The following is a 56,095-nucleotide window of genomic DNA, read 5'->3' as shown; positions in this document are numbered from 1 at the left end:
TCGTGGTCTCCGACATGGTCTGGCGGACCGACACGCCCGACGACGAGATCCGCGCCTTCTGGGCCTCGAAATATCCCGCGATGGCGACGCGCCTGCGATCCGCGTCGCACAGGCCATGCGCGCGGGCTACCGCGTCCTCGGTCATTTCGACATTGCGTCGGAGGGGATGGAGACCTACTATCGCCCGCTCGCCGCGGGGCTCGAGGCCTTGGAGTCGGATCTCGCGGGAAGTCATGTCCTCAAAGACCTGCGCCGCGAGATCGCCATGTTCGTGGCTGGATACGGGCAGTTCGGCTGCGAGATGTTCGTGCTGGAGCGAGTCTGACCCCGCCTGGCACCAGAGAGGATTGAGACATGGATTATATCGAGGAGTTCACCCCGCACGCCGAGGCTATCGCAGAGCTTTTCGCGGCGACCTTCACCGCCTCCGAGGGCGCGGAGGAAGGCGCGCTGATCGGCGCCCTCGCGCGCCGCCTGATTGCGGAGACGCCCACCGAGAACATGCGCGTCGTCACCGCTTGGGAGGACGGCGCGCTTCTCGGCGGCATATTCTTCACGCGGCTGACCTACGCAGGCGATCCACGCAAGGTTTTCATTACGGCCCCCGTGGCGGTGGCGACGGCGCATCAGGGCAAGGGCATCGGGCAGCGGATGATCGCCCACGGTCTCGACGCGCTCCGGCAGGAGGGCGTGGACATCGCCGTGACCTATGGCGATCCGGCCTTCTACAGCCGCGTCGGGTTCAAACCCGTCGCGGAAGTCGACCTGCCTGCGCCACAACCGCTCCAACAGCCACAAGGCTGGATCGCCCAATCCCTGACCGATGCGCCGCTGACGCCTCTGCGCGGCCCCGCCCGCTGCGTCGCCGTCCTCGACGATCCGGCGCTGTGGTAGGCCCATGGTCCGCGATTACTCCGCATTCCTGCCGGGTGGCGCACCCGCACGCCGCGAGCCCACGGCGCTGGAACGCCTAGGCTGGGGCCCCGTCTTCGCGAGGCAGATCGACGCCGATGCGCTGAACGCCACGCCGCCGGTGCGCGTCGTTGCCGTGCATCGCAGCGGATTGCAGGTGGCGGGCGACGGCATCGACGAGACGATCCCGCCGGGACCGGACGCCACGGTGGGCGACTGGCTGCGGCTCGATCGCGCGCGCCCCCGGGCAAGCCGGGTGCTGGACCGCAAGAGCCTGATCAAACGCCGCGCGCCGGGCACCGGCCGCGAGGTGCAACTGATCGCGGCGAACATCGACACCGTCTTCGTCGTCACCTCCTGCAACGCGGATTTCAACGTGGCGCGGCTGGAGCGCTACGTCGCCTTGACCTTCGAAGCCGGGATCGACCCGGTGATCGTTCTGACCAAGACGGATCTGACCGACGACACCACGCCCTTTGTCGAAGCGGCGAGAGCCGTGTCGGAGCGGGTGCCGGTCGTGGCGCTGGACGCCCGCGGGATCGAAGCGGCGCAGGCGCTGGCGGACTGGTGCAAGCCCGGCCGCACTATTGCTTTCCTCGGCTCTTCCGGCGTGGGCAAATCCACCCTGACGAACGCGCTCCTCGGCGCGCAGGCCATCGCCACGCAAGGCATCCGCGAGGACGACGCGAGGGGCCGGCACACCACGACCCGCCGCGAGTTGCATGGCACACCGAACGGCTGCCTCGTCCTCGACACACCGGGCATGCGCGAATTGCAGCTGACCAATGCCGCCACGGGCATCGCCGGCGTGTTCGATGATATCGAGGCGCTGGCCGCCCGCTGCCGCTTCACCGACTGCCGACACGAGACCGAGCCCGGCTGCACCATCCTGACCGCAATCGAAGACGGCAGCCTCAACCCGGCGCGGCTCGCGCGCTGGCGCAAGCTCCAGGCCGAGGACGCCTTCAACTCCGCCAGCTTCGCGGAACGCCGCGAAAAGGACCGCGCCTTCGGCAAACTCGTGCGCAGTGCAGTGAAGGCGAAATTGAATCGAAAGCGATAGTTCCCAGTGCTACCAACCCGGTCCACTTCGGGCTTGGAGCGGACAGCGCGCTGCGCGTTTCTGAAACGCCTATCTGCACCATAAATGTATAGATCTGGCATCAAGGCCAGCATAGCCCGTATTCCTCCGAGCGCCGCAGCTGCTTGCCGACAGTCCCGTGAAGCAAGACGCGCATCTGGTCAACTACTGGGATCGGCTTCCAGTTCGTCGTCGATTTTTCCCGCTCTATACCGGCCTTCTTGGTCCATTGCTTAACCACTTCCCGGACGGGGTCGCGATGGTTCCACCGCCAGACGATCTCGTCGAGGTATCGCTGGAGGTGTTGTCGACCGAGGTTGCCCGCAGCGCCGCCATAGAGAGGACTCGAAGACATACCGACGATTGCGCTTTGCACTTGATGACGGCAGCTTGTCAATCGGCTCGTATTCTGACCCCCTATCAGCGTCCAACAGTGCCCCCCTGGGCGCGCGGGTAGGCACGAGATCACTGAGGTCATGAAGGCTCCTTGCTGCTGGTATTCCCAAGGTAAGTAAGCCGAGCGATCTGGCCTTCATGTTTCTCGAACACGGCAACCCACACGTTTGAGAGAGACAATTCGTCAGCTAACCGTGAGATCTCCGCGGTAGAGGGGCCCCAACTTTCTGGCACAACCAGGATGGACTTCCGACCATCCGCCGCTCGAAGTGCTGCCATCGCAAGGGTCTCCATGAGGTATCGGCGATGCCGCGTGCCGCGATGTGCCTTGCATTCCACAGCGGCGACCGGTCGCCCGTCTCGTAGGACGGTGAAGTCCGATGGGACGAGATTGTCCTTCGAGGTGCGAACGATTTCGACATCGTGACCGAACTCGAGCTTCGAGGGATGTTTTTTGAGGAACGTGAAAACCTCCTCTTCGAAAGCCATCGCCCGTTTCATCCGCACATGCCCCGCGACACGCCGACCGTGCTCTCGCTCGGCGCGCCGCAGAGCGATGTCGAGTTGCCTTCTCGAGATCTGGCCACAAAAAAACCTTGGCGCGAGTTCGTCAGCTAACTTCTTGGAAACAATTGAAATCTGAGAGAGCGTAAGAACTCCAGTCATGGGGATCTTCGCGTTTTCTTCTTCCAGCGCTTTGGGAGCGTTCTCCTTCATCCAATTTACTGCCGCGAGAGGGTTCCTGAGGCTCGCCGGTTCGACGCCGCGTAGCTGCGCTACGTGCGCAAGCAGCTGGCTGGCGTCCTGGAAACCGTATTGAGCAGGGTCGTCGCAGGCAGTCGAAAGAGCCTGTCCGAAAGCGATCCAGTTGCGATTATCAGCGAGCTCTCTCAGCGAAGGATTTGGTGCCATATAGGAATGATAGCGAGAATTAACTCATAAAAACAGCGCTTTGCATGTTATTGTCAATAACGACTCGAGGACCACGAAATGAAAATTGACCGGAAAAACGCCCAGTTGCGCGGCGCGTTCAGAAGCGTGGGCTGAAGAAGAAGGCCCACTACTCCTCGGCTGGCGGCGCGCATCTGCTGTAATTGGAAAGCCGCTTGGAGGTGAGTGGGGCAATCGCGATGGGTCTCAACCCACGCGTGCTCTCGATCCGCTCTCAACCGATGACCCTCGACCTTGTCACCGGTCGAGCATATCCAAGTGTCGAAGCGCTAAATCATGCCCAAAAACTCTACGGGCTGCGGTGCCTGAAATACACACCTGACTTTGAGGCCGACCTCGGTGGCACGAAAATGATCGTCGAGGTCAAGCATAGCGAATTGATCAACCGACACCCCATGGTTCTCGAATATCCGGGCATCCTGGCTCGGTATCGTTACTGTCTGATCATTCTTCTTGCAGGATCCCAAAACACTCGGTCAAGATCAATGATCTTCATTAGCGGTTTCTGTGATAGTTCGATGCCAAGATCGACCGCGCCTCTACCGATGGCCCATGTGGCGTCGATGACACGTCCGGCTGAGGGGCAGAGGTTCCAGGCGTGAGAGAACGGGAGCGCCCCCAGTTCGACGACCCATCCATTGCCCTCACAGTAAGGAAATAACGGTATGTAACGAGGCAATACCGCACACATACCAGCACTCGCAGTCGCCCAGCAGGTTCTTCGACCGGCCAAAGATACAGGGGCTGTTCCTGCCCCTGCGAAACATCCCCGCTCCTCGACCTTCTGGAAGGAACGCGTCGCGCGAACGGTTCATCTCCTGCCCGCGGCACGGACAACTATGTCATGTTCGATCAAATGGCCGGTCCAGATGCTCACGTTCAACCAGCAGCGGTCTAAACAGGCAACTGGTGGATCATTGCACGGGGGCGGCCATTCTCCGCCCAAAGGAACGCCACCGTGATCGGCAGCCGGAAGCGGCGGGGGCCGGCCGCCCCGGGGTTCAACCAGAGAATGGAGCCGGTCTCTTCAATGCTGGGCTTGTGCGAATGGCCTGAGATTACAACATTCCGGCATTGGGCCTCCGGATCGACCTGTAGATCCTTGCGGTCATGGATCATGTAAATGTTCAGCCCGTGGATCGTGAGGCTCACCGTTCGGGGCAGGTCTTCGGCCCAGGGACTGCGGTCGATGTTGCCGCGTATTGCCGTCAAAGGCGCTATGCGGGCGAGAGCGTGGAGATGTTCGGGATCGCCGATGTCTCTTGCATGCAGGATGTGGCCGACGCCTTGCAGAGCTTCCAGCGCTTCGGGTCGGAGCAGGCCGTGAGTTTCGGAGATGACACCGACAAGCTCGTCAAGAGGTGGTGGGCGTAAAGACTGAGCAGGGGAAGCCTCGGTGGTCATCGAAGACAGTTCTGAATGTGGTTGGCTCCTCGGGGATTGGTTTTGCACGACGGTAGAATGCGGACGGCTACATCAGGCAGACTGGGCGTTCCTCCTACATTCTCACCCTTTTCTCGGGGAGTTGCTTGGCGGCTCGTGCTAATCAAGGTCGAGGTCGATATCCGAACTGACGCGGCCGCGGGCCTTCACGAAAGCATCGCTGAAGGCATCTTCGCTATCGATCTGCCTGTCCGAGATGCGCAGCGCGAAGTTGCCACCGCACGCAATCACGTAGCGCTCGATGGACGCAAGGCTTGGCACAGGCCCGGCCAGAGATTCCAGCCGTGCGACCATCGATTGGGTCATACCCGCGGCCGCCGCAACTTCCTCCTGGGTTAGTCCTCGTGCATCGCGTAAAGCGCGCAGTTTCACGGCGATCTCACGCTTGCGGGCGTTCTTGGCTTGGAGCTCCGCCAGCTTTGGATGCGCGCGATGGAGCGTGCTTCGGAGTGATGTGTAACTCTTACCCATAATCAGGATCTCCATCGTGGAGCCGTAGTATAGCACATTTGCTATGAATTGATTTGTTACTTGAGAGGGTTTTGACTCGCATCTGGTCAGTCTGGCCAACCTCGTCACTTGAGGCCTGCCTGTCCTGTCCCCCCACTTACAAGCAGACCGGCACTTGGACTCGTTTCGGGTAGTGCAATCAGGCGCATTGGCGCGCCCCGTCAAGAAACCTCGTCAGCTACCCGAACGGCTTGCTCCCTGACGGTGTCGAAGGCCTGTGGGGAGAGGGGCTCGTCTTGCGCACTCTTACGACCTTCATCGAGAAGTGCGCGAAGTGCCTGCCGATCCAGGTCGCGCCGGATCAGATCGCGCACATATTCGCTGGCAGTGCCGTAGCCGCGTGCCATTGCCTGAGCGTCCACTGCTGAGCGCATGCATTCGGCAAGGAGATGTTCATCGTAACCATGCGAGCAAATTGAGGCCTTCAGAGGATTTTAGCAAGACGACGGGTTGATGCCGGCCGAGGGCGGGCTGCCCGGATCAAGCGCAGGAAGTGTCTGCATTCTAATCGAAGGGAAGCTGTCGCCAGCGCGCTCAGCCTCGTGGACGGCCTTTTTCGTCTAACAGAAAGCGCCTTCTATAGACGACGTGACGACCCGAAAAAATATTCGTGCAGGTCGCGAAAAAAATTGCGCGCGGAACGCAGCTAAGACCTTGATCCCCCGCGGGCCATTCGAAAAAATATCCGGACCCCTACAGTGTTTCTCGGCCGGCGCGATTTCTTCTGAAGACGTGATGACGTTCACTGGCGTTTCGGCAGTCCGCTGCGCGTTGCGTTCAGGATGGCCAGCGACCGGCCGAGGAAGAGGCCGGAGGCCAGCCCGGCGATCAGGGTGAACCCGGCTTGAAACCCGGGGCTGGAGGCGAGGTGTGGCGCCATGGCGGTCACCGCGCCGGCCGCGAAGTTCGCGAGGAAGATGGACAGGAGCATCACCAGTGTCAGGGGTTCGCCCTTGAGCGCGACGCGGGAGTCGTCGCGTCCGGTGATCCAGCGCGGCTGGAAGCGCCAGCCGATGAATGCGCCCGCGCCATAGCTGGCCGCGAAGAGGGCCCAGAGTTCGGGCGATGGGCGCAGCCCGGCCACCGCGTTCACCGCGAGGATCGCGAGGAGCGGCATCAGTGTGAACGGCCAGACCCGGCTCACTCGGTTGCGCATTGCGCGCAGACCGATGATCAGCAGAACGCCCAGAAGGGGCCAGACCCAGACCGGCGCGCCGGTCAACACACCGCTCAGCATTTGTCCGCGTCCTGTTGCATGCTGCGGTGGCCCGCGCGCGCCACCCAATCCCGTCTGTCCCGGACAGTATCCATCTCGTGTTTTCCTTTCGGACTGGCTCCAACTGGGCTAAGGGATGGCGCGACAACGCTCTCAAAACAACGCGCTTTTCGTGAAATGCAGGCCGCGCTTCGTGAATGACATCGACCCCAAGGGCAAACCGCGCGAGCGCCCCGCGCTCCATATGCCAGAGCAAGCGACGGGCTATGCGCTGACGGTCGCGTTCCTGACCGTGTTGGCGCCGTTCTCGACCTCCGACTTGCCCGCGCCGAGCCGCGCCGCCTATTGGGCGCTGAGTATCGGGGCCGGATGGGCGCAGGTTCTCGGGCTGATCCTGCTGATGCGCCGTGTGAAATTCTTCGACCAGCGCCCGGCGATTCTGCGCCCCATCGCGGCGTTCGCGCTCGCCTTCTTGCCGATCGTCTTCATCGCCGGTCAGGTCGACGGGGTGTTCCGCCCCGAGGCTGGCGGCGCGCCGATCTGGATCATGCTGGTGAACGTGGGCGCGGTTTTCGTCCTGGTGTCGGGCATCCTCCTGGCCCGGATTCGCCCGAGACTGGATCCGCCTGCGCCCCCGCCCGCGCGCAACGCGTTTCTGGATCGCCTGTCGCCGCAAATGGGCACCGCTCTGATCTCGCTCACGGCGCAGGATCACTACGTCGAGGTGACGACGGGCAAGGGTCAGGAGCTGATCCACATGCGCCTGTCGGACGCCATCGAGGAGCTGGCCGAGTATCCCGGTTTGCGGATTCACCGCTCGCACTGGATATCCAGCCATGCGTTTCTCGGGACCAGCCGCGCAAACGGGTCGTTGCTGGCGCATCTCTGTGACGGCCGCGCCCTACCTGTCTCGCGGTCCTACGCGCCGGAGGTGCGGCGCATGCGGCCGATCCGGCCGAGTCCGGTCCCGGCGCCCTAGCTCTGGCCTGATCCCACTTGGCGCGACGGAATATTTCGCGCTTGGGTAGAATCAAGCAACCTTTGGTCGATCTGATCGCTCAAAAATTCAGCACTTGGTCGGAGGGAAGGCAAGATCGCCGCGAAATCTCTTTGACATGCCTGAGGACGCCCGACATCCTTAGGTGAACATAGTTGGCAAAAGCGCCTCGCACTCCTCAATTTGTCCTTCGGGCGGATGACGGGTGCGGGGCGCTTTTTCGTTTCTGGAGTGATCACTTGACCCGCACCATCGATCTCGGGCTGCTTTTCTCGACCACCGGCCCCTACCATCTCATGGGCCAGGCCAGCCTTGCGGGCGCGTTGAAAGCCATCGCCCAGGTGAACGCCGATCCGTCTCTGGGCATCGCCTTTCGCGCTGTCGTGCGTGATCCGGGCGGGGATATCGATGCCTATGCGCCGCTTTGCGAGGAGATCCTGAAAACCAGCGGCGCGCGCCATGTGATCGGCTGCACCACGTCCTGGAGCCGCAAGGAGGTCATCCCCAGCCTTGAGCGGATGGGCGGGGTGCTGTGGTACCCGACGCCCTACGAAGGGTTCGAGGCGTCGGACCGGGTGGTCTATGCCCATGCCTGCCCGAATCAGCATCTCCTACCTCTGCTGGACCATTGCTTCTCGGCCCATGGCAAGCGGGTCTATCTCACCGGCTCGAACTATATCTGGGGCTGGGAAATGAACCGGATCGCGCGCGAGGCGAGCGGCGGTGTGGGCGGCGATGTGCTGGGCGAGCGCTATGTGCCGATCGGATCGACCGACATCTCGCGGCTGGTCGATGAGATCGCCGCGCTGAAGCCCGATTTCGTGTTGAACCAGCTGATCGGCCCCTCGCAATACGCCTTTCTCGAGGCCATGGCCGAGCTGCGCGCGCGGGATGCCGAGTTTGCCGAGGGGCGCTGCCCGATCCTGTCGTGCAACATGACCGAGGCCGAACTGCCGGTCATTGGCGCTGCTGCGGAGGGGGTGATTTCCGCCGGGCCGTGGTTCCGGGGGCTGACCCCGGCGCTGCCCGGCAATGAAGGGCGCGAGGATTTCGGATCCTCCTTCGAGGCGGCGGCCCATGCGTCGGTCATGATGCTGGCGCGGCTGCTCGCCAATGCGCCGGAGGCCGAGACGCTGCCCCTGCCGGATTTGCTCGCCCTGCCCGGCGCCGATGCCGTGGGGATCAGCGCGCGGACCCACCACGTGACACTACCGGTGGCGATCGCGCAGGTGCGCGACGGGGCCTTCGTACCGCTCCGGACCTATGCTCCGATCGAGGGCGATCCGTACCTCACGCGGAGCCAGATGCCCGAGGTCCGGCCCCTGATCAAGGTGGCCACATGAGACGCCGCCTGAGCATTCCGGAGCTTGGCGGCGCGCGTGCGGCGATCCTGCACCGGCCCCACGCCACGGTCACGGCCCTGACCCGGCAGCTCGAGGCGGTGGGCCTTCAGGTCGACTGTCACTGGCCGGAGCTACCGGCGTCGGCGCGGGCTGCCGACTATCTCTTCATCGACGTGGATACCGCCCATGACGATCAGTTTCCGTGGGATCCGGGCGAGGCGCCGTTGCCGACCATCGCCCTCATCGGCTCCGAAGCGCCGGGCCGGATCGAATGGCTCATGACCTTTGGCGCCGACGCGCAGATCCTCAAGCCGGTGGGGGACAACGGTGTCTATTCCGCGCTCCTGATCGCCCGGGCGACCTTCGATGCGCGCATCGGGCTGGCGGGCGAGATCGACGCGCTGCGCCAACGGCTTGGCCAGCGGCAGACGGTGGTGCAGGCGGTGGCGCTTCTGGCGGCGCGCGGCAAGAGCGAAAACGAGGCCTATGAGCAGCTCCGCGGGATGGCGATGGCCTGGCGGATCAGCTTCGAGGACGCGGCCGCGCGCATCGTCTCGTCCGTGGGTGGCCCGCAGGACACCCAACCGCCGCAGGGACGCAAGAATGTCTGAGCCGGTCCAGACCGCGCCCGCGCCCGCCGCCCTCCCGGCCGGCACATTGCGCCGCCTGATGCGCCGGAAACTGGCGCTGTTCGGCCTGGCGATCATCTTCCTGGTCGTGGGCGGCGCGGTCTTCGCGCCCTGGATCGCCCCCTACGCGCCGGATGACCAGCTCTTCGAGGGGCTCACGCTCTTCGGCGAGCCGATGCCCCCGAGCGCAGCGTTCTTGATGGGAACGGACCTGCTGGGCCGCGATCTCTTCTCGCGTATGCTCTATGGCGCCCAGACCTCACTGATCATCGGCGTGGTGGCCAATGGCGTCGCCCTCGTGATCGGTACGCTGGTGGGCGTTCTGGCCGGTTTCCTGCGCGGGTGGATCGGCGCGGTTCTGATGCGGTTCACCGATCTGATGATGGCGTTTCCGGCGCTTTTGCTGGCGATTTGCCTCGCGGCGATCTTCCAGCCCTCGCTCTGGATCGTTGCCATGGTGATCGCGCTCGTCAACTGGGTCCAGACCGCGCGGGTGGTCTATACCGAGACGACCTCGCTCGCGGAGCGCGAATTCATCGCCGCGGAAAAGACGCTCGGCGCGTCCCGCGCACGTATCCTCTTCAAGCATATCCTGCCCCACCTCATCCCGACGCTCATCGTCTGGGGCACTCTGGGGATCTCCGTCACCGTGCTGCTGGAGGCGACGCTCTCCTTCCTCGGGGTCGGTGTCCAGCCGCCGACGCCGAGCTGGGGCAACATCATCTTCGAAAACCAGACCTATTTTCAGGCCGCCCCCTGGCTCGTCTTCATCCCCGGCGCTGCGATCCTGCTGCTCGCGCTGGCCTTCAACCTCGTCGGCGACGCGCTGCGCGATGTGCTCGACCCGACCCAGAGGGGGAACGACTGATGGCCGGCTATCTCTTCCGCCGCCTTGTGCAATCGGCGCTGATCCTGCTCGGGGTGAGCTTCATCACCTTCGTGCTGCTCTACGTGCTTCCCGCCGATCCGGTGCGCCAGATCGCCGGCCGCTCGGCCACCGCGCAGACCGTAGAGAACATCCGCCAGCAGCTCGGCCTCGATCAGCCGATGCTGGTTCAATACTGGCGCTATCTCACCGGTCTGGTGCAGGGCGACATGGGCCGCAGCTACCTGCAGAAGACCGAGGTTTCGACCCTGATCGCCGCCCGTCTGCCCGCGTCGCTCCTGCTGATGGCGGGGGGCATCGCCTGCGAATTGCTGATCGGCCTCACCCTCGGCGTCGTCGCGGCCGTTTTCCGCGGCCGCCCGCTGGATCAGGGGCTTATGGTGGTATCCTTCGTCGCGGTTTCGGCGCCGCAATTCGTGGTCGGCCTGCTACTGCTCTACGTCTTCGCAGTCCAGCTCGGCTGGTTCCCCATCGGCGGCTATGGGACCGCCGCGCATCTGGTGCTGCCCGCCGTGACGCTCGGGATCATGGGCTCGGGCTGGTATTCGCGGATGATGCGCTCGTCGATGGTCGAGGTGCTGCGACAGGACTACATCCGCACCGCCCGCGCCAAGGGCCTGACCCGCGCGCGCATCCTGATCCGCCATGCCCTGCCCAATGCGATTCTCCCGATCATCGCGATGATCGGGATCGATATCGGCATCTTCATGGGCGGGATCGTCGTGGTCGAAAGCGTCTTCGGCTGGCCCGGCATCGGCCAGCTCGCCTGGCAGGCGATCCAACGCGTCGACATCCCCGTGATCATGGGCGTCACCATGGTCTCGGCCGCGGCGATCGTCCTTGGCAACCTTCTGGCCGACCTCATTACCCCGCTCATCGATCCGCGCATCAAGCTGCGATGAGCCAACACCAAGCCACCACTCACCACCAACCAACAGGGAAAAACACGATGAAAAACCTCCTCCTCACCACTGCGCTGCTGGCCGCCACCGCGCTGCCCGCCGTCGCCCAGCAGTACACGCCGGACCCGAACGCCACGCCGGGCGGCATGATCACCATCACCTACAAGGACGACGTCGCCACGCTCGATCCCGCCATCGGCTACGACTGGCAGAACTGGTCGATGATCAAGTCGCTCTTCGATGGGCTGATGGACTATGTCCCCGGCACCACAGAGCTGCGCCCCGGTCTGGCCGAGAGCTACGAGATCTCCGAAGACGGCACCGTCTTCACCTTCACCCTCCGCGATGGCGTGACCTTCCACAACGGGCGCGAGATGACGGCCGAGGATGTGAAATACTCGCTCGATCGTGTGACCACGCCGGAAACCCAATCCCCCGGGGCCGGGTTCTTTGCCTCCATCGCCGGGTTCGACGCGATCTCCTCGGGTGAGGCGGATACGCTCTCGGGCGTCGAGGTTGTCGATCCCAGGACGATCAAGATCTCCCTCTCGCGCCCCGACGCGACCTTCCTTCACGTGATGGCGCTCAACTTCGCCTCCATCGTGCCGCAAGAGGCCGTGGCCGAGCATGGCACCGATTTCGGCAAGCACCCCGTCGGCACCGGCGCGTTCAAGCTCGACGAGTGGACCATCGGCCAGCGGCTGGTCTTTGCCAAGAACGAGGACTACTGGCGCGATGGCGTACCGTATCTTGACGGGCTGACCTTCGAGGTGGGCCAGGAGCCGATCGTCGCTCTGCTGCGTCTGCAACAGGGCGAAGTGGATGTGCCCGGCGATGGCATTCCGCCCGCCAAGTTCCAGGAAGTCATGGGCGATCCGGCTCAGGCCGAGCGCGTCGTCGAGGGCGGCCAGCTCCACACCGGCTACATCACGCTCAACGTCGGGATCGAGCCGCTCGACAAGCTGCCGGTGCGCGAAGCGATCAACATGGCGATCAACAAGGAGCGCATTACCCAGATCATCAACGGCCGCGCCGTCCCCGCGACCCAGCCGCTGCCGCCGACCATGCCGGGCTACACCGAGGGCTTTGAGGGGTTTGCCTTTGACATCGAGGGCGCCAAGGCCAAGCTCGCCGAGGCCGGGCTCGAAGAGGGCTTCTCCACCGAGCTCTACGTCATGAACACCGACCCTAACCCGCGCATCGCGCAGGCGATCCAGCAGGATCTCAAGGCGATCGGCGTCGATGTCGAGATCCGCAGCCTCGCGCAGGCCAACGTGATCGAAGCGGGCGGTGCGGGCGAAGCGCCGATGATCTGGTCCGGCGGGATGGCATGGATCGCGGACTTCCCCGATCCCTCCAACTTCTACGGGCCCATTCTCGGCTGCGCAGGCGCCGGCGAAGGCGGCTGGAACTGGTCCAAGTTCTGCGACGAGAGCATCGACGCGATGGCCACGGCTGCCGACAGCATGACCGACCCCTCCGCCCCGGAGCGGCTCGAGATGTGGTCCGACACCTATATGAAGGTGATGGAGCAGGCGCCCTGGGTCCCGGTGTTCAACGAACAGCGCTACACGATGAAGTCGGAGCGCATGGGCGGGGATGACGCGCTCTACGTCGATCCGGTGTCGATCCCGGTCAACTACGACTACGTCTACGTGACCGAGTAACGCCATGTGCAAAGCCTGTGATTACACGATCCATGGCGCACAGCACCATTTCGGCTGGGACAACTCCGTTGCCCCGGTCGAGACGGTCGCGCCGGGGACGACAATCTGCTTCAACTGCATGGATTCTTCGGCGGGCCAGCTTGGCCCGTCGAGCACCGTCGAGGACGTCAAGGCGCTCGATTTCGGCAAGATCAACCCGGTGTCCGGCCCGATCTATATCGACGGGGCCGAGCCCGGGGACGCGCTGAAGATCACGCTGGACGGGTTCGCCCCCCGCGAGGAGGAGGGCAGCGCCTGGGGCTGGACCGCCAACATTCCGGGCTTCGGCCTGCTGGCGGATCAGTTCGAGGACCCGGCGCTGACGATCTGGAAATACGATGCCAAGACCCTTGAGCCCGCGCTTTGGGGCGATATGGGCCGCGTGCCACTCAAGCCCTTCACCGGGACGATCGGCGTGGCCATGGCCGAGCCGGGGTTGCATTCCATCGTGCCGCCGCGGCGGACGGGGGGCAATCTCGACATCCGTGATCTCGCCGCCGGATCGGAGCTCTATCTCCCGGTCGAAGTGGCCGGCGCGCTGTTTTCGGTGGGCGACACCCACGCCGCGCAGGGCGATGGCGAGGTCTGCGGCACGGCGATCGAGAGCCCGATGGATGTCACCCTGACGCTCGATCTGGTGAAGGGCGCAAACCTCAAGATGCCGCGCTTCACCACCCCCGGCCCGGTCACGCGGCACCTTGACGCCAAGGGCTACGAGGTCACCACCGGGGTCGGGCCCGACCTGATGAGCGGCGCCCGCGATGCGGTCTCGGGCATGATCGACCTGCTGACGGCGCGCTACGGGATGTCGGCGGTCGAGGCCTACATGCTGGTGTCCACCTGCGGGGATCTGCGGATTTCCGAGATCGTGGACATGCCCAACTGGGTCGTGTCGTTCTACTTCCCGAGGCTCGTTCTCGAATGAGCCAGTCGCAAACCGCAACCGCCCCTTCGGGGGCGACTGCACCCCTTCTGTCGGTGCGCGATCTGACCGTGTCGGTCCGGGATCGCGGCGTGGTGCGCCCGCTGGTGGCGGGGCTCAGCTTCGATCTGAATGCGGGCGAGACGCTGGCCATCGCGGGCGAGAGCGGGTCGGGCAAGTCGATCACCTCGCTCGCGCTGATGGGGCTCTTGCCCAACAACGTCTCGGTCACCGCGGGCCAGGCGCTTCTGGAGGGGACGGACCTGCCGCAACTGCCGGAGGCGCAGATGAGACGCTGGCGCGGCGCGCGGCTGGCGATGATCTTTCAGGAGCCGATGACCTCGCTCAACCCGGTCCACACCATCGGTAGCCAGATGACCGAGGCGATCCGCGCGCACGAGCCCGTCACCGCCGCCGCCGCCCGCGCCGCCGCCATCGAGGCGCTGCGCAAGGTGCGCATCCCCGAGCCCGACCGGCGGATGAAACAATACCCGCATGAGCTTTCGGGCGGCATGCGCCAGCGTGTCATGATCGCCATGGCGCTGGCCCTGCGCCCCGCCTTGCTGATCGCGGATGAGCCGACCACGGCGCTCGATGTGACCGTCCAGCGCGAGGTTCTGGACCTGCTGCGCGCGCTTCAGGCCGAAACCGGCACCGCCATCATCCTGATCACCCACGATATGGGCGTTGTCGCCGAGAGCGCCGATCGCGTCGTGGTGATGCGGCAAGGGCGGATGATCGAGAGCGCGCCGGTCCGGGATCTCTTTGCCGCCCCGCAGCAGGACTACACGCGCAAACTCCTCGCCGCCGTCCCCCGCCTCGGCGCGGGCGCCGAGCGCGCCAAGCCGCTGCCCCCCGCGGCGCCCGCCCCCGTGGCCCGGCTTGTCGATGCGCGGGTGCATTTCGACATCGGTGCGAATTTCCTCGGCCGGCCGACCCACCGCGTTCATGCGGTTGAGGGGGTGAGCTTCGACATCCGGCCGGGCGAGACGTTTGGCCTCGTCGGGGAATCGGGGTGCGGCAAATCCACCATCGCCAAGGCGCTGGCTGGCCTCGTGCCCCATCGCGGCCATGTGGAGGTCGATGGCAAGGCGCTCGCCGGGCTGACGGCGCAGGGCAAGCGCGACATTTGCCGCGATATCCAGATGGTGTTTCAGGATCCGATGGCCGCGCTCGATCCGCGCATGACCGTCGGCGAGGCGGTGGCGGAGCCGCTCCTGATCCACGGGATCGGCACGGCCGCCGAGCGCCGCGCGCGCGCCGCCGAGCTGTTCGAGCGCGTTGGCCTGACGCCGCAGCAGATGACGCGATACCCGCATGAATTCTCGGGCGGGCAACGCCAGCGGATCTGCGTTGCGCGCGCCCTGTCGCTCAAACCCAAGCTCATCATCTGCGATGAGAGCGTCTCGGCGCTGGATGTGTCGGTGCAGGCGCAGGTGCTCGACTTGCTGGAGGAGCTCCAGCAGGAGACCGGTGTGTCCTTCCTCTTCATCAGCCATGACATGGCGGTGGTGGAAAACGTGGTGGACCGGCTCGCGGTCATGTACCTTGGCCAGATCGTCGAGATGGGAACGCGCGACCAGATTTTCACCAACCCGCAGCACGGCTATACCCGGCGCCTGCTGGACGCGGTCCCGATCCCGGACCCCGCGCGGCAACGGCCCCCGCAGCCGCAGCGCTCGACCGAGATTCCCTCGCCGATCTGGCCCATCGGGTCTTCACCGGAGAGCGTCCGGCTGCGCGACGTCGGGGGGGGTCATCTGGTGGCCGAGGAGGGCTGATCCGCGAAGGGCGCGATGCGTCAGGCGCTGCGGATTGTCACGTCTGCCGGCAAGCTCCGGCCGGCCACAAGCGCCGCGTTGGCGAGGTCGTTGGCTTCCGCGCGAGCGGCGGCATCCTCGGGGCTGTGTCCGAAGTGGAGCCAGCGCGCGACAAGCCGCTCGCGCAGCACACACTCTGGCACATCGAGGGCGATGGACAGATCCCAAAGCGGGCGCAGATCGCGCCAGACCGGGGCGTCGAGCAGAAGGTAGTTGCCTTCGATCACCACGGTGTCGCAGTTCGGCCCGATGCGCCCGCCCGCGGCGAGCGAGATATCCCGGGCGCGATCGAAGACCGGGAAGAAGACCTCGTCCTCATCCGCAAGCCGCCGCACGAGATGCACAACACCGGCGGCGTCGAAGGTCTCGGGGGCGCCTTTGCGGTCAAGCTGGCCGCGATCCATCAGGATCTGGTTGTGCAGGTGAAACCCGTCCATCGGGACGACGATGGTCGCCGCGCCCGCTTCCGTCATGTGCCGCGCAAGGCTTTCGGCCAGGGTGGATTTGCCGCTGGCGGGCGGACCCGCCAGGGCAATGAGGCGCCGTCGCCCGCGCCGGGGCGTGCGCAGGGCCGCCGCGAGGGCGCGGGACATCTCCGGCGCCAGCCCGGTCATGCCGCCTTGGGGGCCTCGATCGCGCCGGTCATGAAGGCCACCGCGTCGGACATGGTGTAGTCCTTGGGGTCGATCACGCAGAGGCGTTTGCCAAGCCGGTGGACGTGAATCCGGTCTGCGATTTCAAAGACATGCGGCATGTTGTGGCTGATGAGGATGATCGGGATGCCGCGGGCGCGGACGTCCTGGATCAGCTCCAGCACCTTGCGGCTTTCCTTGACGCCGAGCGCGGCGGTGGGCTCGTCGAGGATCACCACCTTGGAGCCGAAGGCCGCGGCGCGCGCCACCGCGACGCCCTGACGTTGCCCGCCCGAGAGACTCTCGACCGCCTGGTTGATGTTCTGGATCGTGGACAGGCCCAGATCGTTGAGCTTCTGCCGGGCGAAGGCCTGCATCGCCGGTTTGTCGAGCTGGCGCAGGAGCGAGCCGCGCACTCCCGGCTTGCGAAGCTCGCGGCCCATGAACATGTTGTCGGCGATCGACAGCGCTGGCGACATGGCGAGCTGCTGATACACGGTCTCGATCCCCGCCTCTCGCGCATCGATCGGCGAGCGGAAGTTGATCTCGCGCCCTTCGAGCCAGATCTTGCCCGCATCCGGCACGACCGCGCCCGACACGGCCTTGATCATGGAGGATTTCCCGGCCCCGTTGTCGCCGATCACGGCGAGGATCTCGCCCGGCATGAGGTCAAAATCGGCCTGATCGATGGCGGTCACCTTGCCATAGCGTTTGACGAGCCCGCGGGCTTTCAGAATCGGTTCCATCACGCACTTACCTTTCTGATCCACTGGTCCACCGCGACGGCGCCGATGATCAGCACGCCGATGAGCAGGAACGTCCATTGGGGGTTGGCGCCGGCCATGCGCAGGCCGAGTTCGAACACGCCGACGATCAGCGCTCCGAAGAAGGCGCCGACGATCGAGCCGCGCCCGCCGAAGAGAGACACGCCGCCGATGACGACCGCGGTGATCGCCTGGATGTTGCCGATGACGCCGGTGGTCGCTGAGGGCGAAACCGAGCCGAACCGCCCGATCATGACCCATCCGGCAAGCGCGCAGATGAATCCGGTCAGCATGTAGACCGACATGAAGGTGCGGTGGACATTGACGCCCGAGAGCGCGGCGGCTTCGGGATCATCCCCGACGGCGTAGACATGCCGGCCCCAGGCCGTGCTGCGCAGGGCATAGGCGAGGATGAAGACCAGCGCGATCATCAGCACGACGCCGAGGTTGAAGGTCGCGCCGGCGACGGAGAACTTGACGCCGAGAAACTGCAGGAAGCGCGCTTCGGCTTCGATGTCCTGGGCGCGGATGGTCTCGTTGGCCGAGAGCAGGTAGTTCACCGCGAGGACGATCTGCCACATGCCGAGCGTGACGATGAAGGGCGGCAGCTTGAGACGGCTCACGAGCCAGCCGCTGATTCCGCCGATCCCGGTCCCGGCGATGAGGCCGAGCAACACGGACAGCGCCGGGGGCACCCCGTAGTCGAACGTCAGCTTGCCCATCACAACCGAACAGAGCACCGCGATCGCGCCGACGCTGAGGTCGATCCCCGCGGTCAGGATGATCAGCGTCTGGGCCGCGGCGAGCACGCCGACGATCTGGACCTGCTGGAGAATGAGGGTGAGGGCGAATGGTGAGAAGAACCGCGAGCCGAGCGCAAGGCCGAAGATGAGGATCGAGGCCAGCAGGACGATCAGTGGCACCATCGATGGCGTCTTGTGCAGTACATCGTGAAATCGGCCGACGAAGCCTTTGCCGGACTCGTCGAAAGTCGCGATCTTGCTGTCCGCCGAAGATACAACGGATTCGTAATTGTCAGTTTGAGACATGGCCCCCTCCCGTAGCCGGATGCGCCCCGGACATGGCGGGGGCGCGGGTGGAGGGGCGGTCAACGCCGCCCCCCGGGTTCGATGTTCGGCCGCTTATGGGCCGCTGTCTGGTCGCTGTGATCAGCCCCAGCAGAGATCGTTGCCTTCGGCGACGGTAATGCTGTCCACGCCGCTGGCCGGTTGATCGGTCACCAGGCTGACGCCGGTGTCGAAGAAATCCTTGCCGTCGGTGGCGGAGGGTTTGATGCCGTCCTTGGCCCATGCCGCGATCGCCTCGATGCCGAGCGATGCCATGCGCATCGGGTATTGCTGCGAGGTCGCGCCGATGACGCCTTCGGCCACATTCTGAACCCCCGGGCAGCCGCCGTCCACAGAGACGATCAGCACGTCGTTTTCCCGGCCAATCGCCTTGAGCGCCTCATAGGCCCCGGCGGCGGCGGGCTCGTTGATGGTGTAGACCACGTTGATGAACGGATCTTGCGCCAGCAGGTTTTCCATCGCCTTGCGGCCGCCTTCTTCGTTCCCGGCGGTCACGTCATGGCCGACGACGCGACTGTCATCTTCATCGCCCCATTTGTTGGGGTCGCCAAGCTCGATGCCGAAGCCCTTGAGGAAACCCTGATCGCGGAGAACGCCCACGGTCGGTTGCGAAACCGCAAGGTCGAGCATCGCGATCTTGGCATCCGCCGCCGCATCGCCCAGCGAGGCCGCGGCCCATTTGCCGATCAGCTCACCGGCGAGGAAGTTGTCGGTCGCGAAGGTCATGTCGGCGGCGTCGCTCGGATCGAGCGGCGTGTCGAGCGCGATCACCAGCAGGCCCGCATCGCGCGCTTGCTGGAGGGAGGGCACGATGCCGGAGGGATCGGACGCGGTGATCAGGATGCCTTTGGCGCCATTGGCGATGCAGGTTTCGATCGCGGCAACTTGCGTCTCGTTATCGCCGTCGATCTTGCCCGCGTAGGAGTTGAGGGCGATCCCGAGCTCTTCGGCCTTGGCCGTGGCGCCTTCGCGCATCTTGACGAAGAACGGGTTGGTATCGGTCTTGGTGATGAGACAGGCGCCGATATCGCTGGCCTGTGCGCCGGTTGTCATGGCTGCGATGGCCAGAGCGGATGCGGTCAAAACTGTTTTCATTGGGTCTCTCCTCCCGGATTTATCAAGGCTTTCACGTGCGGGCTCCTCTCCCGCGCCTGCTCCATGTTCACGAGCAAGTCCGGCTAAATGGGCCAGATTCGCAGCGCGCTGTCAATTAATAAATAAATTTTATTTACTAATAGATCCGTGCTATACATTCCTTCCGCAGGGCGGAGGGGGTATAGAGAGGAATGGACGGAGGCAGCATCGACGACCGGGCCCGCGGGGTCTCACAGCGCAGGGTTCGCGATCACAACGAACGCCTGCTCCTCACGATGCTCCAACGCCATGGCGGATTGCCCGGCGCGGATCTCGCGCGCAAGTCGGGGCTCTCGCCGCAGACGGTCTCCAACATTTTGAGAAAGCTGGAAAAAGACGGCATCCTCGCGCGGGGAACGCCGCGCCGGGGTAAGGTCGGGAAGCCGTCTATTCCGATGGAGCTCAACCCGGATGGCGTGCTGGCCTTCGGGCTCAAGCTCGGGCGGCGCAGCGCCGATCTGGTGCTGCTCGATTTCGTCGGGACGGTGCGCGGCCAGCTGCATCTGGACTATGCCTATCCCATGCCGGCGGAGATATTCGCCTTCCTCGAACGCGGGATCGCCGAGCTTCGCGGCAGGGTTGACGAGGCCCTGCATCCACGGATTTGCGGCATTGGCATCGGCACGCCCTTCGAGCTCTGGCGGTGGCACGATCTGGAAGGCGACATGGCGCAGACCTTCGTTTCCTGGAAGGACGTGAATTTCGCCGAGACGGTCGCGCGGTTCAGCGCCTTGCCCTGTGTCGTGGTCAATGATTCCACCGCCGCCTGCCATGCCGAGCATCTCTATGGCGCGGGCACGAAGTATCGCGATCATGCCTACTTCTTCATTGGCTCCTTCATCGGTGGCGGTGTGGTGCTCAACGATACCGTCTTCGAGGGCAATCAGGGCAACGCCGGCGCGCTGGGATCGATGCGCAGCACCGGGCCGCTGGGCGAAAGCCGCCAGCTCATCGACGTGGCCTCGATCCACCAGTTGGAGACCCGTCTCGTGGAAGCCGGGCTCGACCGGAGCTTGCTGTGGCGTCAGCCGCAGGATTGGAGCGCGCTGTCGCGCTATGTCGATCCATGGATCGGGCAGACGGCGCAGGAGCTGGCCAAGGCCTCGCTCTCGATCTGTTCGGTCATCGATTTCGAGGCGATCCTGATCGACGGGGCCTTCCCGTCGGAGGTGCGCGACGCGCTGGTCGAACGGGTCCGCCGGTACCTCGTCAATCAGGACACGCGCGGCCTCATCTCGCCCAGGATCGAACCCGGCAGCATCGGCGAAAACGCCCGGGCCATCGGGGCGGCGAGCAGCCCGATCTTCGCGCAATTCTTCCTCAACGCCAACGCGGGGCTCTCCGTCCTCTGAACGATTTTGTGGGGGACGGGTGCCGGGCGGTCGGGCCGCCCGGCAGGTCTTTTGCCGCTTCTTAGAAGAAGCCCAGCTTGTTGGGATTGTAGCTCACCAGCATGTTCTTGGTCTGCTGGTAGTGATCGAGCATCATCTTGTGATTTTCGCGCCCAACACCCGACTGCTTGTAGCCGCCGAAGGCCGCGTGGGCCGGATAGGCGTGGTAGTTGTTGATCCACACCCGTCCGGCTTCGATGTCGCGGCCAAAGCGATAGGCGCGCGTGCCGTCCCGCGTCCAGACCCCGGCGCCGAGGCCGTACATCGTGTCATTGGCGATGGCGAGCGCTTCGGCCTCGTCCTTGAAGGTCGTGACCGAGACGACCGGGCCGAAGATTTCCTCCTGGAAGACGCGCATCTTGTTGTGGCCCTTCAGGATCGTCGGCTCGATGTAGAACCCGTCGGCCAGATCGCCGTTGAACCGCGTGGCGTTGCCGCCGACCAGAACCTCCGCGCCCTCTTCGACGCCGATGGTGAGATAGGAGAGGATCTTGTCCTGCTGCTCCTGGCTTGCCTGCGCGCCGACCATGGTTTCGGAATCGCGCGGATCGCCCTGCTTGATCGCCTTCACCCGCGCGATGCAGCGCGCGATGAATTCCTCGTAGATGTCCTCCTGAATGAGTGCGCGGCTCGGGCAGGTGCAGACCTCGCCCTGATTGAACGCGAAGAGGACGAAGCCTTCGACGGCCTTGTCGAGGTAGGCATCATCGGCGGCCATCACATCCGAGAAGAAGATGTTGGGCGATTTGCCCCCAAGCTCCAGCGTCACCGGGATGAGGTTGTCGGTCGCGGCCTTCATGATGATCCGCCCGGTCTCGGTCGAACCGGTGAAGGCGATCTTGGCGATCCGGCTGCTGCGCGCCAGCGGCCCGCCCACATCGGGGCCCATGCCGTTGACGATGTTGAGCACGCCATCGGGCAGCAGATCGGCGATCAGCTCGGCCACCACCATGATCGCGGCGGGCGTCTGTTCGGCGGGTTTGAGCACGACGCAGTTGCCGGCTGCAAGCGCGGGAGCCAGCTTCCACGCCGCCATCAGGATCGAGAAGTTCCACGGGATGATCTGGCCCACCACGCCGAGCGGCTCATGGAAGTGATAGGCGACGGTGTCATTGTCGAGCTCGGACATGCTCCCTTCCTGCCCGCGCAGCACGCCGGCGAAGTAGCGGAAGTGATCCACGGCGAGCGGGATGTCGGCGGCCTCGGTCTCGCGGATCGGTTTGCCGTTGTCCCATGTCTCGGCGCGGGCGATGAGCGCGAGGTTTTCCTCGATCCGGTCCGCAACCCGCAGCAGGATGTTGGAGCGTTCGGTCGCCGAAGTCTTGCCCCAGGCGTCCTTGGCCGCGTGGGCCGCGTCGAGGGCAAGCTCCACATCTTCCGCCGTCGACCGTGCCACCTCGCAGACCTTCTGGCCGGTGATCGGGGTGATGTTGTCAAAGTACTGGCCCTTGACCGGGGCCACGAATTTTCCGCCGATGAAATTGTCATAGCGGGTGGCGAACGGCGAGGTGTAGGTGCCGTCGATCTGCGTCATTTCATTCATGAGAAGTCCTCCACGTTTCAGCCCGGTCCTCCAACCGGGTCCCGGGACTATGGCGGCGCGGGCGCGCGGCGTCAGCGGGGGGGAGGCAGACAGGGGCGGGAGGGTGTCTCAGGAGCGAGACAGCTCAGGCGCGGTTCTTGTCGAGCCCGAGCCGTTTCATCCGTCGGTAGAGGGTCGCGCGGCCGATGCCGAGCGCGCGCGCCGCTTCCGCGACATTGCCGCCCGCCCGCGCCAGCGCCCGGTTCATCGCGGCGCGCTCGGCCTTTTCAAACCCCGTGACCTCGTCATCGCGGCCAAAGAGATCGGCGGCGGGAATCGGCGGGATCGGGCCGCAGGGCGCAAGCTGGAACGCCTTGCGGGCGCCGCGCGTGGCGCCGAGCACCAGATCGTCGCGGTCCACCGCGAGCAGGCAGACCGCCTCGTTGCCCTCCGGCGCGGCGGCGATGATGCGCGCTTTGGGAAAGGCGGCGCGGAAGGTGTCGGCTTCGATCTGGCGCGCGGTCTGGGCGACCATCGCGGCTATGAGGTTGTTGAAGCCTTCGGTCTGGTTGGACCGGGCCGACGAGACATCCAGAGCCCCGATCAACGCCCCCTCGGCGCCGAAAATCGGCGCGTCCATGCAGCTCATGGCAGTGTTGCGGGCGCGGAAATGTTCGTCGCGGTGGATGATCACGCGGCGCGCCTCGGCGATGCAGGTGCCGATTCCATTGGTGCCTTCGGAGGATTCCGACCAGTCCGCCCCGGTGCTGAGCCCCCAGTCCTCAAAGATGCGCCGGTCGCCCGTGGCGATGCGTTGGTCGAGCACGATGCCTTCGGCGTCTGTCAGCAGGACGCCGCAGCCCGAGCCGCCGACGAGCTCGTAGAGCGCGTTAAGCTTCGGGGCGGCCACGCGCAGCATCACGTCGGATTGCTCCTTGCGCGAGCGCAGGCTCTCCTCGGTGATCCGGTGGACCTCGCTGCTCGTCCCGGGGTCGAGCCCGTGGTGCTCAAGCGACCGGCGCCAGGACGCCGCGAGCCGGGATCGCGCTGCCGCACCCGGGTCGGTCGCAACCTCCCAGACATGCTCCTCATGACGCGGCGGTAAAGCCATCGCGATCCTCCTCCTGGCAGGCACAGTAGCGCGGGCGATGCCCTTGGGGAAGCGCCGTGGCGCGCGCGGGCAGCGGCCCGGCAATTCGCCGCCCGCGCGCGATTGTGGACATTGAGGGGGCGACAAGCGCGAAATTCATCTTATATCGGGAGTGTCATGTCCCGTCTCACAGCCCTCTCCCTGCGCGTCTCCGATCTGGTCGACAGCTTCGCGCCCGTCTCCGATCCGCCGCCCGATCGCCTGCTCTCCTTCTTTCGCTGGGCGGTACGCGGCAGCGGCTGGATCCTCGCGATCACCGCCGTGGCCTCGGCCGCCGCCGGGGCGATCGATGTCATGGCGGCGCTGGTGCTTGGCTATGTGGTCGATCTTGCGCTGACCTCGGGTCCCGAGCGGCTCTTCACCGATCAGTGGCATCTCCTGCTCGCGGCGGCGGCGTTTTTCGTGCTGCTGCGCCCGCTGATCTTCGCGCTCTACAATTACATGAGCGCCATGGTGGTGACGCCCAACGTCTTCAACATGGTCGTCTCGCGGATTCATCGCTGGACCATGGGCCACGCGGTCGGCTTTTTTGAAAACGATTTCGCCGGGCGCATCGCGCAGAAGGAAATGCAGACCGCCCGCGCCGTGACGGATGTGACCGTCGAGATGCTGCACAGCGTGCTCTTCGCGCTCGCCTCGGTGGTGGCCGCGCTGATCATGCTGACCACGGTGGATTGGCGCGTGGCGCTGATCTTCGGCGTCTGGATGATCGGCTATGTCTTCATGATCCGCTACTACGTGCCGCGCGTGCGGAAACGCTCCAGCGCGCGGGCCTCCGCGCGGGCGATGGTGACGGGGCAGGTGGTCGACACGGTGACCAACATCAAGACCGTCAAGCTCTTTGCCCACGCCGATTACGAGGATCGCGCGGCGCTCAACGCGATGGGCAATTTCCGCACCAAACAGCTCGAATTCGGCCAGGTCTCCGTCCGGTTCCGCTTCTGGCTGGTGACGCTGGCGGGGCTCTTGCCGGTGATCCTCGTGGGCGGCGCGCTCTATGCCTGGACGCTCGGCTCGGTCAGCACCGGTGAGATCACCGCGATCGTGGCGATTTCCCTGCGGCTGGCGCAGATGACGGGCTGGGTTTCCTACACGCTCATGGGCATTTACGGCAATATCGGCGAGGCCGAGGACGGGATGCGCACGCTCACCCCCGCCCATGACCTGACCGACCGGCACGACGCGCAGGACCTGCCCGCGTTGCGGGGCGAGATCGTCTTTGACGACGTGGGCTTCGCCTATGGCCGCGAGACCGGCGGGATCGAACGGATCGACCTGCGCATCGCCGCCGGAGAGAAGCTCGGGATCGTCGGGGCCTCGGGGGCGGGGAAATCGACGCTCGTGTCGATCCTGCTGCGGCTTTACGATGTCGAGCAGGGGCGCATCCTCGTGGATGGCCATGATCTGCGTGACGTCTCGCAAGAGAGCCTGCGCCGCCAGATCGGCATGGTCACGCAGGAAACTGCCATGTTCAACCGCTCGGCCCGCGACAACATCGCCTATGGCCGGCCCGACGCCACCGAAGAAGAGATCATCGAAGCTGCGCGGCGCGCCGAGGCGCATGAGTTCATCCTCGGGCTGGAGGATCACAAGGGCCGCAAGGGCTATGACGCCCATCTCGGCGAGCGCGGTGTGCGCCTGTCGGGCGGGCAAAGGCAGCGGATCGCTCTGGCCCGCGCCATGCTGAAGGATGCGCCCATCCTCGTGCTCGACGAGGCGACCAGCGCGCTCGACAGCGAGGTCGAGGCAGAGATTCAGGCCGCGCTTTCGACAGTGATGCAAGGCAAGACCGTGCTCGCCATCGCGCACCGGCTTTCCACGCTGGTGGAGATGGACCGGATCATCGTGATGGACGCGGGCCACATCGTCGAGCAAGGCACCCATGATGAGTTGATCGCGTTCGGCGGGCTTTATGCGCGCTACTGGGCGCGCCAGTCGGGCGGCTTCCTCGGGACGGTCGAAGCGGCCGAATAACTCGGGCGTGACCTTCGCCGCGCGGGCCGCTAAACCCCGCGCCATGGACACCTACCTCATAGACCGCCTTGGATTGCAGGGCGACGGCATCGCCGCCGGGCCCGTCTTCGCGCCCCGAACCCTGCCCGGCGAGCGGGTGCGCGGGCGGCTGGACGGGGACCGGCTGACCGACATCGCCATCGAAGAGCCCGTCGCCGCGCGGGTCTCGCCGCCCTGTCCGCAGTATCGCGCCTGTGGCGGCTGCCAGCTTCAGCACGCTAGTGACGATTTCGTTGCCGGGTGGAAACAGGATATCGTGCGCGCCGCGCTGGAGGCGCAGGGGCTCGCGGCCCCGATCAGGCAAATCCACAGCTCGCCCCCCGCCAGCCGCCGCCGCGCGGTCTTCTCGGCGCGACGGACGAAAAAGGGTGTGCTCGCCGGGTTTCACGGGCGCGCCTCGGATGTGATCGTCGATGTGCCGGACTGCCGCGTGATCGCGCCGGAATTGCATCAGGGCCGGGCGCTCGCCGCCGCGCTCGCCAGCGTCGGGACGAGCCGCAAGGGCGAGCTCAAGGTCTTGGTCACCCGCGCGCTTCAGGGGCTCGACGTGGCGGTGGAGGGCGGCAAGCCGCTCGACGTGGCGCTGCGCATGGCGCTGGCCGAACTGGCGCAGAGCCACGGGGTTGCCCGGCTGACCTGGGCCGGAGAGACCGTCGCGATGGAAGCGCCGCCCGAGCAGCGGTTCGGCGCGGCGGTGGTCAGCCCGCCGCCCGGCGCCTTTTTGCAGGCCACCGGGGAGGGCGAAGCCGCGCTCGTGGCGGCGGTCCGCGAAGCGGTGGCCGACGCGGCGCATCTGGTCGATCTCTTCGCCGGCTGCGGCACCTTCGCCTTGCCCCTGGCCGCGCGGGCCAGCGTTCATGCCGTCGAGGGCAGCGGCCCGATGTTGGCCGCGCTGGATCGCGGCTGGCGGCAGGCCTCTGGGCTGCGCAACGTGACGACGGAAACCCGCGATCTCTTCCGCGACCCGCTCCTCGGCCCGGAGCTCCGCGCCTTCGACGCCGCCGTGATCGACCCACCCCGCGCGGGCGCCGTGGCCCAGACCGCGGCCCTCGCCGAGGACGGCCCGCCGCGCATCGCCTTTGTCTCCTGCAACCCGGTGACCTTCGCCCGCGACGCGCGCGTGCTCACGCAGGCCGGCTACCGCATGGCGTGGCTCGACGTGGTCGATCAGTTCCGCTGGTCGCCGCATGTCGAGCTGGTCGCATCATTCCTGCGTGATGGCGCCGATTGACACTGTGCCGCCGCGCGCGAGTGCGCTAAACACGGTCCAAAAAATCGAGCAGAAACCTTCGATAAGGGCAGTGTTATGTGGATAGTTCGAGCGGCCGTGCTGGTCGCGTTTCTGGTGGGTCTTTCCGCCTGTAGCAGCAAGATCAAAACCTATGATGGGCCGGAGGTCACCCGGATCGTCGTCTTCAAGGACGAGCGGCGGATGTACCTGTTTCACAATGATCAGGTGCTCAAGAGCTATGAAGTCGGCCTCGGCTTCGCGCCGGAGGGCCACAAGGCCGTCGAGGGCGACGGGCGCACGCCCGAGGGCCGCTACCGTATCGACCGGCGCAACCCCAACAGCAGCTTTCACCTCTCGGTCGGGATCTCCTATCCCAACACCGCCGATGTGGCGCGGGCGGCAAGCTTCGGCCAGAGCCCGGGCGGGGATATCTTCATCCACGGCACGCCAAATCTCGCCGCCGCGCGCGGCCCGGACTGGACGGCCGGCTGCATCGCCGTCTCCAACGAAGAGATTGAGGAAATCTACGCGATGGTGCCGCTCGGAATCCCGATCGACATCTATAAGTAAACGCGCGCCGGGCGAGTGCCGCCCGGCGGTTCGTCTCAGAAGATGGTCTCGGCCGCGTCCAAACCGGCCGCGCCCACTTCCAGCACCCACCAGAGCTTGCCGCTGCTTTCCTGATGCCAGTCGAAGCCGAGATCGGTCGCGCGGCGGTCAAGGATGATGCGCCGCGTGTCGGGTTGCTCCATCCATGCGGCGAGGGTTTCCAGCTCGGTCTCGAAGGTCTCCGAGATCGTCTCGCCCACCAGCAGCCCCGGATAACCGACGCGGCGGACCCGATCCACCGGCGAGGAGCCGTCCGAGCCGAAATGCCATGGCCGGTTCTGGCGCGCCATGTCGCGCGCGTGGGTCGCGGCGGCGGCGTTGAGCGCGGCGTTGAAGGCCAGCGGCGGGGCCCCCACGGCGGCGCGCAGGGCATTGACCGAGTCGAGCATGCGGAACTGGACCGCGTCGCGCTCGCTTTGCGCAATCCGGTAGACACGCGGCAGCGGCTTGCCATCGGGGCCGAGGGTGGTCGTGGGTGCGGCGGTGCAGGCGCCGAGCGCAAGAAGGCTCGATCCGACAAGAAACGCACGTCTGTTAAGCATCTGGGGCAACTCCGGAACTTTTCACCTCCGACCATGTAGCAGCCCGCGGGCGGGGAGCAAATCGGCATCGGCAAAGGATGGCCGCTAACAGCGGTTTGATTTGCGACTGCGGCATTCGCGCACTATGTCTCACCTCAACAAACGCGCTCAAAATGCAGGAGAGCCAGATGACCAAACCCATCAAGGACGGGGCCACCCCCGCGGCCCGCTTCGGCCGCCGCGCCTTCGTTGCGGGGGGCGTGGCCGCGCTCGGCACGCCGCTCATCGCACAGAACATCGACGGTGCCGCCACTGTCGAGATCGAGGATGACATCAGCCAGACGGTCCGCCGGAACATTTCCAGCTTCCGGACGCTCGACTGGCGGCCCTATTTCGACACGCTCGCCGGCGGCGCGATCCTTGTCGATATCGATTCGCGCGCGCTGCACTACTGGTCGGAGGACGAGAGCGTCTATCGCCTCTATCCCACCTCGGTGCCGCTGTCGGAGGACCTGACCCGCCGCGGCCGGACCAAGGTCATCCGCAAGGTGGAGGGGCCGAGCTGGGCGCCGACGCCTTCGATGAAACAGCGCAATCCCGAGTGGCCGGATTTCGTCGGGCCCGGCCCGGACAACCCGCTGGGGACCCACGCGCTCTATCTGAGCTGGCAGTACTACCGCATCCACGGCACGCACGACACGCGCAAAATCGGGCGGCGCTCTTCCAATGGGTGCATCGGCCTCTACAATGAACATATTGCACAACTTTTCGAGCTCACGAACGTCGATACGCAAGTGTTGCTAATTTGACGACACCCAAGGGCAGATGGAAAATCCAGCATTTGCTTTTCGGATATTTTGCTGTTTAACGAACGGTAACGAAGTAAGCCTGTCTGGCCTTGCATCGTTGTAAGTGTATGAAGGCGGAATTCCGGAGGATTATCATGAAGAAGATCGCTATCGCCGCTGCGTTTTCGGTTGCTGCAACTGGTGCCTTTGCTGGCTCCATGGAAGAGCCGATGATGGAAGCACCTGTCATCGTCGAAGAAGTTGAAGAATCCAGCACCAGCAACGGCATCATCGTGCCGCTCATCCTGGTTGCTCTGGTCGCTGCTGCAGTCGCAGCCGACTGATCCTCAACAGGACAGCGAAAAATAAAAAAGGCGGTGTCTCGTACACCGCCTTTTTTCTTGTCTGAAGGTCTGGGGAGCCCGGCTCAGAGCCAGCCCCCGAGATTGGCCCGGATGATGCCCGCGAGCGCCGCGATATGCGCCGGATCATCGTTGAGGCAGGGGATATAGGTGAAGTCTTCGCCGCCCGCGTGCTCGAAGCTCTCGCGGATTTCCTCGTTGATCTCTTCCAGCGTCTCGATGCAATCGGCCGAGAAGGCCGGGGCGCAAACGGCGATTTTCTTCTTGCTTTCTTCACGTGCGAGGCGTGCGACCTCCTCGACCGTGTAGGGCTGCAACCATTCCTCGGGGCCGAATTTCGACTGGAAGGTCGTGGTGATCTCGGTATCCGCCCAGCCCAGACGCTCCTTGAGCAGCCGCGTCGTCTTCTGGCACTGGCAATGATAGGGATCGCCCTCCATCAGGTAACGGATCGGCACGCCGTGGTAGGAGCAGACGAGGATATCGGGCCTGTTCTCCATCGCGCCGTAGGCCCGTTCGATCGATTGCGCGAGCGCGTCGATATAGGCGGGCGTGTCGAAATAGGGATCGACGATTCGCGCTGTCGGCTGCCACGTCTCTTCCATCAGCGCGCGGAAGAACTGGTCGTTGGCCGTCGCCGAGGTCGCGCCCGCGTATTGCGGATAGAGCGGGAAGAACAGGATCTTGGTGCAGCCGGCCTCCACCATCTCGCGGACCTTCGACTGCGTCGAGGGGTTGCCATAGCGCATGCAGAAATCGACCATCACCGCGTCGCCATAGGTCTCGGTAAGCGAATCACGGAGCGCGCGGGTCTGGTCCTTGGTGATCGTCATGAGCGGACTTTCGCCAGCCTCCTCGTTCCAGATCGAGCGATAAGCGGCGCCCGAGGTGAAGGGGCGCTTGGTCAGGATGACGAGTTGCAACAGCGGCTGCCAGAGCCAGGCCGAATAGTCGATCACGCGCTTGTCCGAGAGGAACTCGTTGAGATAGCGCCGCATGGACCAGTAATCATGGTTGTCCGGCGTGCCGAGATTGGCCAGCAGGATGCCGACCTTGCCGGCACGGATCCTGGGGTGATCGGCGGGGGCCTCTGCCGGGCGAGTGCCGGTGGAATTGTTGGTGGGATTGGCGGTGGGATTGGCGTCCAGCATGTGATGTCCCGTTCCTTGGTGTTTCGTGCCGATGTAGCCGGTCAGTCCGCGGGGTCAATCGGCATTGGTGTCTCGGAGGTGCCGAGCGCGTCGGCGAGTCGGGTGGTGGCGGAGCCCGGGCGCAGCGGCCGGGGCTGGGAGGCTTCGGGTGCCCAGCCGGACAGGACGATCATCTCGATGCTCGCGGGGACGCGGCCGTCCACGCCGGCGTGTTGCGCCCGATAAAGGCGCTCGGCCTCGGTGAAGATGGCGCGGCGGGTGGTGTGGCGCGGGCGCAGGTGCAGCGCGTTGCCCTCGCCCATGGCGCGCAGATCGTGCATCAGCGCGCGGGGGCTTGGGTAGCTCAGCGTCTGTAGCACGCTGTCCGCCACCGGCAGAGCGAAGCCCGCCCGTTGCAGCAGCCCGCCAAGATCGCGGATCCCCGCCATCGGCGCGACCCGGGGCGAGAGCCCGCCGGTGAGCCGGGTTTCAGCCTCGGCCAGCGCGGCCCGCAATTCCTGAAGCGTCCGGCCCCCGAGGGTGGCACAGAGCAGCAGCCCGTCGGGCTTGAGCGCGCGGCGGCACTGGATGAGCTGGCCCAGCGGATCATTGGCCCAGTGGAGGCCAAGCGCGTGGATCACCAGATCATGCGCCCCCGGCGCGAGCTCCAGCACCTCCGCCTCCGGGCACAGCACCGCGTCCCCGGCCAATCCGCGCCAGATTTCGGGAAAACCGGTCACCACGGCCGCCGCCGTAAAGCGCCTGTTAACCATCGCCAGCCGATCTTCCACCTCGTCGCGGGCCAGCTCTTGCAGCAGGCCCTCCCGCGCGCGGGTACGGTTGCGCGCCAGCGCAGCGCCGTCGGTCAATGTCGGGATACCGGTCATGAAACTTGAGAATACTGTCTTTGCCGGGGTGCTTCAAACGGCTTTGCGCGTGGTCTATCCCGCGCGGTGCCTCGGCTGCGGCGAGATGGTTGAGGGCGAATTCGGCCTCTGCGGGTCCTGCTGGCGCCAGACGCCGTTCATCGAAGGGCCGCTCTGTCACCTTTGCGGCGCCCATGTGCCCGGCGGGGCTGGGCCGATGGAATTCGCCGAAGAGATCGTCTGCGAGGCCTGCACCGAAACGCCGCGCCCGTGGGATGCGGGGCGCGCTGCGCTGCATTACGAAGGGCGCGCGCGCCAGCTCATCCTCCAGCTCAAGCATTCGGACCGCGACGACATCGCCCGGCCCGCCGCCCGCTGGATGGCCCGCGCGGCGCGCGAAATCCTCGCGCCAGACATGCTGGTCGCGCCCGTACCGCTCCACTGGAGCCGGATGATGAAGCGCCGCTACAATCAGGCCGGACTGCTCGCGCGCGGCATCGCCGATGTCGAAGGCCTCACCTGTGTGCCCGATCTGCTGGAGCGCCACAGCCGCACCGAAAGCCTCAAGGGCAAGGACCGCGACGCTCGGTTCGCCGAGCTGAGCAACCGTCTGCGCGTCGCGCCGCGGCACCGCGCACGGCTTTCGGGCAAGCCGGTCCTTATCGTCGATGATGTCATGACGAGCGGAGCGACCTTTTCCGCGGCAACAGAGGCCTGTCTTGACGCAGGCGCGCGGCGGGTTTGCGTGGTATCACTGGCACGCGCGGCGCGGGACGCCTAGATAGTGGGTCAACTCACCTATCGAAGGGCGATCCCATGCAAACCATCGACATCTACACCTCGCCGCTCTGCGGCTATTGCCACGCCGCCAAACGCCTGCTGAGCCAGAAGGGCGTGAGCTTCTCCGAAATCGACATCTCCAGCGAGCCGAACAAACGCGCCGAGATGGTCCAGCGCAGCCAGGGCGGCCGGACCGTGCCGCAGATTTTCGTCGGCGATATCCATGTGGGCGGCTGCGACGATCTCTACGCGCTCGACCGGGCGGGAAAACTCGACGCGCTGCTGGCGGCCTGAGCGGTGATGCGCGCGGCCCTGATCCAGCTTTGCAGCTCCGACGACCCGGTGGCCAACCTGCCGGTGACGCGCGCCTTTCTGCGTGAGGCGGCGGAAGGCGGCGCGCGAGTCGTCCTGACGCCCGAAGTCACCAATTGCGTCTCGTCCAGCCGCGAGCATCAGGACCGGGTACTCTCTTCCGAGGCCGATGATCCGACGCTCGCGGGCCTGCGCGAAGAGGCGGCGGCGCTCGGGATCTGGGTCCTCATTGGCTCGCTGGCGCTCAAGACCGCCGATCCGGACGGGCGCTTTGCCAACCGTTCCTTCCTGATCTCGCCGGACGGGGCGATCGCGGCGCGTTACGACAAGATCCACATGTTCGACGTGGCCGTGACCGAGGAAGAGACCTATCGCGAATCGGCCGGATTCCGGCCCGGCGCGCGCGCTGTCACCGCCGCGCTGGGCGCGCAGCGGCTGGGGATGAGCATCTGCTACGATCTGCGCTTCCCACATCTCTACCGCCGCCTCGCGCAGGCGGGGGCGGGCGTGCTTGCGGTCCCCGCGGCGTTCTCCCACGTGACCGGCGCCGCCCACTGGGAGCCGTTGCTGCGCGCGCGCGCGATCGAGACGGGCGCCTACGTGCTCGCGCCGGCCCAGACCGGGCTGCACCCTTCCGAGACCGGCAAGAGCCGCCGGACCCATGGCCATAGCCTCGCGGTTTCGCCCTGGGGCGAGGTGCTCACCGATGGCGGCACGGCGCCCGGTATTTGCTACGTCGATCTTGATCCCGAGGCCGTGGCGCAGGCGCGGGCGCGAATCCCTTCGGTTTTGGCCGATGCGCCTTTTGACGGCCCCGATCCGCATGGATGAGGCCGAAAGCGCGCTGGCGGTCGCGCTCTTCAGCGAGATATTCACCGCCGATCAGCTCCTGCGCAGCCGGCTGACCCGGGTCCTGCCGGCGGGCATGGAAATCTCGCATTTCTCCGTGCTCAACCAGCTCGCCCGCGCCAGCGATGAAAAGACGCCCGCCCAACTCGCCCGGAGCTTTCACGTCACCCGCGGCGCGATGACCAACACGCTGCGGCGGCTGGAGAGCGCGGGCCATGTGCATATCCGCCCCGACTGGGACGACGCCCGGCGCAAACGCGTGACCATCAGCCCCGCCGGGCTTCAGGCCCGCGATGACGCACTGGCCGCACTGTCGCCGCTGATTTCGCAGATCATCGGCGATCTGGGGCAAGAGCGCGCGCGGGCGATCCTGCCGATCCTGCGCGATCTGCGCGCAGCGCTCGAGACCGATTGAGGGCGCATTCTTGCGTGGCCCCGCCGCGCGCCATCATATAAGACCCTGCCCATGAAAGAAGAGACCAGAAGCGACCTCAGCACCCCATCGACCCGGCAGGCGATTCGGCGGCTGCTCGTCGAATCCGTCATCCCCCTGCGCAAGCTGTTCATCGGCTCGCTCATCTGCATGCTCGCGGTCGCTGGGTTCACCGCGGCGCTGGCCTGGTCCACCAAGCTCATCGTCAACGAGGTTTTCGTCGCGGCCAATGCCTCGGCGGCGATCGGCGTCGCGCTGCTGGTGATCGGGGTCTCGCTGGGCAAGAGCCTGAGCCAATACGTCAACTCGATCCTCTCGGTGCAGATCAACCGCAAGGTCGCGATCCGCTATCAGAAACAGGTCTTCCGCAAATTCCTCTTCCAGAACGTTCAGGAATTCGCCGGCATCGCCGCGCCGCGCCACATGGCCAAGGTCAACCTCTGGGGATCGGCCTGCGGGCAGGTCGTGCTCGCGCTCACCAACAAGTTCCTCACCGATATCCTGACGCTCATCGCCCTTGTGGGTGTCATGATCTGGCAGGATCCGGTGATGTCGCTCGTCACCGCCGTGCTCTTTCCGCTGATCTTCTTTCTGGTGAGCAACCTGACCCGCCGCGTGCGCGAGCTGTCCAAGGCGCAGGCCGAGCTGGCGGGCAACATCTCGACCGCGGGGATCGAGGCGATCAGCGGGATCAAGACGGTGAAGTCCTACGGGCTGGAGGAAAAATCCTTCGCGCGGTTTTCCGATGCCGTTGCCGCGATGGAAAAGCGGCTCTACGCGATCGCGCGCGCGACTTCGGCCACCGTGCCGCTGATGGAGCTTCTGGGCGGCATCTGCATCGGGCTCTTCGTGATCTATGCCAGCTGGCAGACCCTCAGCCAGGGCAAGACCCCCGGCGAATTCACCGCCTTCATCACGGCCTTCCTGCTGGCCTACCAGCCCGCGGAGCGCATCACCAAGACCATGGTCGCGGTCCAGCGCAATCTTGTCCACGTCGAGGACATGTTCGCCTTTCTCGATCAGCCGGATCCGAATGACTCGCGCGGCGAGGGTTCGCTCGATGATGTCGCGCCGTCGATCACCTTCGAGGATGTGAGCTTCGAATACGACGCCAGCTCGCCTGCGCTGCACGGGGTGCAGGCCGCGATCAAACCCGGCGAGCGGGTGGCCATCGTCGGGCGGTCCGGGGCGGGCAAGACGACGCTCGTTGATCTGGTGCAGGGGTTCTATCCGCCGACCTCGGGGCGGATTCTCATCGGCGGCGTGGACATCAACACCATCCCCGAGGCCGAGCTGCGCCGCCATGTGGCGCTCATCTCGCAGGACGTGTTCCTCTTTGAGGGGAGCCTGCGCGACAATATCGCCGACGGGCGGGCCGACGCCACGCCCGAAGAGATCACCGATGCCGCCGACCGCGCCGCCGTAAGCGGCTTTGCGGCCCAGTTGGAGAAGGGCCTCGACACGCCCGTCGGCCCCAATGGTACCTCGCTCTCCGGCGGCCAGAAACAGCGCGTCGGCATCGCCCGAGCACTGGTCAAACAGGCCAAGGTCTACATCTACGACGAGGCCACGAGCGCGCTCGACGGGGAAAACGAACGGGCGATCATGAAGGCGACACTGGGCCGCGAGAGCGACAGCACGATCCTCTTCATCACCCACCGCCCCTCGACGCTGGAATGGGTCGACCGGATCATGGTGATGAAGGACGGCAAGCTCGTCGCCTTCGGCGCGCATGAGGAGCTGGTCGAGAGCAGCAAGGCCTATCGGTCGTTGTTCAACCTCGCGGTCGAGCAACAGAAGAAGGCCAAGGGGCGCTATGGCCGGATCCTCGGCTTTTTCCAGCGCAACACGGGCTGAGGCCCGGGCTGGGCGGTGGCGATGACGGGCTCTCCGCAGAGATCCGCGCCTGAGCTTTTGCCCCATGGGCTGGACGGTCTGGTCCTGCGCTTCGCCACGGCCCTGACCGAAGAGGCCAACGCGGCGGTGCAGGCGTTTCGCGCGCGCGCCGAGGCCGCCGATCTGGACGGAGTTCTGGAAATTGTCCCCGCGCTTGCCTCGCTCTACCTCCGCTTCGATCCGGCTGTGACCAGCCGCGCGGCGCTTGCCGAGGCGCTGCGCGCGATGCTGGACGGGGCGGATGCGGCCACGGCGGCCCCGCCACCGCGCCGGCGCTGGATCATTCCGGCTTGCTTCGAAGGGGCCGACGCGCCGGAGCTTGGGGAGATGGCGCGGCTCGCGGGCCTCTCCGAAGCGGAGGCGATTCGCGCGCTGACGGAAACCGAGACCCGCGTGCTGGCCATCGGATTCGCGCCCGGCCAGCCCTATCTGGGGCTGCTCCCGCCGCAGTGGAACGTGCCGCGCCGCACATCGCTCACCCGCGAGGTCCCCGCCGGTGCCCTCGTCGCCGCGCTGCGCCAGCTTGTGCTCTTTGCCAATCCCTCGCCGACCGGCTGGCGTCAGGTGGGGCGCTGCGCGCTGCGCGTCTTCCAGCCGGAAGCGGAGCGACCCTTTGCCCTCCAGCCCGGCGATGCCCTGCGCTTCCGGGCGGTGAGCGGCGCCGAGCTGGAGCGGCTGGACCGGGAGGCGGGTGACGGACTGGGCGGCGCGGTTCTGGAGCGGCTGCGATGAGCGCCGCACTGACGGTCCACCGGATCGGGCCCGCGGCTTCGGTGCAGGATGGCGGGCGGCCCGGCCTGCTCGCCTCGGGGCTCGCGCGCGGCGGGGCTCTGGATCGGCGGGCGCTGGCCGAGGCGGCGGCGCTGCTGGGCGCGCGGAGCCCGCTTGCCGGGCTGGAGCTGCCCGGCACCGGCGGCGCGTTCTCGGTCGACGCCCCCATCACCTTCGCCCTGACCGGCGCGCCGATGGCCGCCCGGATCGACGGGCGCGCGCTTGCGTGGTCCGCGACCCATCGGTTGCACCCTGGCGAAGGGCTCGAGATCGGCGCGGTACGGCGCGGTGCGGTGGGGTATCTGACCCCGGCGGGATCCATCGACAGCGCGCCTCTGCTGGGCAGCCGGTCGGCTCATATCGCGGCGGGGCTCGGGCGGTGGCTCGCGCCGGGAGACAGTCTGCCTTGCGCCACGGCGCCGGGTGATGAGGCGCTTGCGGGCCGGCTCCTGTCGCCCGAGGATCGCTTTTCGGGGGGCGTCCTTCGGGTCCTGCCGGGGCCGCAAACCGGGCTCTTTCCCGCGCCCCTGCGCGCGGCGTTTGCCGGCGCGCGCTTCCGGATCGGCCCCCGGACCAACCGGCAGGCGGCGGAGCTTCTCTGCCCCGACTGGCAGCCGAATCACCACGCGGGCGACCTTGTCTCCGACATCATCGGCCCCGGCGATATCCAGATTACAGGCGATGGCACGCCCTTTGTCCTGCTGGCTGAATGCCAGACCATCGGCGGCTACCCCCGCATCGGGACGGTGCATCCCGCCGACCTGCCGACGCTCGTCCAGTCGGGGTCCGATGCCGCGCTCTCGTTCCGCTTCACCGCCGAGGAGGACGCGCCGGCCTGGGTGCCGGAGGCCGAGGAAATCGCAGCCCTCGCGCGCCGGATCACCCCGCTGCGGCGCGACCCGGCGACGATGCCTGACCTGCTGTCCTATCAACTGATCAGCGGGGTTACGGCGGGGGATGACGCATGAAACCGGGGCGCCGCGCGGCCGGCGATGGCGGGCAACCGCCGCGTGGATCGGGCAGGTGACTCGACGAATCACCCTTTTCCTCGGGCGGACGAATTGCGATGGAGAGCGCACGGGCGCATGCGCCCAAGTGTGTTGCAGGGGGCGAAGGGCATGAAACTACTGGTTACAGGGTCGTCGGGCTTCATCGGCTATCACCTTGTCTCGCGCCTCCTGGATCAGGGGCACGAGGTCGTGGGGCTCGATGCGCTGACCGACTACTACAGCGTTGCGCTCAAGCAGGCGCGGCTTGCCATGCTCGACGGGCGGTCCGGGTTTCGCCAACTGCCCGGCCGGGTCGAGACGCCGGGCCTTTTGCGCGATCTGCTGGCCGAGGAGCGGCCGGAGGTGATCGTGCATTTCGCGGGGCAGGCCGGGGTGCGCCATTCGATCGAAGAGCCGCGTTCCTACCTCACCTCGAACATGCAGGGCGGGTTCGAGCTTCTGGAAGCCGTGCGGGCCCATCCGGTCAAGCATCTGCTCATCGCCTCCACCAGCTCGGTCTATGGTGCGAACACCGAGATGCCCTATCGCGAGACAGACAAGACCGACACGCCCATGTCCTTCTATGCGGCGACCAAGAAGGCGACCGAGGCGATGGGCCACTCCTATGCCCATCTCTTTGATATCCCAATGACATTTTTCCGGTTCTTCACCGTCTACGGCCCCTGGGGCCGGCCGGACATGGCGCCCTCGCTCTTTGCCGATGCGATCCTCAAGGGGCGGCCGATCAAGGTCTTCAACCATGGCGACATGCGCCGCGATTTCACCTTTGTGACCGACCTCGTGCGCGCGGTCGAGGCGCTGATCGATGCCGCGCCGGAGCGGGGAAAGCCGGTGGGGGCCCATGACAGCCTCTCGCCCGTCGCGCCGCATCGGATCGTGAACATCGGCAATGCCGAGCCTGTGCGCCTTCTGGATTTCATCGGCGCGCTGGAGCGGGCCCTCGGGCGCGAGGCGGAGAAGATCCTGATGGATATCCAGCCCGGGGACGTGCCCGCGACATGGGCCGAGACGTCGCTCCTGCGCGATCTGACCGGAGTGGAGATGGGCACATCGGTCGAGGCGGGCGTGGCCGAGTTCGCGGGTTGGTTCCGCGAATACCACCAGCTCTGAGGCAGCAAAGAAAACGCCCCCGGCCCGAAAGCCGGAGGCGTCTGTTTCAAACCCGAGGCGCGATCAGGCGCGCAGGTCGAACCGGTCGGCGTCCATCACCTTGGCCCAGGCCGCGACGAAATCGGTCACGAATTTCTCCGCGTTGTCGTCCTGGGCGTAGACCTCGGCATAGGCGCGCAGGATCGAGTTCGAGCCGAACACCAGATCCATCCGCGTCGCCGTCCACCTGGTCTCGCCGGTCTTGCGGTCGCGGATCTCGTAGAGGCGGTTGTCCACCGGTTTCCACTCATAGGCCATGTCGGTGAGGTTGACGAAGAAGTCAGTCGTCAGGGCCCCTTCGCGGTCGGTAAAGACGCCGTGCTTGCTGCCACCGTGGTTGGTGCCCATGGCGCGCATCCCGCCGACGAGGACGGTCATCTCATGCGCGGTGAGACCCATGAGTTGGGTCCGGTCGAGCATCATTTCCTCGGGGCTGACGACGTAGTCTTCCTTCTGCCAGTTGCGGTAGCCATCGGCGAGCGGCTCCAGCGGCTCGAAGGAGTCCGCGTCGGTCATCTCCTGAGTGGCATCGCCGCGACCGGGCGAGAACGGCACGGAGACATCGAAGCCCGCGGCCTTGGCCGCCTGCTCGACGCCGCAGTTGCCCGCAAGCACGATCACATCGGCGATGCTCGCCCCGGTTTCGGCCGCGATCGGCTCCAGCACGGAGAGCACCCTGGCGAGGCGGTCGGGCTCGTTGCCGATCCAGTCCTTTTGCGGCGCGAGGCGGATGCGCGCGCCGTTGGCGCCGCCGCGCATGTCCGAGCCGCGATAGGTCCGGGCGCTGTCCCAGGCGGTCGCGACCATCTCGGAGAGGGAGAGCCCGCTCTGCGCGATCCTCGCCTTCACCGCCGTCACGTCATAGCCCGTCGGGCCGGCGGGAATCGGATCCTGCCAGATCAGATCCTCGTCCGGCACATCGGGGCCGATGTAGTTGACCTTGGGGCCCATGTCGCGGTGGGTCAGCTTGAACCAGGCGCGGGCGAAGGTGTCGGCGAAATACTCCGGATCGGCCATGAACTTCTGGCAGATCGCGTTGTAAGCCGGGTCGACCTTCATCGCCATGTCCGCATCCGTCATCATCGGGTTGCGGCGCTTGCTCGGATCGCTCGCGTCGACGGGCTTGTCCTCTTCCTTGATGGTCACCGGCTCCCACTGATGGGCGCCCGCGGGCGATTGCCGCAGCTCCCACTCGTGGCCGAAGAGCATCTCGAAGAAGCCCATGTCGAACCGGGTCGGCTCGGTGGTCCAGGCGCCCTCAAGCCCGGAGGTGACCACGTTGGCCGCCTTGCCGTTCATGTTGGGGTTGCGCCAGCCGAAGCCCTGCTCCTCGATCGGGGCGCCTTCCGGGTCGACCCCGAGCGCGCTCGCGTCGCCGTTGCCGTGGGTCTTGCCGACGGTGTGGCCGCCGGCGGTCAGCGCGACGGTCTCCTCGTCGTTCATCGCCATCCGGGCAAAGGTCTCGCGAATCTGGGCTGCGGTCTTCATCGGGTCGGACTTGCCGTTGACGCCCTCGGGGTTGACGTAGATCAGGCCCATCTGCACCGCGGCGAGCGGGTTTTCCATGGTCGAGGGATCTTCGACATCGTCGTAGCGCTCGTCGGACGGCGCGAGCCATTCCTTCTCGGAGCCCCAGTAGACATCGGTCTCGGGCGCCCAGATATCGGCCCGGCCAAAGCCGAAGCCAAAGGTCTTCAGGCCCATGTTCTCGTAGGCGATGGTGCCGGCGAGGACCATCAGGTCGGCCCAGCTGACCGCGTTGCCGTATTTCTTCTTGATCGGCCAGAGCAGACGGCGCGCCTTGTCGAGGCTGACATTGTCGGGCCAGGAGTTGAGCGGCGCGAAGCGCTGGTTGCCGGTGCCGCCACCACCGCGGCCATCGGCCACGCGGTAGGAGCCCGCGGCGTGCCAGGACATGCGGATCATCAGCCCGCCGTAATGCCCCCAGTCGGCCGGCCACCAGTCCTGGCTGTCGGTCATCAGCGCGTGCAGGTCTTTCTTCAGCGCTTCGAAGTCGAGCGACTTGACCGCCTCGCGATAGTCGAAGTCCGGGCCCATGGGGTCGGTCTTGGTGTCATGCTGATGCAGGATTTCCAGATTGAGCGCGTTGGGCCACCAGCTCGTCACCGAGGTGCCGCTCTTGGTGTTGCCGCCGTGCACGACCGGGCAGGTGCCCACAATGATATCGTTTCCGTCCATGTCCATCTCCCAGGAAAGCTGCGTTTATCGTGGCTGAAAGCGAGGTGTCCGCGCCGTCAGATCTGCGGCTATCAGGGAGTAGCCATAAGGTAAAATTCTGTTTTCTATATTTTGTTATAGGAAAAGGCTATAATACAGCTGCCCCCGGGGCTTGCCGGGGATCGCGCCGCTGGCTGTGCGCGCCCCATGGGTTTGATTTTGGGTTGCGGATCGGCGGCCATGGGCCTATATGCGGCTCAACAGCGGCGCGTTGGCCTCCGGGCAGAACGTTCCACCGGGAAATATCGACGGGCCGCGGGCCCGTTTTTTTGTGTTTGGATGATCCGATGAGCAATGACCTGATCGCCAGAGCCGCCATTGACCGCCGAGTCGCGGAAATCATCGCCCCCGTTGTCGAGGACATGGGGTTCGAGCTTGTGCGTGTGCGCCTCATGGGCGGCAAGGCGCCGATCTTGCAGATCATGGCCGAAAAACCCGAGGGCGGGATCGAGGTCGATGACTGCGCCGAGATTTCCACCGCGGTGAGCGCCGTGCTCGACGTGGAGGATCCGATCATCGACGCCTATACGCTCGAAGTCTCCTCGCCCGGAATCGACCGGCCGCTGACCCGGCTGAAGGATTTCGACAGCTGGCAGGGCTACGAGGCCAAGATCGAGACCCAGGAGCTGATCGACGGCCGCCGCCGCTTCAAGGGCGCGCTCGCCGGCACCGAGGGCGGCGAGGTCCTGATCGAGATCGAAGAGGGCACGATCGGGCTGCAATTCGACTGGCTGGCGGATGCCAAGCTGGTCCTGACAGATGAGCTCATCCGCGATGTGCTGCGCAGCCGCAAGGACGCAGGCGCCGTGGATGAAAGCCAGTTTGATGAGATCGACACCATCCTTGATGGCCAGGAGGACTGAGTACATGGCAATCACATCCGCCAACCAGCTTGAGCTTTTGCAGACCGCGGAGGCCGTGGCGCGCGAAAAGATGATCGACCCGGGCCTCGTGGTGGAGGCGATGGAAGAGAGCCTCGCCCGCGCCGCCAAGAGCCGCTACGGCTCGGAGATGGACATCCGCGTGACCATCGACCGCAAGACCGGCCGCGCGACATTCACCCGCGTGCGCACCGTGGTCGAGGATGAAGAGCTTGAGAACTATCAGGCGGAACTGACCGTAGAGCAGGCCAGGCAGTACCTCGAAAACCCGGCCGTGGGCGATGAGTATGTCGAGGAAATCCCGCCCGTGGACATGGGCCGGATCGCCGCGCAATCGGCCAAGCAGGTCATATTGCAGAAGGTCCGCGAAGCCGAGCGCGACCGTCAGTACGAAGAATTCAAGGACCGCGCCGGCACGATCATCAACGGCGTCGTCAAGCGCGAGGAATACGGCAACGTCATCGTCGATATCGGCCGTGGCGAGGGCGTGCTGCGCCGCAACGAGAAGATCGGCCGCGAAAGCTATCGCCCGAACGACCGTATCCGCTGCTACATCAAGGACGTGCGCCGCGAGGCCCGCGGGCCCCAGATCTTCCTGTCGCGCACCGCGCCGGAATTCATGGCCGAGCTGTTCAAGATGGAAGTGCCCGAGATCTACGACGGCATCATCGAACTCAAGGCCGTGGCCCGCGATCCCGGCTCCCGGGCCAAGATCGCCGTGATTTCCTATGACAATTCCATCGATCCGGTCGGGGCCTGCGTCGGGATGCGCGGCTCGCGCGTTCAGGCGGTGGTCAACGAGCTTCAGGGCGAAAAGATCGACATCATCCCGTGGAACGAGGACATGCCGACCTTCCTCGTCAACGCGTTGCAGCCCGCCGAGGTCTCCAAGGTGGTGCTTGATGAAGAGGCCGAGCGCATCGAGGTGGTCGTCCCCGACGAACAGCTCAGCCTCGCGATCGGCCGCCGCGGCCAGAACGTGCGCCTTGCGTCGCAGCTCACCGGCCTCGACATCGACATCATGACCGAGGAAGAGGAATCGGCCCGCCGCCAGAAGGAATTCGAAGAGCGCACCCGCCTCTTCATGGCCGCGCTGGATCTCGACGAGTTCTTCGCCCAGCTTCTCGTCTCCGAAGGGTTCACCACGCTCGAAGAGGTGGCCTATGTCGAGGTGGACGAGCTGATCGTCATCGACGGGGTCGACGAGGACACCGCCAACGAGCTGCAGGCCCGCGCCCGCGACGTGCTCGAAGCCCAGGCCAAGGCCGCGCTCGAACATGCGCGCGAATTGGGTGTCGAAGACAGCCTGGTTGAATTCGACGGGCTCACTCCCCAAATGGTGGAAGCATTGGCCGAAGACGGCGTGAAAACGCTGGAAGATTTCGCGACCTGCGCCGACTGGGAACTTGCCGGCGGCTGGACGACGGAAAACGGCGAGCGCATCAAGGACGATGGCCTTTTGGAAAAGTTCGATGTCTCGCTCGAAGAGGCACAGAACCTTGTGATGACCGCTCGGGTCCTGCTGGGCTGGATCGATCCGGATGATCTCGTGGCGGATGCCGAAGAGGGCGAGGACCTTGAGGGCGAAGACGCCGCCGTCGAGGCCGAGGCCTGAACCGAGGAGAATCGATGAGCCGAGGCGGCCAGAGAAAAACCCGCGACGACGGGCCGGAGCGCAAATGCATCGCCACGGGCGAGGTGCAGCCTGCGACCGGCCTGATCCGGTTCGTGACCTCGCCCGACGGGCTGTTGGTTCCGGACATTCTCGGCAAGTTGCCGGGGCGCGGATACTGGGTCTCGGCGGATCGCGCCGCGCTTGAGACGGCGATCAAGAAGAAGCTCTTTGCCCGCGCCGCGCGGCAGCAGCTGAGCGTGCCCGAGGGGCTGATCGACGAGGTGGAGGCGCAGCTCGCGCGCCGCGTGGTCGACTTGCTCAGCATGGCGCGCAAGTCCGGCGCCGCGGTGTCGGGGTATGAGAAAGTAAAGGATTGGCTCGGTAAAGAGCAGGCCCGCGTGTTGCTCCAGGCGAGTGACGGCTCGGAGCGGGGCAAGTCGAAACTGAGCACGCCGCAGGGCGGCCGCTTCATCGGCTGGCTCACCTCGGGGGAGCTGGGATTGGCTTTCGGGCGTGAAACTGTGATACATGCCGCGCTTGCGTCTGGTGGACTCGCTTCGCGTGTTGTAGAGGAAGCGGCAAAGCTTAAGGGCTTGCGCGGATTGGACGGCGGGAAAACGCCCGCCGGGAAGGAAAAGACGGCTATATGAGCGATAACGACGGCAAAAAGACACTCGGCGTCCGCGGTGGCGGGCCACGTTCGGGCAATGTGAAGCAGAGCTTCAGCCACGGGCGGACGAAAAACGTCGTGGTGGAAACCAAACGCAAGCGCGTTGTGGTGCCGAAAGCGGGTGCGGCCAAGCCGGGTGCGCCCGGCGCCGGTGGTCGAAGCCCCGCGAGCAACCCGTCCAACCGTCCTGCCGGGATCACCGACGCGGAGATGGAACGGCGCCTGCGCGCATTGCAGGCGGCCAAGGCGCGCGAGGCCGAAGATCAGGCCAAGCGCGAGGCCGACGAGAAGGCGCGCGCCGAAGAGCGCGACCGCCTGCGCGCCGAGAAGGAACAGAAAGAGCGCGAGCAGCGCGAGGCCGAGGAAAAGGCCCGCCACCGCGCCGAGGAAGAGGTGCGCGCTGCCAAGGAAGCGGCGGAGGCGGCCAAACGCGCCACCGAAGCGCCCAAGGAAGCTGCGCCCGCCAAGGAAGCACCGGCGGCACGCCCGACCGGCAACAAACCCGCGCCGGCGCCCGGCCCCCGTAAATCCGATCGCGAGCGCGAAGAGCGCGGTCGCTCGGCCAAGGGCCGCGGCGACAGTGGCCGCCGCTCCGGCAAGCTGACGCTCAACCAGGCGCTCACCGGTGGCGAAGGCGGCCGGCAGAAATCGCTCGCAGCGATGAAGCGCAAGCAGGAACGCGCCCGGCAAAAGGCCATGGGCGGGAGCCAGGAGCGCGAGAAGGTCGTGCGCGAGGTCAAGCTGCCCGAGGCGATCACCGTGGGCGAGCTGGCCAACCGGATGGCGGAGCGCGTGGCCGATGTGGTCAAGTCGCTCATGAACAGCGGCATCATGGCGACGCAGAACCAGTCCATCGACGCCGATACCGCCGAGCTCATCATCGAGGAATTCGGCCACAAGGTGACCCGGGTCTCCGATGCTGACGTCGAGGATGTCATCCACACCAAGGAAGACAGCGACGAGGAGCTCAAATCTCGCCCGCCGGTCATCACCATCATGGGCCACGTCGACCACGGCAAGACATCGCTGCTCGACAAGATCCGCAACGCCAAGGTTGTCGCGGGCGAGGCCGGGGGCATCACCCAGCATATCGGGGCCTATCAGGTCAAGACCGACAGCGGCGCGGTGCTCTCCTTCCTCGACACGCCGGGCCACGCGGCCTTCACCTCGATGCGCTCGCGCGGCGCACAGGTGACGGACATCGTCGTGCTTGTTGTCGCCGCCGATGACGCGGTCATGCCGCAGACCATCGAGGCGATCAATCACGCCAAGGCGGCGAACGTGCCGATGATCGTGGCGATCAACAAGATGGACAAACCGGGCGCAACCCCGGACAAGGTCCGGACCGATCTGCTACAGCACGAGGTCGTCGTCGAGGCGATGTCGGGCGAGGTGCAGGACGTTGAAGTCTCGGCCATGACCGGTCAGGGCATTGACGAGCTGCTCGAAGCCATCGCACTGCAGGCCGAGATCCTCGAGCTCAAGGCCAACCCCGATCGCAACGCCGAAGGCGCCGTGATCGAGGCCCAGCTCGACGTGGGCCGCGGCCCCGTCGCGACCGTTCTTGTGCAGAAAGGCACGCTGCGCCAAGGCGATATCTTCGTCGTCGGCGAGCAGTGGGGCAAGGTCCGCGCGCTGATCAACGACCGGGGCGACCGGGTCAAGGAAGCGGGTCCGTCGGTGCCGGTCGAGGTGCTTGGCCTCAACGGGACACCCGAGGCGGGCGACGTGCTCAATGTGGTCGAGACCGAGGCGCAGGCGCGCGAGATCGCGGAATACCGCGAGCAGGCCGCCAAGGACAAACGCGCAGCGGCCGGCGCCGCGACGACGCTCGATCAGCTTCTGGCCAAGGCCAAGGAAGACGAGAACGTCAAGGAGCTGCCCATTCTGGTCAAGGCCGACGTGCAGGGCTCTGCCGAGGCGATCATCCAGGCGATGGAGAAGATCGGCAACGAGGAGGTGCGCGTGCGCGTGCTGCACTCGGGCGTCGGCGCCATCACCGAGACGGATATCGGCCTTGCCGAAGCCTCTGGCGCGCCGGTCATCGGCTTCAACGTCCGGGCCAACGCGACCGCGCGGAACGTGGCCAACCAGAAGGGCGTCGAGATCCGCTACTACAGCGTGATCTATGACCTCGTGGACGATGTGAAGGCGGCGGCCTCTGGCCTGCTCTCCGCCGAAATCCGCGAGACCTTCATCGGCTACGCCAAGATCAAGGAAGTCTTCAAGGTCACCGGCGTTGGCAAGGTTGCCGGCTGTCTCGTGACCGAAGGCGTCGCGCGCCGCTCTGCCGGTGTGCGCCTCCTGCGCGACGACGTGGTGATCCACGAGGGTACGCTCAAGACGCTCAAGCGCTTCAAGGACGAGGTTGCCGAAGTGCAATCGGGTCAGGAATGCGGGATGGCCTTCGAGAACTACGACGACATTCGCCCCGACGATGTCATCGAGATCTTCGAGCGGCAGGAAGTCGAGCGCAATCTGGACTGATCCGCGCGCACGTACGGCGCTATCGATTAAAAAGGGTGGCCTCCGGGCCGCCCTTTTTGCTGTAGGGGTGGGCCATGGGCTCGGTCTGCACTCCTAGAACGTGATAATCTCCAAATCTGAACGGGTCGCGGTTCTGCGCCACTGCTTTCAATGCGAGAGGCGGAAGCCCGCGATTTCGTCCTGAGTGGGGGAACAAAAAAAGGGTGACCCATCGGATCACCCTTCCTAAAATCTTGAGCCGTGTCTCGCGCCTCTGGGTTATGCCGAAATCGGCAGGCCCGTGTAGAGGCGTTTGCCAACTTTGATAACGATCTCGCCGTTATTCAGCGTGCGAACCAGCAAACCTTGTACCGAGACACAACTTCCAAGTGTGATTGTCTTTACCACGAGCCTGCGCCCTCCCTGTCTCGACTGATGTAACTATTCCGCCAAATTACTGACACGTTAAGTTTAAATTTCCGGCGTTGCGCTGAAATCTTGGACGGCGTGCGGCGGATCGGCGGATTATCGCCGACTACAGCAGTTCCCGTATGACGGGAATCAGGGGAATGTCCGCGGCCGGCATCGGATAGCTGCGCAGATCCGCCGGGCGGACCCATTTCAACACCTGGCCTTCGCGCGGCCGGGGCGCGCCTTCCCACCTGCGGCAGGCAAAGAGCGGCATCAGCAAATGAAAGGTCTCATAGCTGTGGCTGGCAAAGCTCAGCGGCGCGAGGCAGCTTTGCCACGTATCGATCCCGAGTTCTTCGTGGAGTTCGCGAATCAGAGCCGCCTCGGGGGTCTCGCCCGGCTCGACCTTGCCGCCCGGAAACTCCCAGAGCCCGGCCATGGGCTTGCCCTCGGGGCGTTGCGCCAGCAGCACCCGCCCGTCCACGTCGATCAGCGCGACCGCCGAGACGAGCACGGTTTTCACGAGCGGTAATCCGCGTTGATCGAAATGTAGCCGTGGGTGAGATCGCAGGTCCAGACCGTCGCCTCGCCATTGCCGAGCCCCAGATCGACGCGGATCTTGATCTCCTGGCCCTTCATGTGGGTGGCGCCATCGGCCTCGCGGTACTCCGGATGGACCCAGCCATCGGCGGCGACCTGTGTTTCCCCGAACCAGATCGCGAGCCTGTCGCGATCCGCGGGGGCCCCGGATTTGCCGATCGCCATGACGACACGGCCCCAGTTGGGATCTTCGCCGGCGACGGCGGTCTTGATCAGAGGCGAGTTGGCGATGGCCATGGCGTGCGTTCTGGCGCCGGCGTCGCTGTCGGCTCCGGTGACGCGCACCTCGACGAATTTGGTCGCGCCCTCGCCGTCGCGGACAACCTGATGCGCGAGGTCGAGCATCACGCCGCGCAGCGCCTCCTTGAAGAGCCCCTCGGGTTCTTTTACCGCCACGCCGGAAGCGCCGGTGGCGGCGAGCAGGAGGGCGTCGGAAGTGGACGTGTCGCTGTCCACGGTGATGCTGTTGAAGGTGGGGCCGACGAGATCGTCGAGCATGGACTGCAGAACAGGCCGCTCGATTTTCGCATCGGTGAAGATATAGACCAGCATCGTCGCCATGTCGGGCGCGATCATGCCGGAGCCCTTGGCGATCCCGGCGATGCGGACCGTCCCGCCGGGCAGGGGGACCTCGGCCGATACGCCTTTGGGGAAGGTGTCGGTGGTCATGATCGCGCGGGCGGCCCGGTCAATCGCGGCGCCATCCAGCGCGGCCTTGAGCTCATCGAGCTTGGCGGTGATGCGCCCGTGGGGCAGCGGCTCGCCGATCACACCGGTGGAGGAGGAAAAGACCCGCGCTTCCGCGATCCCGAGCGTTTCGGCGACGGCGGACGTGACCGCGCGGGTGGCGTCGATCCCGTTGCGGCCGGTGAAGGCGTTGGCGTTGCCCGAGTTGACGATGATCGCCGCGCGCCCCTCGGCGGGCCCCGCGATCTTGGCTTGGCAATCGAGCACCGGCGCCGCCCGCGTGGTGGAGCGGGTGAAGACGCCGGCCATCTGCGTGCCCTCGGCGAGCTCGGCAAGCATCACGTCAACGCGGCCCGCGTAGCGCACCCCCGCGGCGACGGCGGCGAAGCGCACGCCGCCGATTTCGGGCAGATCGGGGAAGGACTCCGGGGCGAGCGGCGAAACCTTGGTCATCTGGCGGTGCTCACTCGTCCACGAGGCTGTAGTCGGAGAGCGCGCTGGCGTCGATCTTGTCGGGCTCGACGCGGGTGATCACGGCGGATTCGCGCAGCTCTGCGATCCGGGCGGCCACGGCCTCGTTGCGGATCTGGTCGGTGATCTGGTTGCGGACGTCGTCCAGCGGCGGGATCTGGGAGTCGCGGCTGTCGTTGAGCTGGACAAGGTGCCAGCCGAACTGGGTCTGGATCGGGCCAGACACGGCGCCGGGCTCCAGCGTCTTGACCGCATCTTCGAAGGGTTTGACCATCATCCCCTCGCCGAACCAGCCGAGATTGCCGCCATTGGGGCCGGAGGGCCCGGTGGAGTGTTCCTTGGCCAGCGCGCCGAAATCGGCCCCGGCCTCGATCTCTGCCGCCAGGGCGAGGGCTTCTTCCTCGGTCTCCACGAGAATGTGAGAAGCGTTGTACTCCGGTGTGGCGCCGGCGCTTGCGTAGTCCTGCTCGTAGCGCGCCTCGATGGCGGCCACGGTGAGCGCATCGCCCACGACCTGCTCCATCACATCGGCGGCGATCATGTTGCGCTCTTCGTTCTCCAGCGCGAGGGCCACGAAGCCCGGCGCCTCGCCCTCAAGCGACTGCGCGAGCAACTCCTGCTGCACGAGCTGGTCGAGCAGGGCGGTGTAGAGCACCGGATCGGGGAGTTCCTGATACTGCGGCGGCAGTTTCGCGCGCGTCAGGATCAGGTGTCCCATGGTGATTTCAGTGCCGTTGACATCGGCGACCACGGTCTGCGCCGAGACGCCGTCGTCCTGGGCCGCCAGAGGCGTGACCATGGTGACACAGAGCGCGCTGGCGGCGAGAGTGCCGAGCAGAATGGAACGGAACTGGGGCATTGATGCATCCTTTTGAGGCCGTGCCGCGGGGCCACGGCGTTGACACTAATATGCTGGCCCCTTACATCGCACAAGTCGATCACGGGAGGCCCTACGGCATCTGTTTCTAGGGAGCGCCCCGCGGACAGGCAAGCAAGGACCGAACACGACTTTGTAAGGTTCGGGGCAAACAGGCGGAGACGTAATGCTGGGTTTTGGAACAGTTGCCAGAAAGATCTTCGGCACCCCGAACGATCGGTTGGTAAAGGCCACCCGGCCGCTCGTCGCTCAGATCAACGCGCTGGAGCCCGAGTTCGAGGCCCTGAGCGACGATGAGCTGATCGCACGCACGGCCGATCTACGCACCCGCGCGGAAGGCGGCGAGAGCCTCGATGCGCTGTTGCCCGAGGCCTTCGCCAACTGCCGCGAGGCGGCGCGCCGCGCCCTCGGCCTCCGGGCGTTCGACGTCCAGCTGATGGGCGGGATCTTCCTGCACCAGGGCAATATTTCCGAGATGAAGACCGGGGAGGGCAAGACCCTCGTCGCCACATTCCCCGCCTATCTCAACGCGCTCACCGGCAAGGGCGTTCATATCGTGACGGTCAACGACTACCTCGCCAAGCGCGATGCGGAGTGGATGAGCAAGGTCTATGCCGCGCTCGGGCTCAGCACCGGTGTCGTCTATCCGCAGCAGCCGGAGGCCGAGAAACAGGCCGCCTATGCCGCCGATATCACCTATGCCACCAACAACGAGCTGGGCTTCGACTACCTGCGCGACAACATGAAATCGAAGCTGTCGGACATGTCGCAGCGTGGGCACAACTTCGCCATCGTCGACGAGGTGGACAGCATCCTGATCGACGAGGCCCGCACGCCGCTCATCATTTCCGGCCCGGCGCAGGATCGCAGCGAGCTTTACGTCTCGGTCGACCGGCTGATCCCCGATCTGTCCGAAGAGCATTTCACCATCGACGAGAAGACGCGAAACGTCACCTTCACCGACGAGGGCAACGAGTTCCTCGAAGAGCAGCTCAAGGCCCGCGGCCTCCTGCCCGAAGAACAGAGCCTTTACGATCCGGAAAGCACGACGATCGTGCACCACATCAATCAGGGCCTGCGCGCGCACAAGCTGTTCCAGAAGGACAAGGATTACATCGTCCGGGATGGCGACGTGGTGCTGATCGACGAATTCACCGGCCGGATGATGGCCGGGCGGCGGCTCTCCGACGGGCTGCACCAGGCGATCGAGGCCAAGGAAGGCTGCACCATCCAGCCCGAGAACGTGACCCTCGCCTCCGTCACCTTCCAGAACTATTTCCGGCTCTACAACAAGCTCTCCGGCATGACCGGCACGGCCGCCACCGAGGCCGAAGAGTTTCAGGAAATCTACGGGCTTGGCGTCGTCGAGGTCCCGACCAACCGCGAGATCGCGCGGATCGACGAGGACGATCAGGTCTTCCGCACCGCCAAGGAGAAGTTCGAGGCGATCGTGGCGACGATCAAGGAGGCCCACGAGAAGGCGCAGCCGGTGCTCGTCGGGACCACCTCCATCGAGAAATCCGAGTTCCTGTCGCAAATGCTCGCCGCCGAGGGCATCCCGCACAACGTCCTCAACGCGCGCCAGCACGAGCAGGAGGCCCAGATCGTCGCCGATGCGGGCAAGCTCGGCGCGGTCACCATCGCGACCAACATGGCCGGGCGCGGGACCGACATCCAGCTTGGCGGCAATGTCGAGATGAAGGTGCTGGAGGCGCTGGCCGCCGATCCCGAGGCCAATCCCGACGAGCTTCGCACGAAGATCGAGGCCGAACACGCCGATGAAAAGGCCAAGGTGCTCGAAGCCGGCGGGCTCTTTGTTCTGGCCACCGAGCGCCACGAGAGCCGCCGAATCGACAACCAGCTCCGCGGCCGCTCCGGCCGTCAGGGCGATCCGGGTCGCTCGTCCTTCTTCCTGTCGCTCGAAGACGATCTGATGCGCATCTTCGGGTCCGAACGGCTCGACAAGATGCTCTCGCGGCTCGGGCTCAAGGATGGCGAGGCCATCGTCCACCCATGGGTCAACAAGTCGCTCGAACGGGCGCAGGCCAAGGTCGAGGGGCGCAACTTCGACATTCGCAAGCAGCTCCTGAAATTCGACGACGTGATGAACGATCAGCGCAAGGTGATCTTCAGCCAGCGCCGCGAGATCATGGAGACCGAGGATCTCTCCGAGATCACCGCCGACATGCGCGATCAGGTGATCGACGATCTCATCGAGCAATACATGCCGCCCAAGACCTACGCCGATCAGTGGGACACTGAGGGGCTTTATGCCGCCGCAATCGAAAAGCTCGGGATCGACGTGCCCGTGATTGCCTGGGCGCAGGAGGACGGGGTCGACGACGAGGTCATCGTCGAGCGGCTCACCGAGGCCTCCGACAAGATGCTCGCCGAGAAGGCCGAGGCCTTCGGGCCCGAGAACATGCGCAACATCGAAAAACAGGTGTTGTTGCAGACCATCGACCAGAAATGGCGCGAACATCTGCTGACGCTTGAACATCTGCGCTCCGTCGTCGGTTTCCGCGGCTATGCGCAACGCGATCCGCTCAACGAGTACAAGACCGAGGCCTTCCAGCTCTTTGAAGGGATGCTCGACAGCCTGCGCGAGCAGGTCACGCAGCAGATCGCCCAGATTCGCCCGATGACGCAGGAAGAGCAGGCGGCGATGATGGCGCAGCTCCGCGCGCAACAGGCGCAGCTTGAGGCCGCGGCCAAGGCGCCGCAACCCGCGACCGAGACCGCCGATGCGGGCGAGGCGCCGGCAGAGGCCACCGTGCCCGCAGACGGGTTCGACGAGACCAACCCCGAGACATGGGGCAACCCGGGCCGCAACGAGGCCTGCCCCTGCGGATCGGGCAAGAAATTCAAGCATTGCCACGGTCGGCTCGTCTGACGCGCAGGCGGCGCGCGGGGGTGATGTCTCCTGCGCGCCTCTGGCTGCTCTGTGCGGCCATCCTCCTCGCTCCGCTCAGCGCCCGGGCCGAGGAGATCACCCTGCGCGCGCCGGACGCGGATTTCGCCTTCTCCGGCCAGTTGCTGGGCTTTGACGGCCGTTATTTCCGTATCGACAGCGCCTACGGCATCCTGACGCTCGACGGCCAGGGTCTCGTTTGCGACGGCGCGCCGTGCCCGGACCGCGCCGCCTTCGCGCCAACCCTGCGCATCGCCACCGATCCCGCTCTGGCTCCCGTGCTCTGGCCCGCTCTGGTCGAGGCTTTCGCGCGGGGCAGGGGGCTGGAGGTCGAGCGGTTCGAGGCCGGCGCGCGCCATTCCGGGCTCACCCTCCGGTCGCGCGGGGAGGATGGGGCAGACGGCGCGCTGCGTTTCACCGTCCGGCTACACACCACCGATGCCTCCGAAGGGGTGGCCGACCTGCTCGCCGGCGAGGCCGATCTGCTCGCCGCCGCGCGGGCGCTGACCGAGGATGAGCTGATGCTGTTGCAGGGGGCCGGGCTCGGCGCGCTCGACGGGCCGCACCGGCAACGCCGCCTCGCGCGGGACGCCCTGGTCCCCGTCGCGGAAGACGGCGCGCCGCCTTTACCCGTGGAACTGTCCGACTTGATGCTGGACGTTCTGGAGCCGGAGGAGGGCGGGGCGCCCCTTGCGCGCGGCGGCAATCAGGCGGACCGGTGGCACCATCTGACCGGCGGGGCGTCCGCGCGCCCCGTCTCGCCGTCCCTCCTGCCCTACGCTGCCAGCCGCGGCGCCCGTACGCGCCCCCTGCAAGGCGCCTGCGGGCTGCGGCAGACCGCCCGGGATGCAACCCTGCGGAGCGGCGACTACGCGCTGACCGTGCCCCTGCGCCTCTACATCCCCGCGCCGCGCCTGCCCGCGCTCTCCCGTGCCTTCCTCGCCTATCTTGATAGCGACGCCGCGCAGCGCGTCATTCGCCGCGCAGGGTTCATCGACGCGCTGCCTGCGGTGGCCTCGGAGGGGCTCTCGAAGGAGCGTCTTCGCAACGCGGTGCTGCAGGACGGAGCGAGTTTGGCGCGCCTGCGGTCGCTCGTTGCCGAGCTCGGGGATCGCTCGCGTCTGGCAGTTGACCTGCGCGGCGACGCCGGGCGTTCCGAGCAGCAATTGCGCCGGGTCATCGCGGCGTTGCAGCGGGACGCGGGCGACATCCTCATCATCGGGTTCGGTGGCACCGAAGCGCAGAGCCTCGCGCGCGCCGAGGCGCTGCGGGAGCGGTTGCTCGCGCACTGGCCCGAGGGGGCGGATGCGATGACGGCAAGGGGCTTCGGCGGGGCGCTCCCGCTTGTCTGCGACGACGCGCCCGGTGCGGCGCGGATCAATGCCCGCGTGGAAATCTGGCTCGCGCCGTCGGCTCAGAGATAGCCTTCGGTCCGAAAGCTCAGCTCCTTGGATTTACCGACGATGATATGGTCATGCAGCGTGATGCCCATGACATCCGCCGCGTCGAGAATCTGGTTCGTCATGGCGATATCCGCGTCCGAGGGGGTCGGATCGCCCGACGGGTGATTGTGCACGAGGATAATGGCCGAGGCGTTGATCTCCAGCGCGCGTTTGACCACCTCGCGGGGGTAGACCGGCACATGATCGACCGTGCCCTCGGCCTGTTCCTCATCGGCAATGAGGACGTTCTTGCGATCGAGAAAGAGAATGCGGAATTGCTCGGTCTCGCGGTGTGACATGGTCGCGTGGCAGTAGTCGATCAGGGCTTTCCAAGTGGAGACCACCGGCCGCTCCATCACCCGCGAGCGCGACAGCCGGTGCGCCGCGGCCTCGACGATCTTGAGCTCGCAAACCACCGCCGGGCCCACGCCGTTGACCTTGAGCAGGCGCGGAATAGGGGCCGAGAGCACGCCGTTGAAATCGCCGAAAAGCTCCAGCAATTCGCGCGCGAGCGGTTTCACGTCGCAGCGCGGGATCGCGCGAAAGAGGACCAGCTCCAGCATCTCGTAATCGGGCAAAGCCCCCGCGCCGCCGTTGAGGAATCGCTCGCGCAGCCGGGCGCGGTGATCCTTGATATAGGAGGGCAGCTTGCTGGAATTGCCCCGGGAGCGGCGCTTGCCATAGCTTTTTGTGCTGCGCGCTTCATCATTGGCAAAGAGCGACATCGGAGCTTCGGCGAAGTTGAAGAACTTTTTCATGGCGGCAACTGTGCCGCACCCGGATGAACGGGCGGTTAACCAGTTGCCGGGCCACGAGAAATTCGCGCGGCCCGGACTGTTGGTTTGATGGGGCCGACGGGGCGGCTCAGCCCTTCATCGAATCCCAGAAGCTTTTGACCGAGCTGAAGAAGCTGGAGCTTTCGGGGCTGTTGTCGGAGCTTTCGGCGTCGAATTCCTTCAGCAGCTCTTTTTGCCGCGTGGTGAGGTTCACCGGGGTTTCGACGGCCAGTTCGATGAACATGTCGCCGCGCGCGCCGCCGCGCAGGGCGGGCATGCCCTTGCCGCGCAGGCGCATCTGACGGCCCGCCTGGCTGCCGGCGGGGATCTTGACGCGCGAACGCCCGCCCTCGATCGTCGGGACTTCGATATCGCCGCCGAGCGCCGCTGTGGCCATGCTCACGGGCACGCGGCAGTGAAGCTCGTTGCCCTCCCGCTCGAAGAGCTTGTGCGGGGCCACCTCGACGAAGATGTAGAGATCGCCCGTCGGCCCGCCGCGCATGCCCGCTTCGCCCTCACCCGCAAGGCGGATGCGCGTGCCGGTCTCGACACCGGCGGGAATGTTGACCGAAAGCGCGCGTTCCTTCTGCACGCGTCCGGCCCCGCCGCAGGATTTGCACGGGTTGGAGATCGTCTGTCCGAGGCCGGAACAGGTCGGGCAGGTGCGCTCCACCGTGAAGAAGCCCTGCTGCGCACGGACTTTGCCCATGCCCGCACAGGTCGGGCAGGTGATGGGTTCGGCGCCGCCCTCCGCCCCGGAGCCGCTGCAGGCGGTGCAGACGGTGGAGCCGGGGACGTTGATCGTCTTCTTGAGGCCGGAAAAGGCATCTTCGAGCGAGATTCGCAGGTTGTAGCGCAGATCGGCGCCGCGTGCGGCCCGCTGCCGGGCCCCGCCGCCGCGCTGGCCGCCCATGAAATCGCCGAAGAGGTCGTCGAAGACATCCGAGAAGGCCGAAGCGAAGTCGCCCTGCCCGCCCGCGCCGGGACGCGCCCCGCCGCCACCGCCCATGCCGCCCTCAAAGGCTGCATGGCCGAAGCGGTCATAGGCCGCCTTTTTCTCGGCATCCTTGAGGACCTCATAGGCCTCGCCGGCTTCCTTGAACTTGCCTTCAGCAGCCGGATCATCGGAATTGCGGTCCGGGTGAAGCTCCTTGGCCTTGCGGCGATAGGCTTTCTTGATCTCGTCGGCGGAGGCGCCGCGCTCGACCCCCAAGACATCGTAATAGTCGCGTTTTGACATCGGTTCTTCCCCCTAGCGGAACGAGAAGGGCCGGTCCGGTGACCGAACCGGCCCTTGGTGCCCCGGGTTCCGGGATGTTGTCAGGCGCGTTTGTCGCTGCCGAGATCTTCGAAATCGGCGTCGACGATATCGTCCGCGTCCGGGCTTGCCTCGTCGGCCGCCTCCGGCTCGCTGGCGCCACCCTCGTCCTGGCTGGACTTGTAGATGGCCTCGCCCAGCTTCATCGCCGCTTCGGTCACGTTCTGGATGCCCGACTTGATCTTCTCGGCGTCGTCGCTCTCAAGCTCGTCCTTGAGCGCGGCGATGGCCAGTTCGATCGCTTCGATGGTGGTCGGATCGACCTTGTCGGCGTGCTCTTCCATCGACTTCTCGGTCGAGTGGATGAGGCTCTCCGCCTGGTTCTTGGCCTCGACGAGATCGCGGCGGGCCTTGTCGGCCTCGGCGTTCTCTTCGGCTTCCTTGACCATGTTCTCGATGTCGGCATCCGACAGACCGCCAGACGCCTGGATCGTGATCTTCTGCTCCTTGCCGGTGCCTTTGTCGGTCGCGCCGACGGAGACGATGCCGTTGGCGTCGATGTCGAAGGTCACTTCGATCTGGGGCATGCCGCGCGGGGCGGGCGGGATGCTCTCGAGGTTGAACTGTCCGAGGATCTTGTTGTCCGCGGCCATTTCGCGCTCACCCTGGAAGACACG

The 56,095-nt window shown here is 65.8% G+C and carries 53 protein-coding genes (2 of these 53 cut by a window edge); 32 read left to right on the top strand and 21 right to left on the bottom strand.

Features of this window, described 5'->3' with window-relative positions; genetic code table 11:
• The 3 genes in view from BM353_RS03785 to rsgA are tightly spaced (at most 4 nt apart) and all read left to right on the top strand, a layout consistent with a single transcriptional unit that may run on beyond the window.
• Positions 1–351, top strand: the end of a protein-coding gene (locus BM353_RS03785; RefSeq protein ID WP_218155455.1) for a MerR family transcriptional regulator. 846 nt of this gene lie to the left of the window's left edge; only the last 351 of its 1,197 coding nucleotides appear in the window; its start codon lies beyond the left edge, outside the window; its stop codon occupies positions 349–351.
• A 3-nt stretch (positions 352–354) separates the two neighbouring features.
• Positions 355–894 (top strand): GNAT family N-acetyltransferase, encoded by a 540-nt coding sequence (locus tag BM353_RS03780; protein ID WP_092076794.1) that lies wholly within the window; start codon positions 355–357, stop codon positions 892–894.
• A gap of 4 nt (positions 895–898) precedes the next feature.
• Positions 899–1,975, top strand: a complete 1,077-nt coding sequence (gene rsgA / locus BM353_RS03775) for a ribosome small subunit-dependent GTPase A (RefSeq protein WP_092076792.1) — start codon at positions 899–901, stop codon at positions 1,973–1,975.
• Between the two features lie 492 nt (positions 1,976–2,467).
• On the opposite strand, the gene BM353_RS03765 is transcribed toward rsgA, so the two are convergent.
• On the bottom strand, positions 2,468–3,301 hold the full coding sequence (locus tag BM353_RS03765; protein ID WP_092076788.1) for a hypothetical protein: 834 nt from the start codon (positions 3,299–3,301) through the stop codon (positions 2,468–2,470).
• Positions 3,302–3,561: 260 nt separating this feature from the next.
• On the opposite strand from BM353_RS03765, the gene BM353_RS16550 reads away from it, so the two are divergent.
• Positions 3,562–3,942, top strand: coding sequence for a hypothetical protein (locus tag BM353_RS16550; protein WP_218155454.1), 381 nt, complete (start codon positions 3,562–3,564; stop codon positions 3,940–3,942).
• A 292-nt stretch (positions 3,943–4,234) separates the two neighbouring features.
• On the opposite strand, the gene BM353_RS03755 is transcribed toward BM353_RS16550, so the two are convergent.
• From BM353_RS03755 to BM353_RS03740, 4 genes are all read right to left on the bottom strand, one after another.
• On the bottom strand, positions 4,235–4,744 hold the full coding sequence (locus tag BM353_RS03755) for a metallophosphoesterase family protein (protein ID WP_092076784.1): 510 nt from the start codon (positions 4,742–4,744) through the stop codon (positions 4,235–4,237).
• Positions 4,745–4,882: 138 nt separating this feature from the next.
• Positions 4,883–5,269: a helix-turn-helix domain-containing protein gene (locus BM353_RS03750; RefSeq protein ID WP_218155453.1), complete on the bottom strand. Its 387-nt coding sequence runs from the start codon at positions 5,267–5,269 to the stop codon at positions 4,883–4,885.
• A gap of 185 nt (positions 5,270–5,454) precedes the next feature.
• Positions 5,455–5,640: a ribbon-helix-helix domain-containing protein gene (locus BM353_RS03745; RefSeq protein WP_245759552.1), complete on the bottom strand. Its 186-nt coding sequence runs from the start codon at positions 5,638–5,640 to the stop codon at positions 5,455–5,457.
• A gap of 395 nt (positions 5,641–6,035) precedes the next feature.
• Entirely contained in the window at positions 6,036–6,578 is a 543-nt protein-coding gene (locus tag BM353_RS03740) for a DUF6622 family protein (protein WP_342742204.1), read from the bottom strand.
• 124 nt (positions 6,579–6,702) lie between these two features.
• Here BM353_RS03740 and BM353_RS03735 point away from each other — a divergent pair, with 124 nt between their 5' ends.
• The 8 genes from BM353_RS03735 to BM353_RS03700 all read left to right on the top strand — a co-directional run bounded on the left by BM353_RS03735 (position 6,703) and on the right by BM353_RS03700 (position 15,675).
• Entirely contained in the window at positions 6,703–7,488 is a 786-nt protein-coding gene (locus BM353_RS03735; RefSeq protein ID WP_177220446.1) for a LytTR family DNA-binding domain-containing protein, read from the top strand.
• A 257-nt stretch (positions 7,489–7,745) separates the two neighbouring features.
• Positions 7,746–8,849: a transporter substrate-binding protein gene (locus BM353_RS03730; RefSeq protein WP_092076778.1), complete on the top strand. Its 1,104-nt coding sequence runs from the start codon at positions 7,746–7,748 to the stop codon at positions 8,847–8,849.
• On the top strand, positions 8,846–9,460 hold the full coding sequence (locus BM353_RS03725; RefSeq protein ID WP_092076776.1) for an ANTAR domain-containing response regulator: 615 nt from the start codon (positions 8,846–8,848) through the stop codon (positions 9,458–9,460). Before BM353_RS03730 ends, BM353_RS03725 begins: the two co-directional genes overlap by 4 nt.
• Positions 9,453–10,346 carry an ABC transporter permease gene (locus tag BM353_RS03720; protein WP_092076774.1) on the top strand — a complete coding sequence of 298 codons (894 nt, stop codon included), beginning with the start codon at positions 9,453–9,455 and terminating at the stop codon, positions 10,344–10,346. The genes BM353_RS03725 and BM353_RS03720 overlap by 8 nt, the downstream gene beginning before the upstream one ends.
• Positions 10,346–11,266, top strand: coding sequence for an ABC transporter permease (locus BM353_RS03715; RefSeq protein WP_092076772.1), 921 nt, complete (start codon positions 10,346–10,348; stop codon positions 11,264–11,266). The genes BM353_RS03720 and BM353_RS03715 overlap by 1 nt, the downstream gene beginning before the upstream one ends.
• 47 nt (positions 11,267–11,313) lie before the next feature.
• Positions 11,314–12,933 (top strand): ABC transporter substrate-binding protein, encoded by a 1,620-nt coding sequence (locus BM353_RS03710; protein WP_092076770.1) that lies wholly within the window; start codon positions 11,314–11,316, stop codon positions 12,931–12,933.
• Positions 12,934–12,937: 4 nt separating this feature from the next.
• Positions 12,938–13,897 (top strand): acetamidase/formamidase family protein, encoded by a 960-nt coding sequence (locus BM353_RS03705; protein WP_092076767.1) that lies wholly within the window; start codon positions 12,938–12,940, stop codon positions 13,895–13,897.
• Complete coding sequence (locus BM353_RS03700; protein WP_092076765.1) at positions 13,894–15,675, top strand: ABC transporter ATP-binding protein; 1,782 nt, start codon at positions 13,894–13,896, stop codon at positions 15,673–15,675. Before BM353_RS03705 ends, BM353_RS03700 begins: the two co-directional genes overlap by 4 nt.
• Positions 15,676–15,695: 20 nt before the next feature.
• On the opposite strand, the gene BM353_RS03695 is transcribed toward BM353_RS03700, so the two are convergent.
• From BM353_RS03695 to BM353_RS03680, 4 genes are all read right to left on the bottom strand, one after another.
• The gene (locus BM353_RS03695; protein WP_092076763.1) at positions 15,696–16,328 is read right to left on the bottom strand and encodes an AAA family ATPase; all 633 of its coding nucleotides are present in this window, start codon (positions 16,326–16,328) and stop codon (positions 15,696–15,698) included.
• On the bottom strand, positions 16,325–17,092 hold the full coding sequence (locus tag BM353_RS03690) for an ATP-binding cassette domain-containing protein (protein WP_092076761.1): 768 nt from the start codon (positions 17,090–17,092) through the stop codon (positions 16,325–16,327). The genes BM353_RS03695 and BM353_RS03690 overlap by 4 nt, the downstream gene beginning before the upstream one ends.
• Positions 17,092–18,159 (bottom strand): ABC transporter permease, encoded by a 1,068-nt coding sequence (locus BM353_RS03685; protein ID WP_092076759.1) that lies wholly within the window; start codon positions 18,157–18,159, stop codon positions 17,092–17,094. The genes BM353_RS03690 and BM353_RS03685 overlap by 1 nt, the downstream gene beginning before the upstream one ends.
• Before the next feature lie 120 nt (positions 18,160–18,279).
• Positions 18,280–19,293 carry a sugar ABC transporter substrate-binding protein gene (locus BM353_RS03680; protein WP_092076757.1) on the bottom strand — a complete coding sequence of 338 codons (1,014 nt, stop codon included), beginning with the start codon at positions 19,291–19,293 and terminating at the stop codon, positions 18,280–18,282.
• Between the two features lie 191 nt (positions 19,294–19,484).
• Between BM353_RS03680 and BM353_RS03675 the strand changes: the two genes are divergently transcribed.
• Positions 19,485–20,684, top strand: a complete 1,200-nt coding sequence (locus BM353_RS03675; protein WP_092076755.1) for an ROK family transcriptional regulator — start codon at positions 19,485–19,487, stop codon at positions 20,682–20,684.
• Between the two features lie 61 nt (positions 20,685–20,745).
• Here BM353_RS03675 and exaC read toward each other — a convergent pair whose 3' ends face one another.
• Together exaC and BM353_RS03665 are read right to left on the bottom strand one after the other, a co-directional pair.
• Positions 20,746–22,266, bottom strand: a complete 1,521-nt coding sequence (gene exaC / locus BM353_RS03670; RefSeq protein WP_092076753.1) for an acetaldehyde dehydrogenase ExaC — start codon at positions 22,264–22,266, stop codon at positions 20,746–20,748.
• Between the two features lie 124 nt (positions 22,267–22,390).
• Entirely contained in the window at positions 22,391–23,356 is a 966-nt protein-coding gene (locus tag BM353_RS03665; RefSeq protein ID WP_092076751.1) for a GAF domain-containing protein, read from the bottom strand.
• A gap of 156 nt (positions 23,357–23,512) precedes the next feature.
• Between BM353_RS03665 and BM353_RS03660 the strand changes: the two genes are divergently transcribed.
• The 3 genes from BM353_RS03660 to BM353_RS03650 all read left to right on the top strand — a co-directional run bounded on the left by BM353_RS03660 (position 23,513) and on the right by BM353_RS03650 (position 27,209).
• On the top strand, positions 23,513–25,369 hold the full coding sequence (locus BM353_RS03660) for an ABC transporter ATP-binding protein (RefSeq protein ID WP_092076749.1): 1,857 nt from the start codon (positions 23,513–23,515) through the stop codon (positions 25,367–25,369).
• Positions 25,370–25,412: 43 nt separating this feature from the next.
• Positions 25,413–26,639 carry a class I SAM-dependent RNA methyltransferase gene (locus tag BM353_RS03655; protein ID WP_092076747.1) on the top strand — a complete coding sequence of 409 codons (1,227 nt, stop codon included), beginning with the start codon at positions 25,413–25,415 and terminating at the stop codon, positions 26,637–26,639.
• Positions 26,640–26,714: 75 nt separating this feature from the next.
• Entirely contained in the window at positions 26,715–27,209 is a 495-nt protein-coding gene (locus BM353_RS03650; RefSeq protein ID WP_092076745.1) for a L,D-transpeptidase family protein, read from the top strand.
• Positions 27,210–27,244: 35 nt separating this feature from the next.
• Here BM353_RS03650 and dalA read toward each other — a convergent pair whose 3' ends face one another.
• Positions 27,245–27,790: a divisome-associated lipoprotein DalA gene (gene dalA, locus BM353_RS03645; RefSeq protein WP_092076743.1), complete on the bottom strand. Its 546-nt coding sequence runs from the start codon at positions 27,788–27,790 to the stop codon at positions 27,245–27,247.
• Positions 27,791–27,957: 167 nt separating this feature from the next.
• Between dalA and BM353_RS03640 the strand changes: the two genes are divergently transcribed.
• Together BM353_RS03640 and BM353_RS03635 are read left to right on the top strand one after the other, a co-directional pair.
• Positions 27,958–28,578: a L,D-transpeptidase gene (locus tag BM353_RS03640; RefSeq protein WP_092077522.1), complete on the top strand. Its 621-nt coding sequence runs from the start codon at positions 27,958–27,960 to the stop codon at positions 28,576–28,578.
• A gap of 134 nt (positions 28,579–28,712) precedes the next feature.
• Positions 28,713–28,901, top strand: a complete 189-nt coding sequence (locus BM353_RS03635) for a hypothetical protein (protein ID WP_092077519.1) — start codon at positions 28,713–28,715, stop codon at positions 28,899–28,901.
• A gap of 83 nt (positions 28,902–28,984) precedes the next feature.
• On the opposite strand, the gene hemH is transcribed toward BM353_RS03635, so the two are convergent.
• Positions 28,985–30,070, bottom strand: coding sequence for a ferrochelatase (gene hemH, locus BM353_RS03630; protein ID WP_092076742.1), 1,086 nt, complete (start codon positions 30,068–30,070; stop codon positions 28,985–28,987).
• A gap of 41 nt (positions 30,071–30,111) precedes the next feature.
• Positions 30,112–30,936: a methyltransferase domain-containing protein gene (locus tag BM353_RS03625; RefSeq protein ID WP_092076740.1), complete on the bottom strand. Its 825-nt coding sequence runs from the start codon at positions 30,934–30,936 to the stop codon at positions 30,112–30,114.
• Here BM353_RS03625 and BM353_RS03620 point away from each other — a divergent pair.
• From BM353_RS03620 to BM353_RS03585, 8 genes are all read left to right on the top strand, one after another.
• Positions 30,935–31,696, top strand: coding sequence for a double zinc ribbon domain-containing protein (locus BM353_RS03620; RefSeq protein ID WP_092076739.1), 762 nt, complete (start codon positions 30,935–30,937; stop codon positions 31,694–31,696). The genes BM353_RS03625 and BM353_RS03620 overlap by 2 nt on opposite strands.
• 35 nt (positions 31,697–31,731) lie before the next feature.
• On the top strand, positions 31,732–31,989 hold the full coding sequence (gene grxC / locus BM353_RS03615; RefSeq protein WP_092076737.1) for a glutaredoxin 3: 258 nt from the start codon (positions 31,732–31,734) through the stop codon (positions 31,987–31,989).
• Between the two features lie 6 nt (positions 31,990–31,995).
• Positions 31,996–32,838 carry a carbon-nitrogen hydrolase family protein gene (locus tag BM353_RS03610; protein ID WP_092076735.1) on the top strand — a complete coding sequence of 281 codons (843 nt, stop codon included), beginning with the start codon at positions 31,996–31,998 and terminating at the stop codon, positions 32,836–32,838.
• Complete coding sequence (locus BM353_RS03605) at positions 32,831–33,271, top strand: MarR family winged helix-turn-helix transcriptional regulator (protein ID WP_092076733.1); 441 nt, start codon at positions 32,831–32,833, stop codon at positions 33,269–33,271. Before BM353_RS03610 ends, BM353_RS03605 begins: the two co-directional genes overlap by 8 nt.
• Before the next feature lie 51 nt (positions 33,272–33,322).
• The gene (locus BM353_RS03600) at positions 33,323–35,146 is read left to right on the top strand and encodes an ABC transporter ATP-binding protein (protein ID WP_092076731.1); all 1,824 of its coding nucleotides are present in this window, start codon (positions 33,323–33,325) and stop codon (positions 35,144–35,146) included.
• Between the two features lie 21 nt (positions 35,147–35,167).
• Positions 35,168–35,917, top strand: coding sequence for a 5-oxoprolinase subunit B family protein (locus BM353_RS03595; protein WP_092077516.1), 750 nt, complete (start codon positions 35,168–35,170; stop codon positions 35,915–35,917).
• Complete coding sequence (locus BM353_RS03590; protein WP_092076729.1) at positions 35,914–36,924, top strand: 5-oxoprolinase subunit C family protein; 1,011 nt, start codon at positions 35,914–35,916, stop codon at positions 36,922–36,924. The genes BM353_RS03595 and BM353_RS03590 overlap by 4 nt, the downstream gene beginning before the upstream one ends.
• Positions 36,925–37,074: 150 nt before the next feature.
• The gene (locus tag BM353_RS03585; protein ID WP_092076727.1) at positions 37,075–38,076 is read left to right on the top strand and encodes an NAD-dependent epimerase/dehydratase family protein; all 1,002 of its coding nucleotides are present in this window, start codon (positions 37,075–37,077) and stop codon (positions 38,074–38,076) included.
• Between the two features lie 63 nt (positions 38,077–38,139).
• On the opposite strand, the gene katG is transcribed toward BM353_RS03585, so the two are convergent.
• Positions 38,140–40,314, bottom strand: a complete 2,175-nt coding sequence (gene katG, locus BM353_RS03580; protein ID WP_177220445.1) for a catalase/peroxidase HPI — start codon at positions 40,312–40,314, stop codon at positions 38,140–38,142.
• 326 nt (positions 40,315–40,640) lie between these two features.
• Between katG and rimP the strand changes: the two genes are divergently transcribed.
• From rimP to infB, 4 genes are read left to right on the top strand one after another with little or no spacing between them, the layout of a single operon-like run.
• A complete protein-coding gene (gene rimP, locus BM353_RS03575) occupies positions 40,641–41,216 on the top strand; it encodes a ribosome maturation factor RimP (RefSeq protein WP_092077513.1) in 576 nt (191 codons plus the stop codon).
• Between the two features lie 4 nt (positions 41,217–41,220).
• Positions 41,221–42,849 (top strand): transcription termination factor NusA, encoded by a 1,629-nt coding sequence (nusA, locus tag BM353_RS03570; protein WP_092076723.1) that lies wholly within the window; start codon positions 41,221–41,223, stop codon positions 42,847–42,849.
• A 14-nt stretch (positions 42,850–42,863) separates the two neighbouring features.
• Positions 42,864–43,499, top strand: a complete 636-nt coding sequence (locus BM353_RS03565) for an RNA-binding protein (protein ID WP_092076721.1) — start codon at positions 42,864–42,866, stop codon at positions 43,497–43,499.
• On the top strand, positions 43,496–46,006 hold the full coding sequence (gene infB, locus BM353_RS03560) for a translation initiation factor IF-2 (RefSeq protein WP_092076719.1): 2,511 nt from the start codon (positions 43,496–43,498) through the stop codon (positions 46,004–46,006). Before BM353_RS03565 ends, infB begins: the two co-directional genes overlap by 4 nt.
• Positions 46,007–46,520: 514 nt before the next feature.
• Here infB and BM353_RS03550 read toward each other — a convergent pair.
• Genes BM353_RS03550 through BM353_RS03540 form a run of 3 tightly spaced genes read right to left on the bottom strand, consistent with a single transcriptional unit; the run spans position 46,521 to position 49,013 of the window.
• Positions 46,521–46,919: a (deoxy)nucleoside triphosphate pyrophosphohydrolase gene (locus BM353_RS03550; protein ID WP_092076715.1), complete on the bottom strand. Its 399-nt coding sequence runs from the start codon at positions 46,917–46,919 to the stop codon at positions 46,521–46,523.
• Positions 46,916–48,136 carry a bifunctional glutamate N-acetyltransferase/amino-acid acetyltransferase ArgJ gene (gene argJ / locus BM353_RS03545; RefSeq protein ID WP_092076713.1) on the bottom strand — a complete coding sequence of 407 codons (1,221 nt, stop codon included), beginning with the start codon at positions 48,134–48,136 and terminating at the stop codon, positions 46,916–46,918. Before argJ ends, BM353_RS03550 begins: the two co-directional genes overlap by 4 nt.
• Before the next feature lie 10 nt (positions 48,137–48,146).
• Positions 48,147–49,013 (bottom strand): peptidylprolyl isomerase, encoded by an 867-nt coding sequence (locus tag BM353_RS03540; RefSeq protein WP_092076711.1) that lies wholly within the window; start codon positions 49,011–49,013, stop codon positions 48,147–48,149.
• A gap of 184 nt (positions 49,014–49,197) precedes the next feature.
• Here BM353_RS03540 and secA point away from each other — a divergent pair, with 184 nt between their 5' ends.
• Both secA and BM353_RS03530 read left to right on the top strand, forming a co-directional pair.
• Positions 49,198–51,924: a preprotein translocase subunit SecA gene (gene secA, locus BM353_RS03535; protein WP_092076709.1), complete on the top strand. Its 2,727-nt coding sequence runs from the start codon at positions 49,198–49,200 to the stop codon at positions 51,922–51,924.
• Positions 51,925–51,947: 23 nt separating this feature from the next.
• Complete coding sequence (locus BM353_RS03530) at positions 51,948–53,366, top strand: OmpA family protein (RefSeq protein ID WP_092076707.1); 1,419 nt, start codon at positions 51,948–51,950, stop codon at positions 53,364–53,366.
• On the opposite strand, the gene radC is transcribed toward BM353_RS03530, so the two are convergent.
• The 3 genes from radC to dnaK form a co-directional block, all read right to left on the bottom strand.
• A complete protein-coding gene (radC, locus tag BM353_RS03525; protein ID WP_092076705.1) occupies positions 53,357–54,142 on the bottom strand; it encodes a RadC family protein in 786 nt (261 codons plus the stop codon). The genes BM353_RS03530 and radC overlap by 10 nt on opposite strands.
• Before the next feature lie 106 nt (positions 54,143–54,248).
• Entirely contained in the window at positions 54,249–55,400 is a 1,152-nt protein-coding gene (gene dnaJ / locus BM353_RS03520) for a molecular chaperone DnaJ (RefSeq protein ID WP_092076703.1), read from the bottom strand.
• An 80-nt stretch (positions 55,401–55,480) separates the two neighbouring features.
• Positions 55,481–56,095, bottom strand: partial view of a molecular chaperone DnaK gene (gene dnaK / locus BM353_RS03515; protein WP_092076701.1) — the end only. 1,302 nt of this gene lie beyond the right edge of the window; the window shows 615 of its 1,917 coding nt (coding positions 1,303–1,917); its start codon lies off the right edge, out of view; it ends in the stop codon at positions 55,481–55,483.

It is taken from the genome of Poseidonocella sedimentorum, assembly GCF_900116005.1.
In the GTDB taxonomy this organism is placed as follows: domain Bacteria; phylum Pseudomonadota; class Alphaproteobacteria; order Rhodobacterales; family Rhodobacteraceae; genus Poseidonocella; species Poseidonocella sedimentorum.
Note: the sequence above shows the minus strand (reverse complement) of the source record. Positions and strands in the feature narration are given on the sequence as shown.

Bases quoted from the DNA above. Each gene is read 5' to 3' on its own strand.
- BM353_RS03640 (WP_092077522.1), top strand. From the start codon at position 27,958: ATGACCAAACCCATCAAGGACGGGGCCACCCCCGCGGCCCGCTTCGGC.
- BM353_RS03625 (WP_092076740.1), bottom strand. From the start codon at position 30,936: ATGACCGGTATCCCGACATTGACCGACGGCGCTGCGCTGGCGCGCAAC.
- BM353_RS03700 (WP_092076765.1), top strand. From the start codon at position 13,894: ATGAGCCAGTCGCAAACCGCAACCGCCCCTTCGGGGGCGACTGCACCC.
- BM353_RS03610 (WP_092076735.1), top strand. From the start codon at position 31,996: ATGCGCGCGGCCCTGATCCAGCTTTGCAGCTCCGACGACCCGGTGGCC.
- infB (WP_092076719.1), top strand. From the start codon at position 43,496: ATGAGCGATAACGACGGCAAAAAGACACTCGGCGTCCGCGGTGGCGGG.
- dnaJ (WP_092076703.1), bottom strand. From the start codon at position 55,400: ATGTCAAAACGCGACTATTACGATGTCTTGGGGGTCGAGCGCGGCGCC.
- katG (WP_177220445.1), bottom strand. From the start codon at position 40,314: ATGGACGGAAACGATATCATTGTGGGCACCTGCCCGGTCGTGCACGGC.
- BM353_RS03780 (WP_092076794.1), top strand. From the start codon at position 355: ATGGATTATATCGAGGAGTTCACCCCGCACGCCGAGGCTATCGCAGAG.
- BM353_RS03590 (WP_092076729.1), top strand. From the start codon at position 35,914: ATGAGCGCCGCACTGACGGTCCACCGGATCGGGCCCGCGGCTTCGGTG.
- BM353_RS03565 (WP_092076721.1), top strand. From the start codon at position 42,864: ATGAGCCGAGGCGGCCAGAGAAAAACCCGCGACGACGGGCCGGAGCGC.
- BM353_RS03655 (WP_092076747.1), top strand. From the start codon at position 25,413: ATGGACACCTACCTCATAGACCGCCTTGGATTGCAGGGCGACGGCATC.
- grxC (WP_092076737.1), top strand. From the start codon at position 31,732: ATGCAAACCATCGACATCTACACCTCGCCGCTCTGCGGCTATTGCCAC.
- nusA (WP_092076723.1), top strand. From the start codon at position 41,221: ATGGCAATCACATCCGCCAACCAGCTTGAGCTTTTGCAGACCGCGGAG.
- BM353_RS03540 (WP_092076711.1), bottom strand. From the start codon at position 49,013: ATGCCCCAGTTCCGTTCCATTCTGCTCGGCACTCTCGCCGCCAGCGCG.
- BM353_RS03600 (WP_092076731.1), top strand. From the start codon at position 33,323: ATGAAAGAAGAGACCAGAAGCGACCTCAGCACCCCATCGACCCGGCAG.
- secA (WP_092076709.1), top strand. From the start codon at position 49,198: ATGCTGGGTTTTGGAACAGTTGCCAGAAAGATCTTCGGCACCCCGAAC.
- BM353_RS03665 (WP_092076751.1), bottom strand. From the start codon at position 23,356: ATGGCTTTACCGCCGCGTCATGAGGAGCATGTCTGGGAGGTTGCGACC.
- dalA (WP_092076743.1), bottom strand. From the start codon at position 27,790: ATGCTTAACAGACGTGCGTTTCTTGTCGGATCGAGCCTTCTTGCGCTC.
- BM353_RS03745 (WP_245759552.1), bottom strand. From the start codon at position 5,640: ATGGCACGCGGCTACGGCACTGCCAGCGAATATGTGCGCGATCTGATC.
- rimP (WP_092077513.1), top strand. From the start codon at position 40,641: ATGAGCAATGACCTGATCGCCAGAGCCGCCATTGACCGCCGAGTCGCG.
- BM353_RS03650 (WP_092076745.1), top strand. From the start codon at position 26,715: ATGTGGATAGTTCGAGCGGCCGTGCTGGTCGCGTTTCTGGTGGGTCTT.
- BM353_RS03680 (WP_092076757.1), bottom strand. From the start codon at position 19,293: ATGAAAACAGTTTTGACCGCATCCGCTCTGGCCATCGCAGCCATGACA.
- BM353_RS03585 (WP_092076727.1), top strand. From the start codon at position 37,075: ATGAAACTACTGGTTACAGGGTCGTCGGGCTTCATCGGCTATCACCTT.
- BM353_RS03695 (WP_092076763.1), bottom strand. From the start codon at position 16,328: ATGACCGGGCTGGCGCCGGAGATGTCCCGCGCCCTCGCGGCGGCCCTG.
- exaC (WP_092076753.1), bottom strand. From the start codon at position 22,266: ATGAATGAAATGACGCAGATCGACGGCACCTACACCTCGCCGTTCGCC.
- BM353_RS03595 (WP_092077516.1), top strand. From the start codon at position 35,168: ATGACGGGCTCTCCGCAGAGATCCGCGCCTGAGCTTTTGCCCCATGGG.
- BM353_RS03635 (WP_092077519.1), top strand. From the start codon at position 28,713: ATGAAGAAGATCGCTATCGCCGCTGCGTTTTCGGTTGCTGCAACTGGT.
- BM353_RS03605 (WP_092076733.1), top strand. From the start codon at position 32,831: ATGGATGAGGCCGAAAGCGCGCTGGCGGTCGCGCTCTTCAGCGAGATA.
- hemH (WP_092076742.1), bottom strand. From the start codon at position 30,070: ATGCTGGACGCCAATCCCACCGCCAATCCCACCAACAATTCCACCGGC.
- BM353_RS03530 (WP_092076707.1), top strand. From the start codon at position 51,948: ATGTCTCCTGCGCGCCTCTGGCTGCTCTGTGCGGCCATCCTCCTCGCT.
- argJ (WP_092076713.1), bottom strand. From the start codon at position 48,136: ATGACCAAGGTTTCGCCGCTCGCCCCGGAGTCCTTCCCCGATCTGCCC.
- BM353_RS03705 (WP_092076767.1), top strand. From the start codon at position 12,938: ATGTGCAAAGCCTGTGATTACACGATCCATGGCGCACAGCACCATTTC.
- BM353_RS03755 (WP_092076784.1), bottom strand. From the start codon at position 4,744: ATGACCACCGAGGCTTCCCCTGCTCAGTCTTTACGCCCACCACCTCTT.
- BM353_RS03725 (WP_092076776.1), top strand. From the start codon at position 8,846: ATGAGACGCCGCCTGAGCATTCCGGAGCTTGGCGGCGCGCGTGCGGCG.
- BM353_RS03715 (WP_092076772.1), top strand. From the start codon at position 10,346: ATGGCCGGCTATCTCTTCCGCCGCCTTGTGCAATCGGCGCTGATCCTG.
- radC (WP_092076705.1), bottom strand. From the start codon at position 54,142: ATGAAAAAGTTCTTCAACTTCGCCGAAGCTCCGATGTCGCTCTTTGCC.
- BM353_RS03750 (WP_218155453.1), bottom strand. From the start codon at position 5,269: ATGGAGATCCTGATTATGGGTAAGAGTTACACATCACTCCGAAGCACG.
- BM353_RS03710 (WP_092076770.1), top strand. From the start codon at position 11,314: ATGAAAAACCTCCTCCTCACCACTGCGCTGCTGGCCGCCACCGCGCTG.
- BM353_RS03620 (WP_092076739.1), top strand. From the start codon at position 30,935: ATGAAACTTGAGAATACTGTCTTTGCCGGGGTGCTTCAAACGGCTTTG.
- BM353_RS03685 (WP_092076759.1), bottom strand. From the start codon at position 18,159: ATGTCTCAAACTGACAATTACGAATCCGTTGTATCTTCGGCGGACAGC.
- BM353_RS03720 (WP_092076774.1), top strand. From the start codon at position 9,453: ATGTCTGAGCCGGTCCAGACCGCGCCCGCGCCCGCCGCCCTCCCGGCC.
- rsgA (WP_092076792.1), top strand. From the start codon at position 899: ATGGTCCGCGATTACTCCGCATTCCTGCCGGGTGGCGCACCCGCACGC.
- BM353_RS03675 (WP_092076755.1), top strand. From the start codon at position 19,485: ATGGACGGAGGCAGCATCGACGACCGGGCCCGCGGGGTCTCACAGCGC.
- BM353_RS16550 (WP_218155454.1), top strand. From the start codon at position 3,562: ATGACCCTCGACCTTGTCACCGGTCGAGCATATCCAAGTGTCGAAGCG.
- BM353_RS03765 (WP_092076788.1), bottom strand. From the start codon at position 3,301: ATGGCACCAAATCCTTCGCTGAGAGAGCTCGCTGATAATCGCAACTGG.
- BM353_RS03690 (WP_092076761.1), bottom strand. From the start codon at position 17,092: ATGGAACCGATTCTGAAAGCCCGCGGGCTCGTCAAACGCTATGGCAAG.
- BM353_RS03660 (WP_092076749.1), top strand. From the start codon at position 23,513: ATGTCCCGTCTCACAGCCCTCTCCCTGCGCGTCTCCGATCTGGTCGAC.